This window comes from Maledivibacter halophilus, from assembly GCF_900167445.1.
In the GTDB taxonomy this organism is placed as follows: domain Bacteria; phylum Bacillota; class Clostridia; order Peptostreptococcales; family Caminicellaceae; genus Maledivibacter; species Maledivibacter halophilus.
In genome coordinates, this window is the sequence record NZ_FUZT01000009.1 from 1 (window position 1) to 57671 (window position 57671).

The window sequence follows — 57671 nt, forward strand, 5'->3', positions numbered from 1 at the left end:
AAATTTAAAGATACAATGTATATAGTAGATGGAGTATGTGCAACAGCAGCAGAACCAGAATATATGCATGATTTTGGTATCGATGTATTATTAACGGGATCACAAAAAGCCTTTGGAGTAGCTCCAGGCCTTGCAATAGTGTTGGCAGGACCAACAGCCTTAAAAAGAAGAGAAACACTTGGAGACATACCAGAATATTATGCAGACTTTAAGAAATGGGAACCAATAATGGATAATCCAGCAAAATACTTTGCAACACCAGCAGTTAATATGATATGGGCCTTTAAAGAATCAGTAAAGATAATAAAAGAAGAGGGAATAGAAAATAGATATGAAAGACATAAAAAAGTTGGAAGGGCAATGCAAAAGGCATTGGAGGAATTAGGCTTTAAAATACTGGCAGAAAAGGATCATAGGGCAGTTACATTATCAAACCTAATATATCCAGAGGGTATAGACGATGGAAAGTTTAGAAGTTTGCTTGCACAGGAAGGTATAGCAGTGGCAGGAGGATTAGGAGCCTATGCCGGTAAAATGTTTAGATTAGGACATATGGGAAATATAGATACCCATGATTTAGTGTCAACCCTATCAACTATAGAAAGAGCTCTATATAAATCAGGTATGAAGGATGTAATGGGTAAAGGTGTCGCGGCTTTGACTACTGAACTGGCTGAATAGGTGATAAGAAAGCTTTATAGAAGTGCTTCATAGTGAAGCAAACAAAAAATTCAATTTGCTTCACTATGGATACTTCTTAAAGTTGTTTATCCTTATAATACTTTGAAAATAAGTAAGTTGTATAGTATACTACTGCTGAGCTCAAATTTTTATAATTTAAGGAGAGGAAGCAAAATGAAATTATCGAACAGAATAGCATCTATGCAGCAATCACCTATAAGGAAATTGGTACCTATTGCTGAAGAAGCGAAAAAGAATGGAAAAAGGGTATACCATTTAAATATTGGACAGCCAGATATTCCTACTCCAAAAGTTTTTTTCCAAGCACTTAAAAGTTTTGATGAAAAAGTTTTGAAGTATTCATTTTCAGAAGGCATGCCAGAATTAAGAAATAGCTTTAGTAAGTATTATAAAAAACATAATATCAATTTTGATAAGGACGATATTATTATTACCAATGGTGGAAGTGAAGCTTTGCTGTTTACATTATTAGCTGTTTGTGATTATGGAGATGAGGTACTCATTCCTGAACCCTTTTATACAAATTATAGTGGCTTTAGTGAAGTTGGAGGAATAAAGGTTGTTCCTATTACTACCAAGGCCCAGGAAGGATTTCATCTTCCAAATAAAGATGAAATAGAAAAACTTATAAACTGTAAAACTAAAGCAATACTTATTTCCAATCCAAGTAATCCTACGGGAACAGTATATACTGATAAAGAAATATATATGCTTAGGGATATTGCTAAGGAATATAATCTTTTTATTATAGCAGATGAAGTTTATAGAGAGTTTATATATGATGGATTAAATTACATAAGCTTTGCTCAACTTGAAGATATAAAGGACCAGGTTATTATAACAGATAGTATTTCTAAAAGATATAGTGCTTGTGGTGCTAGGATTGGATGTGTTGCATCAACCAACAAAGAACTAATGGAGCAAATATTGAAATTATGCCAAAGTAGACTTTGTGTGCCTACTATGGAGCAAATAGGAGCAGCATCCTTAATTAATGTTCAAGATCAATATTTTAAGGATGTGGCTAAGGAGTATAAGAAGCGTAGAGACATTGTTTATAATGCACTTAATAATATTGATGGAGTTTTTTGCAGAAAACCTGAAGGGGCTTTTTATGTGATAGCAAAGCTTCCGGTAAAAGATGCTGAAAAATTTGTCATTTGGATGTTAAAGGAATTTGATGTAGACAATGAAACAGTGATGATGGCACCAGCAGAAGGGTTTTATGCCACTGAGGGGCTAGGAAAAGATGAAGTTAGAATATCCTATGTTTTAAATGAAGAGTCTTTAAAAAAGGCAATGCTGATATTAGAAGAAGGTCTAAAGAAATATATAAGATCTAATTAGAAATTTTAAAAAGAAAAGAGGATTAAATTCCATGAAAAAAGTAGGCATTATCATATGTGGAAGGTATCATAATTGTGGCGGAGGTAAATGTCTGAAGGCTTTAAGAGAGAGGGAAGGGGGCTTTGCTCGATATTCTAAGGAAGAAGAACTGGTTTTAGTGGGATATACAAGTTGTGGAGGCTGTCCGGGAGGAAATATCGAATATGTTCCTGAAGAAATGATAAAGAATGGGGTGGATGTAATACATTTAGCAACTGGAATGGTAGTGGGATATCCTCCATGTCCAAGAATTCGCCAATTTAAAGAATTTATAGAAAATAAGTATAAGATTCCAGTAGTAATTGGAACTCATCCTATTCCAATGAAGTATTTTGAAGCCCATAGTAATCTATCATTTTGGAATAGCATGAATATGTGGGAATTTGCTGAGGATTTAATGGAGGAAGATAAAAAGATGATGGAAAAATATAACTAAATAAGTTTTCAAATGTAATATTTTAATAATCTCAAAAAGGCTCCTTTCAAAATAATTTAATGAAGAAAGGGGTCATATTTTTATTATAAATTATAGATAAAATATTTGATGCTTGATAAAATTAAAGTTTTCTATATTTATTTGTTTTTAAAGTATTTAGAAGCTTCATTTGTAATTTCAAGTATATATTCTATCCATTTTCCAGTGTTTTCTTCGTTAAATCTAGAGGTCGGTCCTGATATACTTATGGCAGCAATTATTTCGTCGTTAAATCCTAAAACTGGGGCAGCAATACAGCTTACTCCTAATTCTCTTTCTTCATGGTCAAATCCATATCCATTATTCTTGATTTTATTTAGTTCATTCTTTAAAGTATTTATATCAATAATAGTTTTATCAGTAAATTTTTTAAGATTTAAACTTTCAAGTATAGTTTTTTGTTTTTCAGGAGATTGATATGCTAACAGTATTTTCCCTGCAGCACTACAGTATAGAGGTGCTCTAGCTCCAGTTTTAGTAAACATTTTAACTAATCTATCACTTTCTTCCTGAGCTAAATATACTATCTCATTGTTATCTAATACAGTTAAATTAGAAGTTTCTTCTGTTAAATTTTTTAGTTTTTTCAAGTATGGTTTTAGTATTAAAGAAAGACGATTTTGTTCATTAGCTATTTTGCCAATTTGCCAAAGTTTAATTCCTAATCTATATTTTTTTGTTTTAGGATTTTGTTCAATAATATTAACCTTTCTTAAAGTGTTTAACAGATGATAAGTTGCACTTACACCATAATTTAAACTATTACTTATTTCAGTTACCCCTACCTCTTCATCCGAATATGCTATAAATTCCATTATTTCTATAGCTTTTGTTACTGAATTTATTGTTTTCTTTCCTTTTATATTTTTACTATTTTCACTCATGTTTTTCCTCCATATTTTCTTCATTATATGCTAATTATAGTACATCAAAAAAATATTTCAATTAATCTCCATTATATCATATAACTAAAGTCAATTATATAGATTTCCATAGTGAAACTTGATAGTTGACGACAGTTTTATTTTAAAGAAAGAAAAAAAGCAATCTTGCTAGGATGTTTGACTCTAGCAAGATTGCCTTTAATTTTATACTATTTAACTTGAAGGTTCACCGATTGGTTCCAATTCATTTTCTGTTGAAGCAACGACCACAGCACATGAGGTATCTCCAATTACATTTACAGAAGTTCTTGCCATATCAAGTATTCTTTCTATACCGGCTATAAGAACAAGACCATCCAGTGGTAGATTTACTGATTGTAGTACAAGGGTTAACATTATAAATCCTCCCCCTGGTACTCCTGCAGTTCCGATAGAACCAAGTGTTGCAGTTAAAATGATAGTAGCAATTTGCCCGAAGGATAGATCGACTCCATAGACCTGAGCGATAAAGAGTGCACATACACCTTGATACAGTGCAGTACCGTCCATATTTATGGTTGCACCTAAAGGAAGTACAAAACTAGCTATTTTTTCCGAAACACCTAGACTTTCACGGGTAGACTTTATTGTCACCGGAAGGGTTCCAGATGAACTTGTTGTACTAAATGCTGTTATAGCAGCAGGAGCAATACCTTTAAAAAATTTAACAGGACTTATTTTACCAAATATCTTAACAGCAGAAGAATATACTAAAACAGCATGTAAGAAACAGCCGAAGTAAACTGCAAAAATAACCATGCTAAGAGGTTTTAATACATCAATACCATATTGGGAAATTACAGGAACAATTAATGCAAATATACCATAGGGCGATAGTTCCATTATAAATGCTGTGATTTTATACATTATTTCTGCTAAGCTTTCAAAGAAATCAACAAAGGGCTTGGATTTTTCTTCGCCTATAGCGGTGCATCCAACACCTAAGAATAAAGCGAAGGCTATTATTTGCAATATATTTCCAGATACTAAGCCATTTAAAGGATTGCTTGGGATTATATTCAGCAATATGGATGCCACAGATGGGGCTTGTTCAGCAGCCATATTAGCATCTACTGGTATACTTAAACCACTACCAGGGTTTATTATCTTACCTAATAGTAAACCTATAGATACTGCAATTGCTGTAGTAGAAAGATAATAAATAACTGTTTTACCTCCAATTCTACCTAGGGATTTAACATCACCGATACTTGCAGCACCAACGATTAGAGATGAAAAAACCAATGGAACTATGATCATCTTAATCATATTGATGAATAAAGTACCGAAGGGCTTGATATATGTTTGAGCTATATCAGGTACACCTTGCATAAACAGACCTACAATAATACCGACTATAAGACCTAAGAAAATTTTAGTTGTAAGTTTTAACTTTTTCATAATCTCCTCCCTTTCTGAAAATTATATTTTATTAAAGATAAACAGAATAAGGACTCAAAATTTATTAGACCTAAATCTGTTTATCTTTGACACTAATAATAAAATATACCATTTCAGACGGAAAAAGACATAAAAAGACTGATACAGACCAATTAGATTCAGATAATTTAAAATAATCTTAAATTGAATCCTTTATAAGAATAATACTGCTTTCAATAAATTTTCTTATATTTATTTTTCCCTGCTTAAGGGAGTTACCCCGTAGATAATTCATTTGTTTTCGAAGTTCATTAAAATCAAATAATTGAGGACCGTAGTTTTCAAAAACAGGATTCATATAATCTTCAATACCAAGGGAAGCCATTATATTAAATGATTTAGATATTGTTCGTCTTATACGTTGTTCAACAGCATATAATTGAGTTTTATCCTTGGGATTGTCAACAAGGGCTTTATACATATCTGACAATTTATATTTGTTTCCATCAAGCTTATTTACCCAAATAATAGCTTTTATAAGGTCATCGCAGCCAGTTTCACCAATTATACCCAATCTGCTATAAAATTTTTTTATCTTATTTTTCACATAATTGTCTGAAGAATTATTTTCTAATTTCGTTAAATAATCTATATTTGAAAAGGTATCTTTAAAGCTATCTATTATGCTTTTCATCATTATGTTTCTTTTAGCCTTGTTTATTATAGTTATTACTTCAATTACATTTATTGGCTTATTGATAAAGAATTCTATATTGTGATTATATGCTTTGGCAATCATGTTTTTATCACTTACTTCTGAAATCATAATAATTGTAGGGAAGTAAAGGGTTTGAATTTCCCTTATTACATCTAAGCCATCCTTATCTGGTAATAAGTAATCTAATAGTATTATATCTGGTTTTAATGAAGAGATTTCCTTTATTGCTTTGCTGCCTGTGGTGGCCATACCAACGAATTCATTTGGAAAGTTTTCATTGATAATATTATTCAAAACATTTACTATTCCCTTATCATCATCAACAACAAAAATAGAGTTTTTCATTATTCACCTCCACTAAGCTTATAATAGGGTATCTCCACTGTAAATTCAGTATATTTGTTTAGCTTGGATTCTACCCTTATCTTTCCTTTGAAATAATTTTCTACTATGTGTTGAACATGGGTTAATCCTACACCACTAGACATTTTACCTGTTATCCTATCGTACTTAGATGAGTAACCAGCATCAAAAATATCTATTAATTTATCTTTTCTTATACCTGGTCCGTTATCCCAAACTATGAATTTAACTATATCATTATTCCTTAAACAATTGATTTTAATTTTACCAAATTTATCAATAGCTTCAATACTATTTATAGCTAGATTGTTAAGTATGGATATTAAATGATAATATTCCTTTGTGGTAAAAATGGAATTATAGTTAATATCAATGGATATTTTTTTATTATGCTTTTCAGCAATTTTACTCATATTGTCTTTAATGATATATAAAATATCTTTGTTGCTCATATAATTGACGACACTTTTTTTATCAAAGGCTGATTCCATTCCTGCTATTACCCTTAGATAATCCTTTTTCACCTCATGTATTTCCTTAGCCACCTTTAATAAAACAGATTTTAAATCTGGGTCTTCAATATCATGATAATAATTATGTATTAAGCATACTGTGTTTTCTATATCATTTCTAGATTTATTTAAAAAAAATAGCTCTGTTTTCAAGCGGGAAGTAAATAAAATCAAGTCTCTAAAATGCTTTTCTCTTTGGTCTTTTTTAAATCTTTTTACGTAATAACTACTTAACCAAAAAACCAAATAGTTAATTATAGTTCTTATAAAGCCTATAATAATTATTAGCATAATAATTTTGTCAAAGTGACCTGATGTCCAAACTTTACGTGTAAAAGCTTCTACTAAATTTGAAAAGGAATCGCAAACCCATAGGCTAAGCATGAAATTTAAGGGACTGTTGGTTTTATGTCGTACCTCTAATAGTTGAAAAAGAATACCAAAGGATATATAGAAAGTAATAACTGGTATGTATATTAATATGACTTCACTAAAGCTATAAAAACCATTGTTTAAAAATACTACTATACTTCTAAATAGAAACATTGAAAAACCAACTAAAATACAAATGAAAATAGCATTATAATCTTTAAAATATAATAAAAACAAGGATAAAATAACTACTGCAAAAGATAGTCTAAAACCATATGTATAAGGAGTAATATATATTTGGCCCATAAATACACTTAATATACATATGGCAAAAACATTCTCGACTTTCCTTCGATTTTCCTTAATTATGTTAATTATGTTCAAATTATCACTCCTAAGGCTATAGAAGATAAGAAACTATATATGAAACTTTCTTTCAAGTTTAATCTTATATTTTTCCGGTAGTCCATAATGCAGATAAAGAAATAATACGGAAAAAGGAAATAAAGATAAAGCTACAATTAAAGACCAATACAATTTGACATAGTGATTTGTATGTAGTGATATAAAAGTTTCTGTTACCACACAGCAAAGTGTTATAGACATAAAAATATATGATATAATGTTTAATCCCTTTTTCCTAGTCTTTTTAAAAAGATAAGCAAAAATTAGTGTAGTTATAGTGCAAATAATGACACAGGGAAGTCCGATAGGTATAAACCAATCCAGGTGTCCATTAAATATGTCTAAAAAGTATAATAGAATAATTGTAGTAATGCTTATACCTATTACTGAAACTTTAAATTTGGGAATAAACTTAAATATAAAAAATAAATAAATCCAGCTTGCAATTACACTGACAACACTATACCTTGACCAGGTGAATTTCCCTTCTTCTGAAAGATTTTGAAATAACATAATTTCAATAGCAGTTAAAAGAATCACAGAAATAATGATGAATATTCTACGTTTTCTTTTTTCAATCTTACTAGGATAATCGTTTTGTGGAGTTGGAAATCTGTCTGTATCTTCTTTTTTTTCTGGCATTATATCTGGAATAGGGAAATCACATAAAGGGCATTTTTTAATACTATAATCAACTTCTACGCCACATTTTGAACAGTAAGGCATATATTTTCACTCCTTAATTTGTTTCAATTTTTACTGGTATGTTCATTTTCCTTATTTTTCTAAAGAAAATTCTTTCTACATCGTTATTACTTGTCAATTTACCAAAAGTTATATTAAGCTTATCCCTATAGCTAATAATAGCTACCTTAATGATATTACCTTGACTGGGAGGAGGATATAAATCAAATCTATCGATATATTCTTCAATTTCCTTTGGCATGGTTATTTTACCCATATTCGATAAGCCACTTGTATAACGGCTTTCGGCAACAATATTATAGGCTATAGGTAAAACTAAGTTTTTCAAAGGTAATGGAAATAATCTAAGTATAATTGACAATTCACTTTTTACATTCATTTTTATCTGTTGACTTATATATCTTTTATCAATTTCTGTTTGCATAAAATAATGAACATATTTAATAATTTCTTCGAAACTATATATTCCAAGCCTAGGGTCTATTTTAGGAGTTACACTTATAAAAAAGTTGCGCATTGTTTTTGACGGATATATTCCTCTTAAATTTACAGGAACATTAAGTATTATTGGCTTTATGAGTTTTTTCCTTTTTTTAGAAGGCATTGAATAAATAATTTCTAAAATTGACTGAAAATACAGTGCTAAAAGAAATTCTGTCAAAGAAACATTGAACTCTTTAGCCTTAGATAATATGGCTTTTGAAGGTATTATACCAGTTACAATATGATATACACCTTTTTCCTCTAGGGAAAATGGAAATTTGAAAGCTCTATCTTTTTTGGGGGGCTTTGGAATTTTTTTATTATAATATTTTTTAAAAGCATCTTCATATTCTTCTATATGTGGTGCTTCATTATATTTAAAGAACCCCTCTGTGTCTGTAGTCTCTATTCCCTTTAATCTGAAGTATTCCACAATTAATGATTTTAAAAAAATCAATCCACCTGTTCCATCAGTTATAGAATGGGAGAACTCTACAGATATCCTTTTGTTATAATATAAAACTCTAAAGGGAAATTTTCCTCTTTTTTTAACTTCCATATTCATGCATGGATAAAAAATTTCCTCTTCTACTAAAGGGATTTTAGATGTATGGACAAAATAATACCAAAATATACCTGATTTAAGATTTACCTGAAAATAAGGAAACCTTGGCATTAGGATATTAAGAGCATTTTGCAATATCTCAGGATCAACTATTTCATATAGTGTGACAGAAAGTCTAAATAAGGTACTTACTCTTGAAGACATTATAGAAGGATATAATTTTCCAGCATTATCAAGGCGAAACCAGCTATTATTTTTATGTGTCATGTTAGATAACCTCCAAGGCTGTTACAAGTAATTTAATTATATACTATAGCGATCAGTTTACAAGGGCATTGAACTATATGTTTATTTTGTGCTTTTATGTTCTATATTATATCATTTTTATGGTTTATATTATATTAAAAAAAGTTCTAGTTCATTTGTTTTCAATGTTTTTAAGACTTTTCAAATTCCTTTAATTTTAAAGGGCTTTGTGATATAATCAATATATAGAAAATTTAAAAAATTACCTCCTATTAGGGTATTAATTGAACAGTTACATATTCATATTGAGTCCAAATATAATGAAATTAAGGCTATTAAAAGTTAATTGGCCTATATTTAAGAGAGAAATTTTAAGAAAGAATGATTAATAGTATGGAAGAACTAGTGAGAAAATAGATAGTAATCAGCTATCTATTTTTAATGAGCTGAAAAAGTCGTAATCTTAAACAAGAAGAGCCTACTAAATAGGAAGTTGTGATAAAGGATAGAAAAGTATTTGTTACTCTTGAGCTGATTAGTTATATTCTATACTTGAAATATAGCCATGCTCCTTTATGGACAAAAAGGCTATTTTAAAAATATCATTCCTTTAGGCTTAAGGACTGACATCCTGTCAGTTCTACGAATTTTCCTGAAATCTTTCAGATAGTTTTCTAACTAAATTTCCGAAATCATTCTTTTTTCTTTTGAGTAATTTTTAGTATTCATAATCCATCTATTTGAATCAAATATTTTTATATTGTACAAGTATAAAAGAGAAAGAAGTGAAAAAATGGATATAAAAAAAGAGTTAGAAATAATAAAAGAAAAATATAAAGTACAAAAAACTATTTTTGATAATGCATATGATGGTATGTATATAATGGATAAAGATGGATATACGGAAGATATAAATGATGCATACTTACAAATAACTGGACTTAAAAAAGAAAATTTAGTTGGATTTCATATGCAGGAGCTTATTGAAAAGGGGTATTTTAATGAATCTGCTGGTCTTAAAGTATGTAAAACTAAAAAAACTGTAACTATAATAGATACTTTCCAAAATGGGAAAAGATGTTTAGTGACAGCTAATCCTGTTTTTGATGATGATGAAAGATTTATAAGAGTAGTAAGTACAGTTAGAGATATGACAGAACTAATGTTATTACAGCAAGGAATTGAAGAAACACAAAAACTAAATGAACAGTATGAAGAAGAAATTAACTATTTGAGACAACAAAATATGAGTAGAAATAGAATTATAGGAAAAAATAGTGAATTTATCAAATTGTTAGAACTAGTTCATAAAGGCGCTGGATCCGATGCTACAGTCTTAATAACAGGAGAAACAGGAACGGGCAAGGAAGTTATAGCTAAAGAAGTACATAATTCAAGTTATAGAAAATCAGGACCCTTTATTAAAGTTAATTGTGCAGCAATTCCAGAGAATCTATTAGAGTCAGAATTGTTTGGCTATGAAAAAGGTGCTTTTACTGGGGCACAAAAAAGTAAACTTGGTAAGTTTGAACTGGCGCAAAAAGGTACAATACTTTTAGATGAAATTGGAGAAATGCCAACACAACTGCAGTCAAAAATACTTAGAGTAATACAAGAAAGGGAAATTTACCATCTAGGTGGAACTAAGCCAATAAATATTGATATAAGAATAATAGCGTCAACAAATTGCAATCTGATAGAACTTATAAAAAAAGGAAAATTCAGAGAAGATTTATATTATAGATTAAATGTAATTCCTGTTTCAATTCCACCACTTAGGGATAGAAGAGATGACATTGTGCTGTTTGTTGACTATTTTATTAAAAAGTATAATAAAAAATATAATAGATATTGCAAATTATCTAGAAAGGCCCTTAGATTATTGGAGAAATACGATTGGCCAGGTAATATAAGAGAACTTGAAAATTTAATTGAGCGGTTAATTGTTACTTCTGATATAACTATAATAAGTGCTGAATATCTAATTGAATTCGATGAGGAAAAATTTTGTTATGATATAAATTACTCTTGTGGAAAAGGGAAATTAAATGAAATTGTTCAGAATGTTGAAAGGCAAGTGATAAAAAAGGCTTCATTAAAATATAAGAATACAAGAGAAATGGCAAAAGCATTAGGGGTAAGTCAACCTACAGTTGTTAGGAAAATGAAAAAATATGGTATTAGTCCAAAAAATATATAGAATGTAAATTTTACTGGATATTGATTGAACAAATTCCTAGATTAAAAGTATTAATCAAAAAATAATTTGATTAATATTAGTATCTAGATTACTAAATGAATCAAGAAAGCTGTAAGCAATCTAAATTGAGGAATAATTATATAAATAACAACTATTTGATACAGAAATAAATCAAATAGTTGTTATTTTTTTATAAAAATTATAAAATTCAAAATACTCAAACCACAATCAATTCAACACATGGATTTTAAAAGAACCCTGTTATTCTTTATCGGCATGATAATTGCTATGTATATTATTATACCATTTTAAAAAATAGGGGTGATAATATGTTAGCAATAGTAAAAGAGAAAAGAGGACCTGGTTTTGCCATAAAGGATGTTAAAAAGCCAGTAATCAAAGAAGATGAAGTATTAATAAAAGTTGTTTCTGTAGGAATATGTGGTACCGATATTCCTATACTTGGAGGAACTAGAGATGTTCCTTTTCCCATGATACCAGGCCATGAATTTTCAGGAGATATAGTAGAGGTAGGAAGTAATGTAAAGAATTTTACCATAGGAGATCGAGTAACAGCAGGGCTTGTAATTGGATGTGGAAATTGCAAATTTTGTATAGATGGAAAAGAGTCTTTATGTGATGAACTTATAGAAACAGGAATACATGTGGATGGAGCATTTGCAGAATATGTATCAGTTCCAGCTAAAACAGTATTTAAATTAAGTGATTCTATGACCTATGATCAAGGGGCTTCAATTGACCCTATTGCATCGGTATATAGAACAGTAAAGAAAGCCAATATTGGAGCCAAGGATGTAGTAGTGGTATATGGACCTGGTCCTATAGGACTATATGGAGTTCAAACTGTTAAGGCTCAAGGAGCAAAAACAGTTATAAATATTGGTGTAAAGGGAGATGAAAAAAGACTAGAAATTGCTAAAAAAACAGGTGCTGATTATACGATTAATGCAAGTGAAGAAAATGTAGTAGAGAGAATAAAAGAAATTACAGATGGAGAAATGGTAGATATATTAATAGATGCTGCTGGCCATCCAAGTGTTATAGACCCTGCAATAAAAATACTTAAAAAGGGTGGAGTTTATGGAATAACAGGAATATATCATAAACCAGTTGAAGCAGATTTTGGAAAAGTAGTAAGAAGTGAATTAACTATATTCGGAACAATTTGTTATACAAGAAATGAATACAAAGAGTGTATTGATTTAGTGGAAACTGGGAAGGTAGTAGTTGAGCCCCTTATTTCACATCATTTCGATTTAAAGGATATGGATAAGGCTTGGGAGGTAATCCAAAAAAGGGAAGCAATAAAGATTATCTTAAAGCCATAATATAAAATCTTTAAAAAATTAGAAGGGAGATGAAATGTAGTGGAGAAAAGGGATAATGTTGTATATCCATATATACCAAATAGCGTTTCAAAAATTAAAGAAGAAATGCTAAAGGAAATTGGAGTAGAGAAGGTAGAGGAGCTGTATCAAAGTATTCCTAAGCATTTAAGAGTAAAGGGTAAGCTTAATATTCCAGGACCTATTTTATCAGAAATAGAATTAAAGCATCATGTAGAAGGAATTATAAATCAAAATAAATCCTGTGATGAGTATGTAAATTTTCTAGGGGCAGGATGCTATAATCACTATGTTCCAGCGGTATGTGATGAAATTAATGGAAGAAGTGAGTTTTTAACGGCCTACTGTGGAGATACTTATTCAGACCATGGTAAATGTCAAGCCATATTTGAATATACAAGTTTAATTGGTGAGTTGTTGGAAATGGATGTAGTTGGGCTAGCTACCTATGATGGAGGTCAAGCAGCTAATACTTCAATACGAATGGCCCATAGAATTAATGGCAGAAAAGAGGTATTGATTCCTGAAATAATCGATAAGGATATAGTTAATCAAATAAAAGAGTATTGCGATTTTATGGAAATAAAAAAAATCAAAGCAAATAAAGCTACTGGACAATTGGATTTAGATGATCTTAAGGATAAGATTTCAGAAAAAACAGCATGTGTTTATATAGAAAATCCTAATTTTTTAGGATGTATCGAGGAGCAGGGAGAAAAAATAAGTGAAATCGCACATAGTTATGGAGCTGAATTTGTTGTATCGGTTGATCCTATTTCATTAGGTGTTTTAGAAACACCAGCAGTATATGGCGGTGATATTATTTGTGGAGAATTACAGGCCTTAGGAATACATATGGGCTATGGAAGCGGTCTCGGTGGAATTATTGCAAGTAAGGATGAAGAAAAATATATAATGAATTTCCCAAATCACTTTTACAGCTTATATGAAAATGAAAAGGGTGAATTTGGATTTAGCCGATCTCTAAATCAAAGAACAAGCTATCACAGCAGAGAAGAAGCAGTAGAATTTTTAGGAACAAATGTTGGTCTTTGGGCAATAACAGCTGCGGTTTACCTCTCACTTCTTGGTCCCCAGGGAATGTATGAAGTGGGAAGAAATATATTATATAAGAGTAATTATGCTAAAAAAGTATTAGGAGAAATTAAGGGAGTAGAAATATTGTACCAAGAGAGTAAGAGCTTTAAAGAATTTGTAGTGAATTTTGATAGAACAGGAAAAACTGTGGAGGAAATAAATAGGCAGTTACTAAAGGAAAAAATATTTGGCGGCTACGATTTGTCAAAGGATTTTACTGATTTAGGTCAATCGGCATTATATTGTGTTACTGAAACAACGAGAAAGGAAGATATTGAAAATTTAGCTAAGGCAGTAGAAAGAATTCTTTTATCAAAGGATAGTAAGGGGGGTAAAAATGAGTAGAAATAAGAAAATAAGGGATTTTCACGAAGCTAAATGGCAAGAACCGATTATTTTAGAATTAAGTGAAGAGGGTCAAAGAGGAATTGTTTTTCCCGATGTTGAGGAAGAATTAAAGGATTTATTTGGTGAGGTTGACAATTTAATTCCAAGTAATATGAAGAGAAAAAAGAAACCTGATTTGCCAGAGCTAGGACAACAGCAGGTATTAAGACATTATCTTAGATTATCCCAGGAAACATTGGGGCAAGATTTAACTATTGACATTGGCCTTGGTACTTGTACTATGAAATATAGTCCTAAGATCCATGAGCAGTTTGTCAGGAATCCTAAGATTGCTAAGATGCATCCCCTTCAAGATATAGATACTGCCCAGGGAATACTTAAGATTATGTATGATTTTGAACAAATAATGAAGGAAATATCCGGTATGGATGCATTTTCATTTCAGCCCGGTGGTGGTGGAATGGCTATCTATTCAAATGCATCAATTATAAAGAAATACCATGAGGATAGAGGAGAAGGAGATCAAAGGACAGAAGTCATAACAACTGTACTATCCCATCCCCTTAATGCAGCTGCACCAAAAACTAAAGGTTTTAAAGTAATCAATCTTATGCCGACTGAAAGTGGATACCCAGATATAGAAGATGTAAAAGCAGCAGTTTCAGAAAAGACAGCAGGTTTTTTTATTACTAATCCAGAGGATACGGGGATTTTCAATCCACTGGTAAAGGAATTCATAGATATAGTACATCAGGCCGGTGGATTATGTGTATATGATATGGCAGACTATAATGGATTATTTGGAATAGCAAGGGCTAAAGAAGCAGGAATTGATTTATGTCACTTTAATTTACATAAGGCCTTTTCTTCACCCCATGGTTCTATGGGTCCATGTTGCGGAGCCCAAGGGGTTACAAAGGAACTTGAAAAATATTTACCCTATCCAAGGGTTGATTTTGATGGGGAAAAATATTATTTGAATTATGATAGGCCCCATTCAATAGGTAAGCTTAGAAAATTCTATGGTGTTGTAGCTGTGGTACTAAGGGCATATGCATGGACAATTACCATGGGAGCAGATGGACTTAAAGAAGTTGCAGAAACCTCTATACTCAACAATAATTATTTGATGCATAGGCTACTGAAAGAGGCAAAAGGAATTAGTGTACCATGGGGAGATGGTGGTCATAGACTTGAGCAAGTAAGATATAGCTTTGAAAAACTGAGAGAAGATACAGGGGTTACAATTGATGATATCGATAGAAGGGTAGTAGACTATGGATTACAGACATTTTTCCAAAGTCACCATCCAATGCTTATTCCGCAGCCCTTTACCCCTGAACCAAATGAGTCATATTCTAAGAGGGAACTTGATGAATATGCAGACATATTTGTTAAGATTTCAGAGGAAGCCTATGAAAATCCTGAAATTGTAAAAACAGCACCCCATAATGGGCCTATTTCAAAAATAGAGGATGAGATAATAGTAGATCCTAAAGATTTAATTGTAACATGGAGAGTATACAAAAGGAAAAAGGGATTAAAGTAAATGAATATTGGTTTAATTGTTAATCCTATTGCCGGTATGGGGGGAAAAGTAGGACTGAAGGGAACCGATGGGGAGAATATATTAAAAAGAGCCATAGAAGCAGGTGCCATTAAAGAATCACCATATAAAACAATAAAAATGCTTAAGATTTTAAAAGAACATAAAAAGCCAATAAATATAATGACGGTAAGTGGAGATATGGGGGAAGCAGAATGCCTTGAAGCTGGAATTAAGCCAGAAGTGGTATTTGTAACTGGTGGAACCACATCCTTTAAGGATACAGAAGAAGCAGCAAGGGAAATGATAAGGAGAAAAGCATCTGTTATAGTTTTTGCAGGGGGGGATGGAACTGCAAGAAATATTTATAATGTAGTAGGTGATAAAGTTCCAGTAATAGGAATTCCCACAGGTGTAAAAATCCACTCAGCGGTTTTTGCCAGCAATCCTAAAAACGCAGGAAGGGCAGTTATTAATTATCTAGAAAACAATAGATCTATTTTAAAGGACCGTGAGGTAATGGACATAGATGAAGAAGGATTGAGATATGGTAGAGTTAGTGCAAAGCTTTATGGATATATGAAAGTTCCCTTCGATAAACAGTATATACAAGGACTTAAATCAGGATCAAATAGTACGGATAAGGGAATTATATCAAGAATTTCAAAGTATATAGTTGATAATATGGAGGAGGATACCTATTATATTGTAGGTGCAGGAACTACAACAAAGGCTATTTTAGAAAGGCTTAATTTAGAATATACACTATTAGGTCCCGATGTTATTTATAACAAAAAACTTATTTTAAAGGATGCAAATGAAAGGGATTTAATAAAAATATCAAAAAATAAAAAGGTGAAGATTATTATATCTCCTATTGGAGGACAAGGATTTATTTTTGGTAGAGGAAATCCACAAATAAGCGGCAGTGTAATTAGTAATGTGGGAGTAGAAAATATAATAATAATTGCTACTCCTGCTAAGCTATTAAGTCTTTTGGGAAAAGGTTTGCAAGCTGATACGGGAAGAGATGAAATTGATGCTTTGTTAAAAAGAAGCTATAAAATTATAGTTGATTATGGGGAATACTACGTAATGAGCTGTAAAGATTAAATATATATTATGAAATTGTCCCAATACTTCATAACTAAATTAATTGAGGAAATGGCATAACTTTCCATATAAATCCAAACACTATTCCTTCCTAGGATTTTTTGACTAATTTTACTGAAATAATATCATATAATCACCATTTGTTATATTTTACTATTTTAAACATTTTAAAGCAAAAAGTCAATAGTAATGTTTGTTAATAAATAAACATTAGTGTTTAAAAGTATAAACTTAAAATATGATTACAACACTTTTGAAAGTAATTCTAAGAAATATAAAGAAAAACAGAGATAATTAATAAAACATAGGAAGAGGGGGTTTTATAATGGTTCAACATGAAGATGTTATTAACGAGTCAAATTTGAAGACATCATATCGGAGAAGTTTGTTTCTTTTTATATTCGGATCAATATCAGGAATATTTATATTCTTTGTACAGATTAATGGACAATTTCCTTTTGAAGCAATTTATAAAGGACTTTTAAATCTTTTAGGAGATGCTGTACCATATATTATATTATCATATCCACCATTAATGATGATCGGATTTATTTATGCTAAGAAATTTGCAAAAGAAGGTTCGAAAATATGTAATTTCTTTGAAGAAGATAATACATTTCATGGAGTAGTATACGTATTTTCATCAATACTTGCTGTTATGATATTACTTCAATCAGGTATAAGTGTATTATATGGTCCAAAATCAGCTGGATTTATGGTAACAGATATTTTACCCTTTACAATAACAATTATACCAGTTGGAGGTGCAGTATTGCCCCTTTTAGCATCATTTGGACTGTTAGATGTTATTGGTAGTGTATTAGAGCCAATAATGAGACCAGCATTTAAGGTTCCTGGAAAGAGTGCTCTAGATACAATTGCATCGGTTGTTGGGGCTGCAGTAGTAGGTATTTTTTTAACTGCATCCCTTTATAAAGACAAGCATTATACAACAAAAGAAGCATTATTAATATCTACAGGCTTTAGTTTGAATTCAGTTGGATATTGTGCATTTTGTGTAGGTTATGTTGGTTTAATAAGTAAGTTTAATATAATGTTTTTAATGTATCTTGTAATTACATATGCATTAGCTGCAATAATGGTCAGAATACCTCCAATAAAAAATTATCCAGATTCTTATGTCGATGGGAGTATTCAAACTGAAGAGATGCGCTCAGAAAACGTTAAATTTAGCATTCATCAAATAAAAAAAGGGTTTAATAATGCTATTTTAAAAGCGGATAGTTCTGATGGTATTATTAAGGAAGTTTCAAGTGGTTTTATAAATGGTATTGGAGTTTCTATGAAGGTAGTTCCAATGATGCTTGGAATTGGTGGAGTTGTATTAGCAATAAATGAATTTACTCCATTGTTTGTAATATTAAGTAAACCTTTTATTCCTATTATTAGTTTGCTAGGGGTTCCGGAAGCTACAATCGCAGCTCAATCAATATTTGTAGGTGGCTTGGATTTGTTTTTGCCTTCTGCATTAATAGGAGCAGCAGCTGTACCAGATGCAACTAAGTTTTTTGTGGTTATGATTTCTTTAATGCAAGTATTATATATTACTGAAACCATGTTGCCTATTATTTTCTTTGGAATACCGGTTAAGTTTAGGGATTTACTAATACTTTGGGTAATGAGAACTATTATAGCAATGCCATTTGTAGCTATATGTATGCATTTAATATATTAATCCACTAAATCCTAGGATGTGTTTGATATAGGTAGTATTCCCAAAGATTTAATAAAACAAGTGAAATCGTTCTCATAAATCAGTTAAATTCATATAATAGTAAAAAACAGTAAAAAATTGAAAACCTAACAGGGAGGGAATATAAATGGATGTAGAATCAGATACAAGATCTAAAGAAGTTGATAGGACAGTAAAAGATAATTCTGATATAGAGCCTGTAAACATTGAAAACATGACTATATTTTCGAGCTATAAGATATTAAAAGATGGAACAAGAATTTTTTCAGCAGAAGACTAAGTAATATAAGTGGAAGCTAGAACTTTCTTCAGATGGAGTAGAGTCTCCATCTGAAGCTTCGATGTTCTGCTTTAGAAGAACGAGTTTATTTGTTTAGTATTCATATTATCATCCTTACTTTCCCAATAAATCTTTCCATCTTATCAAAATCTTTAGACCCATTTGTTTCAACACCACTGCTGACATCTACAACGGCTGGCTTTACAATATCAATAGCTTTGTCTATGCTGTTCTCTGAAAGACCACCTGCTAAGATAATAAATTTTTCCTTGCTGATTTTTGAAGCTAAGCTCCAATTGAAGGCTTTACCAGTTCCTCCATAGGCTTCTTTAGTATATGTGTCTAATAGATATCCATTGGCATTATAGTGTTTCAAATTTTTAAAGCTTTCTTTAGTTTTCACTCTAAAAGCCTTCCATACTTCTCTATCAAAGAAATTACAATACTCTGGAGGTTCATCACCATGGAGTTGAATAATATCAAGCTCACAAAACTCAGCTATTTCCTTTACTGTATCAACAGAATTGTTTAAAAATACTCCAACTGTTTTAATATTTTTATCTAACTTGGTAATTAATTTTTTTGCTATATATTTATCTATTTGTCTCTTGCTTTTAGCAAAAACAAATCCTACATAATCAGGCTTTAGCTTATTTGCATAGAGTATGTCATCTTCACATTTTAAACCACATATCTTTATCTTAGTCAATTTATTCACCCCTAAACTCTTTAAACTTATCATTTATACAGCTTGCCCTCATAAAACTTTCTCCTATAAGAACACCATTTACACCAAGGGTCTCAAGAAATTTTATATTTTGCCTTGTATTTATTCCACTTTCACTGATTATTATTTTAGATTTAGGTATATGTTTTATAAGATTCTCTGTTGTAGACAAGCTAGTTTTGAAAGTTTTCAAATTTCTATTATTAATTCCTATAATTTCTGAATCAGCTTCTAATGCAATTTCAAGCTCAGCCCTATTATGGACTTCTATTAGACAAAAAAGTCCTAGGCTTCTTGCAATTTTCTGAAACTCAATTAATTGAGTTTTTGATAGTATTGAAACTATAAGTAATATAGCATCTGCTCCTAATATTTTTGATTGATATATCTGATAAGGGTCAATGATGAAATCTTTTCTAAGTAGGGGAGCTGAGGTGACATTTCTAACCACATTTAAATATGAGTTATCTCCCCTAAAAAATTTATCCTCAGTTAGTATGGATATAGCTTCTGCTTTATTTTCGGTATAAGCTATGGCTATTTCCATAGGATTGAAATTATTTTTTATTATTCCTTTGGAAGGAGAAGCCTTTTTAATTTCAGCTATTATGCTCAATCCCTTTACTTTTTCAAAGGCTCTTTTAAAGTTTCTCCTTTCTTTACAATTTTCTATTGAAGAGATTATGTGATTAATTGGCGTAATTTCCTTTTCCTTTTTTACTTTCATTTTCTTATAGGTCACTATTTTATCTAAAATCATATGGCCAGCTCCTGACTAAGCTTTATGAATTGATTTAATTTTTCTAATGCAAAACCTTTATCTATTACTTCTCTAGCTCTGTTTATCCCTTCAAAAAGAGAATTTGCCTTTTCGCCAATATATATAGCTGCTCCAGCATTAAGCAACGCCATATCTCTCCTTGGGCCTTTTTCACCATTTAAAATGTTTAATATTATTTCTGCATTTTCTTTAGGATAGCCTCCTGTCAAATCTTCTGCTGAGGCTAGTTTAAAACCATAATCCCTGGGATCAATATAATAGGTAGAGATTTTACTGTTTTTTAACTCAGAGACCTTAGTTTTTCCAGTAATAGTAATTTCATCTAGCCCGTCCAGTCCATGAACAATCATGGCTTGTCTAGAACCTAGATTTTTCAATACTCCTGCCATAAGTTCAGTATAATTTTCAGAAAAGACTCCTAGAACTTGATTTTTAACCATGGCTGGGTTTGTAAGGGGACCAAGAATATTAAAAATAGTTCTTATACTTAATTCTCGCCTTGGCCCTACTATATTTTTCATGGCACTATGAAACCTAGGAGCAAACATGAATCCTATATTAATATCTTTTACACATTTTTCAATCTTTATAGGTTCTAATTCAATATTAATTCCCAGGGCTTCTAATACATCTGCACTGCCACATTTGCTGGAAACAGAGCGGTTACCGTGCTTTAAAACCGTAATTTCAGCAGCAGCAGCTATTATTGCAACCAAAGAGGAAACATTAAATGTATTAGCTCCATCTCCTCCTGTACCACAGGTGTCTATTGCACATTTATTTCTAATTTTTACTTTATGAGCCTTATCTCTCATCACCTTGGCTCCACCAGTGATTTCTTCCACAGTTTCTCCCTTTATTCGAAGTGCTGTTAAAAAACTTCCCAGCTGTGAATCCTTTGCTCTTCCTTCCATAATAATATTCATAGCCTGTATCATTTCTTTTTCCGTTAGGTCTTGATTATTTATAAGTTTATTAATTGCAAACTTAAGCATTTAAATCCCTCCTATTTCTATAAATTAAGAAAATTTCTTATTATCTGTTTACCATGATCTGTGGCTATGGCTTCAGGATGAAACTGTAAACCAAATATAGGGTATCTTTTATGCATAAGTGCCATAATTTCCCCATCATTTGTTTTTGCAGTAAAGTATAATTCATTAGAATCAGAGTTTTTATCAACTATCAAAGAATGATATCTAGTTACCTTTAAAGGATTTTCAATACCGCTGAATATACCCATTTCATCATGAAAAATCATAGAAGTTTTACCATGAACAAGCTCCTTAGCCTTTATAATTTTACAGCCATAGACTTCTCCCATTACCTGATGGCCAAGACATATTCCAAGTATTGGAATTTTACTGCCAAAAGCTTTTATAACATCCTTTGATATTCCAGAATTCTTTGGAATGCCGGGACCGGGAGAAATTACAATATGGGATATATTCATTTCTTCAAGTTCAGATATAGTAATCCTATCATTTCTGAAAACCTTAATGTCTGGATTGATTTCCCCTATATATTGATAAATATTGTAAGTGAATGAATCATAATTATCGATTATTACTATCATACTAATTTCTCCTTCTACTTTGTTATTTTTATAGCCTCCATGAGGGCGGTTGCTTTTCTAAGGGTTTCAAGATATTCACTTTCCGGGTCTGAATCTGCAACAATTCCAGCACCAGCTTGAATATATGCCTTATTATCCTTTAATACAATAGTTCTAATAGCTATACAGGTATCCATATTTCCATTTATGCCTATATAGCCAACTGCTCCTGCATATACTCCTCTTTTACTGCTTTCTAATTCATCTATTATTTCCATTGCCCTTATCTTTGGAGCTCCGGAGACTGTTCCGGCAGGTAAACATGATATTAAGGAGTCAAACATGTCATAATCTTCCCTAAGCTTACCAATTACATTTGATACGATATGCATGACATGGGAATATTTTTGTATTTCCATATAATTTGATAGCTGAACTGTACCAAATTTTGAAACCTTTCCAATATCATTTCTAGACAAATCCACAAGCATTAAGTGTTCTGCCAACTCCTTTTCGTCACTTAGCAGATCGCTGGCCAATGCTTTGTCTTCAAAAGGAGTTTTACCCCTGGGTCGTGTTCCTGCTATAGGACAGGTTTCAATATTATCTTCTTTAACTTTAATTAACATTTCTGGTGAGGAGCCTACTAGGCGGTACTCTTCAAAATCTATATAAAACATATATGGAGAAGGATTTATGTTTCTTAGAGTACAATAGATATTGAATGGATGTTTGTCTGTTTTAATTTGTAGTCTTTGAGATAAAACTACTTGAAAAATATCTCCAGCTCTTATATATTCTTTGGCTTTAATGACATTATTTATAAAATTTTCTTTTGTTTCATTACTTATATAATTGAATTTTTCAGAATTTGTAGTTTTAATATTTCTTGAAATATAATCACTATTTAAAATTTCATCTTTTATTTTTTTAAGCCTTTCTATTCCTTGATTTTTTAACATTTCTTCATTAGAAGATATGGGAAGATTGAGTACAATAATTATTTTCTTATTTAGATGATCATAGATGATAATTTCTTCCATAAACAAAAGATGTATATCTGGCATTTCTATGTCATTAAAATTTATATTACCCAATTCTTCATAGCTTCTTATAACATCATAGCCAATATATCCTACTGCACCTCCAATAAAGTCAGGCATATTATTTTGCACTGGCATTTTATATTCATTTATTAATTTTCTTATGATGTCTAATGGCTTACCTGTTTGTTTTACAGCTTGATTATTCTTATAAATATATACTTTGTTACCGCTGCATTTAATCTCTATAAAGGGATTTCTCCCAATATAGGAATATTGACCCCACCTTCCTGTATTTTCAGCACTTTCTAAAAGGTAGCTTTTTCCCTTATTACATAGTTTGTTAAATAAAGAAATCGGGGTTTCATTTTTTCCATCAATTTTACTAGAAAGAACCAGTAGTTTTGAAGATTCAAAGATTCTTCTAAAAATTTTAAGATGTTTTTGAGACAATGTAATTCCTCCTTTTTCAAAAAAATTTCACAGTATAGATGTGTTGATATAAAACTTAGGAAGGATTCTCAGGGGCTGTGATCAGAAATTAAATTTCTAGCAATCAAAAAGCACTTCATCCCTATAAAAGGGACGAAATGCTTATGATTTCGCGGTACCACCCACATTAGATAGAATTAAAAGCTATTAAGAATTCTAAAAATAAAGGCTGACATACAAGAATTTAGGCTAGGTATTATTACTTTTGAGTAAATTTTGCCTAGTGAAATGCTTTCAACTAAAAAAAGCATTACATCCTATTTATACAGGACGAAATGCTTATATTCCGTGTTGCCACCTATTTTAGATAGAGCTTATCTATCTCTCTCTTTCAGATACGGAAATAAGATTTTGTTATTTCGATATCCTGTCCTTGTAACGTAGGACAAACGACTAATGGTACTCTCAAATATGATTTCACACTGCTCCTCATGGAACCATTCAATAAACAATCTGCACCGGGTTTCCACCATCCCCAGCTCTCTATGGCTTCATATTTTATTTACTATTTCCACTCATAAGATTTAAATTATATTATTTTTATAGAATTATAATATCTATTAGATATTTTGTCAACAATATAAATGATTTTTTATAATGGTATTTTTTAATATAGTTTTAAATATTATCTAATTTTGACAAACTAGAATTATGAAATTTCCTAAATTAATTAAATTAGAATCTATAGAAAGGATACAATATGGGAAAAAAAATATTAAGTCTTCAAACTAAAATTACAATATTGATAATCATAGTTGTTTTTATTTCAATATCCATTACTCTTCCTTTTATAACTAAAAGGGTAATGGAAAGTGTTCAGAATAGGCTTGAGATTAATATTACCAATATAGCTAAAATAATTGCAGAATCTCCAGCTATTAGAGAAGCATTGCCTAGAAAGGATCCAAATTCAATAATTCAGTCCTATGTAAGTAAGTTATTAAAAACAGTAGAGAATGTAAATTTTATAGTTGTTGCGGATATGAATAGTATTAGATATTCCCATTTAAATCCAGAAAGAATAGGTCAAAAATTTGTTGGCGGGGATCAATATAGAGTAATTCAAAAGGGTGAGACCTATATTTCTGAGGCCACAGGGACATTAGGCAGATCAATGAGAGCTTTTACACCAGTATATGATCTAGAAAGCAATAGACAAATAGGCTTTGTTTCAGTAGGAACTCTTATCGAGAGTATTGAAGAGGCAAAAAAGAAATCAATTCGTACTTTGATTATTTTAGCTTATATAGGTGCTTTAGTAGGGGCTGTTGGAGCGTTTTTACTTTCAAAGAATATTAAAAAGACACTTATGGGCTTAGAACCCGAGGAAATAATAAATCTCTATAATGAAAAAGTAAGTATGCTTGATGCTATACATGAAGGAATTATTGCTATTGATGGGAATAGTAGAATAACCTTAATTAATGACTCCGCATTAAATATACTTCAAATGAATGATAAGTATGAGATGAAAGATATGATTGAAAAGGTTGTTACAGATGTTTTTCCTACAAGTCGATTACCGAATGTTTTAAAAACTGGAGCTGCAGAGTATGATAAGGAACAGCGAATTAATGATACCATCATTGTTACCAATAGAGTTCCCATAAAGGATGGGGAGCGGATAGTCGGAGCTTTAGCTACTTTTAGAGATAAAACAAAAATAACTAGGTTAGCTGAAGAAGTAACAGGAGTAAAGCAAATAGTAGATGCACTAAGGGCAAATAACCATGAATTTTTAAACAAGCTCCATGTTATTTTAGGATTGCTTCATATAGGAGAGATTGAACAAGCTAAAAAATATATTTTAAATGTTACTGAAAGTCAGCAGAAAATATTGAGTATTATTATAAAAAGAATTAAAGATCCAACTATTGCCGGATTGATACTTGGCAAATTTAGTAGAGCAAAGGAATTGGGAATAAGGATACAGGTTCATGAAGATACAAAGCTTGGTGCTGACCATAAAAATATAAGTAAAAATGCACTTATAACATTGATAGGAAATATATTGGAAAATGCAATGGAGGCTGTAAGTAAAACTAATAAAGATGAAAAAATTGTAAAGTTTAGGATTGAAGAACTGGAAGATAAAATCGAAATTGAGGTTGAAGATTTTGGAGTGGGAATTAAAGAAAAAGATTTAGAGAAAATATATAAAAGGGGTTTTACAACTAAGGTTGGAAGTGAAGGAGTGGGATTGGATTTAGTAAAGAGAACAATAGATAATTTAAATGGTAAAATATTTGTATCTTCAGTATTAAATAAAGGTACAGTAGTTAAGATAACACTGCCTAAGGAGGCTTAAAATGATTGATGTATTAATAGTAGAAGATGATCCCATGGTGTCAAAATTAAACAGACAATATGTTGAAAGTGTTGGTGGATTTAACGTTAAAGGTGAAATACAAAATGGAGAGGAAGCCTTAAAATTTTGCAAAAAAAATAAAATAGACTTGATAATACTAGATATATATATGCCTAGGTTAAATGGAGTAGCTTTTTTAAAGGAATTAAGAAAAAGGAATATTATGGTAGATGTTATATTGGTTACTGCCTCGAAGGAAACTCAAAATATTGATGAAGTATTAAAATTAGGTGCAGTAGATTATTTAATAAAGCCCTTTGATTATGAAAGATTTAAAAATTCACTAGAGAATTATTCAAAAAGATATGAATTTTTGCATAGTACTGGCACTGTTAAGCAAGAGGAACTTGATAGAATAACTAAAGCTCTGGAATCAAAGACAAATACTGGTTTAAGGAAAGGGCTTCATAAAAAAACCCTTAAAAGAATACGACAGTTTTTGAAGGATAATTCTAATGAATATTTAACAAGTGAAATCATTGCAAAAGAAGTTCCATTATCTAAGGTTACAATTAGAAGATATTTAGAATATCTTGAGTCTATAGGAGAAGTAAAGCTTGAAGTAGAATACGGTTCAGTAGGTAGACCATCACATTTATATAAATATATTGGGGACTAATGAATATAGAGATTTGTGATTCTAAAAATATAGTTCTTATAGCAGTAAAAAAGTATTTTCTTTTTTGCTGCTATTTTTTTGTTGTCTAGGAACTGAGGTGTTTTTATGAAAAATTGTCAAAACTGTTTTTTAGAACTTGTTAAAAAGTACACATAAATATTTTTATTTATTAAATACTTATAATATTTATTTATTATTGTTTACATTTTTATAATATTCTAAAATCTTTACAAGCGCACATCTATAAGAAGGGATGATAAATATGAATTATGGAGAAAAGAGTCTCAAAGTCCATGAAGAAAAAATAGGTAAAGTTGAAGTTGTATCTAAAATAGCGGTAACTAATAAGGAAGAATTAAGTATCGCTTATACACCTGGTGTTGCAGAACCATGTAGAAAGATCCATGATAATAAAGAAAACGTTTATAAGTATACATCCAAGGGTAATTTAGTTGCAGTGGTTTCCGATGGAACAGCTGTTTTAGGATTAGGAGATATAGGGCCACAGGCTTCTATACCTGTTATGGAAGGGAAATCTGTTTTGTTTAAAGAATTTGCAAATGTGGATGCCTTTCCCATTTGTTTAGCCACAAAGGATATAGATCAAATAGTAAAAACTGTAAAATATTTAGAACCTACCTTTGGAGGAATAAATTTAGAGGACATATCTTCACCAAGATGTTTTGAGATCGAAAAAAGATTAAAGGATGAATTAAACATACCAGTATTTCATGATGACCAGCATGGAACTGCTATAGTTGTTTCAGCAGGATTAATCAATGCATTAAAGCTGACGGGTAAAAATATTGAAGATGCTACTATAGTAGTTAATGGACCTGGAGCAGCAGGTACTGCAATAGTCAAGATGCTCGTAAATCTTGGGGCAAAAGATATTATTGTATGTGATAGAAATGGTATTCTATGTAAAGAAAATAATAGTCTAAAAGGTCATAAAAAAGAGCTTGCAAAAATGACAAACATAAATGGCAAACAAGGGGTCTTAAAGGATGCATTGGAGGGGGCAGATGTATTTATTGGAGTATCTGCTGCTAATATTGTAAATCAAGAGATGATTAAATCTATGAACAAGGATGCTATAGTATTTGCAATGGCTAATCCTACTCCGGAAATAATGCCGGATTTAGCTATAGAAGCAGGAGCAAGGGTTGTTGGAACAGGGCGCTCAGATTTTCCTAACCAAATAAACAATGTTTTGGCCTTTCCAGGTATCTTCAGAGGTGCTTTGAATGTAAGAGCTAGAGGAATAAATGAAGAAATGAAATTAGCAGCTGCCTATGCTATAGCCGGAATAATAAGTGATAAGGAGCTTAAAGAAGATTATGTTATACCAAATCCATTTGACAAGAAAATAGTTAAAAGAGTAGCTGACGCAGTTGCAAAAGCTGCAAAGGAAACTGGAATGTGCTAAAGGATTATTTAAAAAAGCATGTCAGTAGATTTTACAAAATATGATAAAGGGGAGCTCAAAATGTCCAATAAAGTAAATGAGAAAAACACTACTGTTAGCTTAGAGGAACAAGGTTATAAAATTATGGGTATCTCAGCTTCAATGTTTTTCGTTTTAGCCATAGTAGTTTTAGCAGCTACTTATATGGGTGCACTTCCAGGTGGTATGGTTGGAGCATTTCCTATTATGATGATTATTGGAGCAATATTTAATGAATTAGGTAATCGTACACCTATTGTAAAGGATTTTCTGGGTGGAGGCCCAATTGTAATTATATTTGGTTCTTCAATTTTATTAACCTATGGACTGCTACCTGAAAAGACTGGGGAAATAGTAACTACATTTATGAAAGGCGGAGGATTTCTAAGCTTTTATATTGCAGCTCTTATTACTGGTAGTATATTGGGGATGGATAGAAAACTATTGATTAAAGCTTCAGTAAGATATTTGCCTGCTATTATAGGGGGCGTTATAGTTTCATTAGGTTTAGTTGGATTAGTTGGTGGACTTATAGGATATGGAGCAAAAAAGGCTATACTATATATTGGAGTACCCATAATGGGTGGAGGTATGGGAGCTGGAGCTGTGCCCTTGTCAAAAATATTTGGTGAAGCTTTGAATGTTGACACAAAGGAAATGCTCTCTGTTATGATACCGGCCCTTGCTTTAGGAAATGCTTTAGCTATAGTTGTGGCAGGCCTATTAGATAAGCTAGGAAAGATAAAACCAAAATTTACAGGAAATGGAGATCTATTAAAGAAAGAAGATAAGAAAGAAGCTAAGAAAGAAGCTCCTGATAAGGAAGATGTAAACTATCCTATTGATTATAAATTAATGGGTATTGGACTTTTATTATCAACTACATTTTTTGTTTGGGGGAAAATATTAGGGGAATTTATACCTATTCATTCATATGCACTTATGATAATATCTGTAGCTATTTGTAAAGCTGCAGGCATAGTCCCTAGAAAATATGAAGTTGGAGCTTTTCAATGGTTTAGATTTATTATGAATAATTTGACTCCCGCATTATTGGTTGGGATAGGGATAGCTTATACAGATTTGAACGCAGTTATTGATTCGTTTAATATACAATATATTTTATTAGTTTCTGTTACAGTTGTGGGTTCAGCAATTGGCTCAGGCATTATAGGAAATTTACTGGGCTTTTATCCTATTGAATCTGCAATTACTGCTGGTCTATGTATGGCAAATATGGGAGGTACAGGAGATGTGGCAGTATTATCTGCTTCAAAACGTATGAAATTGATGCCCTTTGCCCAAATTTCATCTCGTATCGGTGGAGCCTTTATGCTTATACTTGCAACAGCTCTATTAAGCATATTTGGATAATTATCAAAAGTTAAAGAAAAAATAGAAAAAGAATCTAAAACCGAAATTATCTCTGTCAAATTGACAGAGGTTTTTCTTTATTGTGGAGATTATTTTTGTACTATTTACAATTCCAAATTGTTTCATTATACTTATGGAAAAAAGCAAATAATAATATAGAATATTATATGAGACAATCAAAACATGGAGGAAAAGAAATGAAATATTATGATGCTATTATTATTGGTGCAGGTCCAGCAGGATTGTTTACTGCTATTAATTCATCAGTGAAAAATAGAAAGGTATTAGTTTTAGAAAAAAATTCTTCTGCGGGAAAAAAGCTTCTGATTTCAGGAGCAGGACAATGTAATTTGACCCATGATGGGAGTGTAAATGATTTTTTGAATTATTACGGAGAGAATGGAAGATTCATAAAGCATGCACTGTTTAATTATACTAATGGGGATTTATTAAGTTTTTTTAGAAGCAGAGGTTTAGATTTTACAACCAATGAAGATGGAAAGATATTTCCCGATACTTTAAAGTCATTGGATGTTTTAAACATACTTTTAGAGGAATGTAAAAAGAAAAATATTGATATAAAATATAATCGGAGAGTAGAAGGGGTTAATTATAATAAAGAAAGCTCATGTTTTTCTATTAAGACAGAGAAAGAAGAATATGAATCCCGGTATTTAGTTATAGCTACTGGAGGAAAGTCATATGGTAATACCGGTTCAACAGGAGACGGATATTCATTTGCTAAAGATTTAGGGCATAATATTGAAAAGCCCATGCCTTCCCTTACACCATTATATATAAAGAACTATCCTTTTTCCGAGCTTTCAGGAATTTCCTTTGAAGATATTATTATTACTTTATGGAGAAGTAATAAAAAAATTAAAGAATTTAAAGGGGATATTCTTTTAACCCATAAAAATATTTCAGGACCGGGAATTTTGAATTTTTCCAGATATGTTCTTCCGGGAGATATACTTAAAATAAATTTTATAGGTACAGAAAATGAAGAAGGATTTAGAAAAAAATTTATAGAATATATTCAATCAAGAGGAAAGTTAATGGTGAAAACTGTTTTAAGAGAATATTCTATTCCCAAAAGATTTATAGATAAACTGCTGGAACTTGCTTATATTTCCCAGGAACTTAAATGCAGTGAGTTGGATAAAAAAAGAAGAAAGTGTTTAATTAAAATGCTTATCAGCTTTCCAATGGAGGTAGAAAGATTAGGAGATTTTCATATTGCTATGGCAACAAGGGGAGGTGTATCCTTAAAGGAAGTTAATCCTAAGACAATGGAATCCCGTATTATTAAAGGTTTATTTTTTACTGGAGAAGTACTTGATATAGATGGAGACACAGGAGGATATAATATACAGGCAGCATTTTCAATGGGGAAATTAGCAGGCCAAAGGATAGGTGAAAGGATTAAGGGGGAATAATTAAATGAAAAAGAGATGTGGATGGGCTGGAAATGATCCCATATATATTAAGTACCACGATAAGGAGTGGGGAGTGCCAGTTCACGATGATATAAAGCATTTTGAATTTATAGTTCTAGAAGGAGCTCAGGCTGGACTTAGCTGGATAACTATATTAAAGAGAAGAGAAAATTATATAAAGGCCTTTGATGGATTTGACCCTGAAAAGGTGGCCAAATATGATGAAAAGAAAATAGAAAAGCTTCTTCAAAATAAGGGGATAATCAGAAACAGAAGAAAAGTTGAGGCTGCCGTAGTAAATGCGGGGGCTTTCCTGAAAGTGCAAAGGGAGTTTGGAAGCTTTGATAAATACATATGGCAATTTGTTGGAGGAAAAGTGATAAAAAACAGATGGGAAAGCTTAAGTGAAGTTCCTGCAAAGACAAAGGAATCAGAAGAGATGAGCAAGGATTTAAAAAAGAGAGGATTCAAATTTGTTGGTCCAACTATTTGTTATGCATATATGCAGGCTGCAGGAATGGTGAATGATCATTTAGTAGATTGTTTCAGATATGATGAGGTTTAGATTAGGTTGATTGAAGAAATATAAAATTTTGGTCTATTTATCTCCCCATATTCATATTTATTAATATGGGTAAGGGGGGACAAACATGGGGAAGAAAGCTGTATTATTTCTCATGATTTTTTTATCTTTAATAGGCATTTCATATGCAGATGAAGAAGATTTAATAAAGGCGGAGATTTTAGAGATAGAGGAATATTCCAGTGAAGGCATACCTAAAACCAAAGTCAAAGCCAGAATACTGGAAGGGGAATATAAGGGAAAGATAGTCAATATAGAGTATATACCCATTGAGTATTCCTCTAATAATTATAAGCTTGTAAAGGGGACAAAGATTTTAATAAAACTTGATTTTCATGAAAGTGGAGGGGTAAAAGCCAGAATTATAAATATATCCAGGGAAGATCATTTAAAAATATTAGGTATGATTTTCTTAGCCTCAGTAATTTTATTCGGAGGTATAAAGGGAATTCTTTCTGTGGCCTCCCTAGGAATAACGGGAATTATAATAGTTAAAATTATGATACCAATGATACTTGATGGGCATAGTCCAATGCTTGTGGCTGTTGTGAGTACAGTAATTATTATATTAATAAGCTTTGTTCTTATATCGGGTTTTACCAGGAAAAGTCTGGTGGCCATATTGGGAACTGTAGGAGGAACAATCACTGCAGGTATTTTAGCTAAAATCTTTACAGATTTATGTGCTATAACAGGATTTGGAAGCGAAGAAGTAAATGTCTTAATAAGACATATGGATGTAGTGATAGACTATAGAGGGCTATATCTTAGCGGAGTACTCATAGGAGCCATTGGAGTAGTAATGGATGTAAGCATGTCAATTACTTCAATGATATTTGAATTAAAGGCAAAAAACCCTAATATAGGCTTTGGGGGACTAGTTGAATCTGGGCTTAAAGTTGGAAGAGATATAATGGCAACCATGGTAAATACCCTTGTACTTGCTTATGTAGGAGGGGCAATGCCGGTGATTTTGGTTCTGTACTTTATGAATTTGCCCTTTAACAGTCTTGTAAGTACAGAGATTTTGGCAACGGAAATAATAAGGTCCTTGTGCGGCAGTGTGGGTTTAATACTAACTATACCCTTCACTTCAATAATTGCAGGAATGATGGTTCCAGATAAAAAGTATATTAAGAGAAGATATAGGTACAGAAAATAAAAAGGGACCGTTCCAAAGGCTAATAGCTTGCCTTTGGATTGGTTTCCTTTAAATTATTTGCAATTTTTCTAAGACATCTAAGAAAGACGGTACGCTCTTCTTTTTCTAGAGGATTTAAAAGCTTTTGCCATAAAAGCTTTTCTCCGTTCTTGTGTTCCTTTTGGGCTAGTTTTCCTTCCTGGGTCAATTCAAGACCAAAGGACCTTTTGTCCCTTTTACTTATTGTTCTATTTACTAAATTTCTTTTTTCCAATCTGTTAATTGCATTTGTTAGTGTACTATTAGGTATACCTAAAATATTTACAATTTCTCTAAGAATTATATCTGGATTTTTATGAATAATTTCTAGAATACTTATTTCGATGGTTGTAACTCCTTTAAGCTTATCGGTAAATATTCCGATATCACCCCGTTGACTAGCAAAAACTATTTCATGATATATTTCGTCTATGGCTTTAATCTCATCCATATTTATAATATCCTTCATAAAATCCCTCCCCGTATATATTTCTTATACTAATAAATATATATGTATATCTTTATCAAAGATGTAGGGTTTTAAAGTACTATAAAATTTTATATTTATTATCTGACCAATTTATAAACGAAAATATTTACAGGAAGGAAAAGATATGGTATTATGTTATTGATAATGATAACTATTATCAATAACATAATCAATAAAGAGGGGGAACAAAATGCAGGTGCCTAATTGTAAGGAAACTTGTATATTGGCTTATAAAAATAAAGATAGATTTATTACATGGCTTGTTGAGATACTAGGGCCAGTGCTTATGGGTTCAAAACCTGCTGAATTACTTAGTTTTTCAAAATATGAAAAGGACAAATTTAAAAAAATTCAAGATATAGAAAGACATATAGGTAAATGCAAAAGAATTGAGTATAAATTATTTAGATATAAAAATGATAGTATAAAAATACTATTTTATAATCCAAGGGCTTTGGATAGGAGCTTAAAAGAATATAGAAATATGAAGTTTTTAAAAAGTCTGGGATATCCAAAGGAATATGATTTAGATGAATATATACAATTTATTGTCAATAAAATGGTAGATGGTATAATCCCCCATGAAATAGGAGTATTTTTAGGATATCCTTTGAAGGATATTATAGGATTTATAGGACATCCCTCATTAAAACTTACTAAAATCAGAGGCTGGAGAGTTTACGGAGATCCCAGGCTGTCAGATAAAAGACTTCATGAGTTTTTAGAAGCTAAAAGTAAAATAAAAAGGATGCTTATGCTTAAAAGACCTGAGGAAATTTTAATATCTATGTAAAATAAGGTTGGGTTTAACTCGTTGTGCTAGTTCCTATATCGGTAGTTTATATTTTAAAACAGAAAAATTGATTTAATAGCACAACGATTTGATTTATAATATTGAGTTTATAAGCTGTGATAAATTACAGCAAAAACATATATATAAATGGAGGGAATCATAAATGAAAAAAGCAACTATAATTTACTGGAGTGGTACTGGCAATACTGAAATGATGGCAAATGCTGTTGCTGAAGGAGTAAAAAGTGTTGGGAATGATGTGGATGTAGTTAGGGTAGAGGATACAAACAAGGATATGGTTATTAATTCACAGCTCCTTGCATTTGGCTGCCCTTCTATGGGGATGGAGGTTTTAGAAGAAGAGTCTATGGAACCCTTTATTGAGTCTTTAAGTGATGTTGATTTTTCAGGTAAAACAATTGCATTATTTGGGTCCTATGACTGGGGAGATGGTGAATGGATGAGAAATTGGGTAGAAAGAATGAAGGAATATGGAGCCAATTTAGTAAATGAAGAAGGTTTGACTATTCATCTGACCCCCGATGATGAAGGAATAGATGATTGTAAAGCATTGGGAGAACAGTTGGCTAAAGCATAAATAATTATATATAATTTCTATGGAGGCTAAAATGGTTCACGACATAGGGGAATTATCACAGAATTTTGAATTATACCATGATATAATTCAGTGTCTAGTAGGAGCACTTGAAGCTAAGGATTTATATACAAGGGGACATTCTATAAGGGTTGGGGACAAAACATATGAACTGGCAAAGGAAATAGGAATAGCTGGAGAAGAACTTGAGATTATACATATAGCTGGTCATCTGCATGATATTGGAAAAATAGGTGTTCCTGACAAAATTTTAAACAAAAGAGGCAAATTAACTGATAATGAATGGAAGGCCATAAAAAGACATCCTGAAATTGGAAGTAATATTTTGAATAATTCAGGCAAACTTAAGATTATATCAAAGCTTGTTCTTCATCATCATGAAAGATGGGATGGTAAAGGCTATCCCCATGGACTAAGTGGAAAGGATATTCCACTAGGGTCTAGAATTATTGCTATATGCGATTCAATAGATGCCATGACTTCACAAAGGCCCTATAGAAAACCAATGTCATGGGATGTATGCAAAAAAGAGATTAGGAACAATAAGGGAATACAATTTGATCCTCTTTTAGTAGAAGCAGTAGAAGGATTATGGGAATATTGGGAAAAAGACACTTCTTCAAATAAACATTAATTTTTCCCCAAACCACTAGGTGAATATATTTATTTATCTAGTGGTTTTTCTAACTTGCTAAAAATTCATAATGAATATAGTATAGCTTTAGAACTTATAAAGCAAGAAGAAAAGTCTTAATTGTTGAGTAACAAATTCTGGTTAATTCCATAAGGAATGGGATGAAAGCTCCATGATGTTTTTGGAATAAGGTATTGTAGTTGAAGGAATAAACTAATAAAATATATGTATATAGTGAACTACTCATCGCTTGCTTAATCAGAAATGGGGGGTTTTAGTATTGGTCACCAAAAGTTTTAGGTGATATAAAGAAATTTTTAGACCACAGGATATAAAGTGGAATTAATATGCTGATGAGTGTATAATTATTTATAAATATTGACAATAAGATAGAAAAGTGGTACATTGACAATGATTATCAAAGAATTAGGGGGAATAAAAATGAATAAATTATTCAAATTTACTACAGTCAGTTTAATAATTGTTTTATCATTGCTTGTTTTTGCAGCTTGCGATGGCAATAAGGCAGAAAGTGAGCCTACAACTATAAAAGTTGCAACCCTAAAGGGACCCACAGGGATGGGAATGGTAAAGATAATGGAAGATAATGAAGAAAATAAGGGAGATATAAATTATGAATTTACTGTATCAGGTGCTCCCGATGAGCTAGCTGGAAAAGTTATAAAAGGAGAAGTGGATGTTGCTGCTCTTCCTACAAATCTGGCAGCAGTTATCTATAATAAAACAGAAGGACAAATAAAGCTTGCAGCAGTAAATACAATGGGAGTATTATACATACTTGAAAATGGAAATGAAATAGAAGACATCGATGATTTAAAGGGTAAAAAGATACATGCCAGTGGTAAAGGTGCTACTCCAGATTATGTACTTAAGTATGTCCTTAAGGAAAATGGAATAGATCCTGAAAATGATGTTGAGATAGATTTTTCAATGCAGCATGCTGATCTTTCTGCAATGGTTGCTGCAGGAGATGCTGACATAGCTTTCTTACCACAGCCCCATGTTACTACAGCTCTCATGAAGAACAAGGATATGAGAATCGCCCTTGATATGACTGAGGAATGGGATAAAGTTTCAGGGGATGAAAGTCAGCTTGCCATGGGATGTATTGTTGTACAAAAAGAATTTGCCCAGAATAATAAAGAAGCTTTAGATAAGTTTTTAGAAGAATATAAAGCTTCAGTTGAGTGGGTGAATGCCAATAATGCCGATGCAGGAGCCTTGGTAGAAAAGCATGGGATTCTTCCCAATGCAAAATTGGCTGAAAAAGCCATACCAAAGTGTAATATTGTATTTATGGATGCTGGGGAATCAAAAAAATTATTAGATGGATTCTATAGAATACTCTTTGATTTTAATCCAAAATCAGTTGGAGGTAAGCTTCCCGATGAAGAGTTTTATTACATTGAAAAATAATAAAACATTTAAAGCATGGGTTATAATATTTTGGATATTAGTTTGGGGGATAGTTTCTCTGCTTATAAATAAGGAGATCTATCTCCCTTCTCCTATTAGTACCCTAGAGGCCTTTCTTAAATTAGTAGTAAAAGTAGAATTTTGGAAGAGTATTTTCCTGTCTATATTCAGGGTAATGTTTGGATTCATTATTTCATGTATACTTGGAATATTTATTGGAATAATCTGTGGCTTAAATAAATTGTTTTATGAGCTTTTTAATCCATTAATTGTTAGTATAAAATCTACTCCTGTTATGTCCTTTATAATTATTGCCCTTATTTGGTTTAAATCTGGAAATGTTCCTATATTTATATGTTTTTTAATGTGCTTTCCGGTTATCTGGACAAATGTTGTTGAAGGCATAAGGAATGTAGACAGTAATTTACTTGAGATGTCACACATTTATAATGTTAAAAGATATATGATAATAAGGAAAATATATATACCCTCTGTTATTCCATATATTTCAGCTGCAATTACCATGGCTTTAGGTTTGGGTTGGAAGGTTACAGTGGCCGCTGAAGTACTTAGCAGTCCCAAGTATTCAATAGGTAAACATCTTTATGATGCAAAGGTGTATCTGGAATCTGCTGATTTGTTTGCCTGGACAGGAGTAATAATAATACTTAGTTTCGGATTTGAATTTTTATTCAAGTATATATTTAAAAGGTTGAAATTAGTGGGTTATTAAAGGATGTGTAGAATGTGTGGGTTGAAGTAAAAGATGTCAGTAAAAGATATGGAAACCTTCAGGTCTTAAGGGATTTTAATATTAAATTTGAAGAAAAAACAATTTCAGCTTTATTGGGACCCTCGGGCTGTGGTAAAACAACTCTGCTAAATATAATTTCCGGATTGGAGCAGTATGATTCAGGAAATATTAAAGGTATAGAAAATAAAAAGTTCTCCTATATCTTTCAGGAAGATAGATTGGTTCCCTGGCTTTCTGTAGAAGAAAATATTCATTTTGTCCTAAAGCGATTATATAGGAATCAGGAAATAATAAATATTACTGATAAATATTTGAAAATAGTTGGTTTAGAAGAATATAAACATTATTATCCCAGGGAGTTAAGTGGTGGAATGAAGCAGAGAGTGGCCATTGCAAGGGCTTTTGCCTACCCCTCTGATATTCTGCTTATGGATGAACCCTTTAAGGGTTTAGATATGGAGCTTAAAACTAATCTTAGTGAGGCCTTTATTTCTCTTTGGAAAAAGGATAAAAAAACCGTTGTTTTTGTTACCCATGATATGAATGAAGCTATGGTCCTTGCTGATTATGTATTTATATTAGATGGTAAACCTCTAGCTATAAAGGATAAAATAGTTACAGAGGATTAAACTTTTAAAGGCGTACATTTATATTTAAGTTGTAAAAAATAATCTTAAAGCATTGAGATTAGATATTTAAAAATACCAAAGACATTTTAAACGCCTTTGGTATTTTTTATAATATAGAATAATTATTAAAGGAATCAAAAATCTGTCGGATTTTCTCATCGGTCATTCTAAATTTAGGACCAGTTATACTAAGGGATCCAATAAGATTTCCAGATATATTTTTTATTGGAAGACCAATGCATTTTATACCAACTTCAAATTCTTCATCATCTATAGAATATCCTCTATCTTTAATCATATAAATTTCTTTTAATAGTTCTTCCTTCGATGTGATAGTATTGTTGGTAAATTTTTTGAATTCGATATTATCCACTATTTCTTTTGCTTTTTCCTCAGGTAAATTTGCTAAAATGATTTTTCCACTTGAAGTACAATATATAGGACATCTTTTTCCCTTTTTAGACAGTATTTGAATTGGTTGGTTCCCAGTCATTTTTTCTACAAAAACAATTTCATTATCATCTAAAACTGCAAAATGAGCAGTTTCATTGAACTTATCGACTAAATGTTCCATTAAGGGCTTGACAAGCTCACTAAAATTCATCTTGTTAAGATAGCTGCAGGCTATTTCAAAAAACTTTGTAGAAAGTGAATATTTGTCGTTTGTTTTATTTTGTACAAGGAATCCTTCATATTCTAGAGTCAATAATATTTTATGAACAGAACTTTTTGACAGGTTTAATTTTTTACTTAATTCCGTTGTACCCATTTCTGTGGAATCGCTATTAAACAACGATAGAATATTACAAGCCTTTTGTACAGACTTGATTAAGTACTTTGTATTACCCTTCATAATACTACTCATAATTAACACCTCATAAACTCTTACTCTCATCAATTTAGAGAAAAGAACTTGTTTTTTTATTATATAGATTTGTTTATCTATAATTTCCTTACTTAATATATTAATAAATTCAATATCTTATTTCAAGCTTATATTTTGATGCTGTAATTAAAAAAATCTCAATTCATTAAAAAACAAATTAGAATTGAGATTTTTTTGATTTTTTATAAGGGAGTCAATTATAAACTATATTATGCCTATCAAACTTGCAAAGTACATGAATATAACATTACAAATTATCCAAAGTAGCGATATTATTATTCCCGGTTTTGGCATATCCCAAAGCTTCCAGTACTTATAATCATAAGTAGTTAAAGGTATAGGATCAAGGGGAATCAAAAATACACATGAAGCAGTAAATGCAATAGGAAGGGCTAAAATAGCTGGATTTATTCCTAGGTTTGAAGCTAAAATACTAAGAACAGGAATAGCCACTGCAACTACTGCCGTTGCCACTGGTAAAAGCAAATGTGAAAATATACCGAAGGAACTTACTGCTAATAAAATTGTAATTATATTTGTGCTGCCCAAATTACTTAAAAAGGTTGTTGCTATCCATTCAGCTCCTTTTTGGGAATATATTGCCATACCCAGTGTATTTGCTGCTCCTAACAATAATAAAACATTCCAAGAGACAGAAGAATTTGCTTTTTCCCATGTAACCAGATTAATACCTGGAAGAAACAATGTAAATGCAGCTAAGACAGAAGCTAGTGGTATAGATATACCTGTCCAGCCTTGAGTAAACCAAAGAATTATTGTTGTAGTAAATATTACTAAAAACTTCTTTTCGGCTGTTGAAAGAGGCCCTAATTTTTTTCTTTCTTCCTTTACATCTTCAAATCCCTTTACATACTCAAATTCTGGTGGAAACATTTTGGTAAGTATAAACCATGAGAATAATGTTAGTATCATAGCCATAGGAAAGCCTATTATAGTCCATTGAATAAAGCTTATATCCATATTTGCTGTGCTTTTTAGCAAAGAAATTGATAATACATTTATACCACTTCCTGCTGGAGTACCGAATCCACCAAGGGCAGAGGCTATAGGTATACCCATCATCATTGCTTTTCCAAAATTAGACTTACCTGGTATACAATTGTTTTTTTGCAATATTGAATAAGCTATACTTGAAAAAATAATTGCTGTAGGAATATCAACCAGCACTGTTGATATAACAGCCGTAGGCAGCATAAAGCTTAAAAGCACCATATTTGCCTTTGTTCCAAATAAGCAGCTGACAAATAGAGAAATTCTTTTGCCAAGACCAGAGTCTATGAAGGCCTTAGCTATAATAAGGGTCGAAAGTATAAAGAATATAGTGGCAATTGTAAAATTCGATAAAGCTTCCGATAGTGGAACAATTTTAAGAGTATCCAAAAGCATAGTGAATAAAACGGCAGAAATACCTATAGGAACAATTTCAAATACCCACCAAATAACAGCAACAAGCATGAGAACCAGGGCTTTTTGACCTTCTAGAGTCAAACCCTCTGGAGTTGGAAGCTTGGTTAAAAATATATAAAGAAATATAGACAGTATTCCCAATACAATTTTTTTATAATCTATTTTATTATCAATTGACATTGAAGAAGTATTACCCATAATAATTATTACCTCCATAATATAAAGATTTTAAAGATATAGAATCGTTTTCATATCTCACAAAAATAATTTTTTTAAAAACATTAAGCAGTAGGTGTGTTTTATTACGATACATTGTATTCTAATAATATATTCATTCGACATTATTTTTGATATTCCTTCCTAAAAACAAAAAAAATTATCTTTTTTTTAAAAAAATTTTAATTCAAAAAAACGGTTGATTTTTAAAATAAAATAATTTATAATCCAATTAGGTGTTGTAATAAGATACATTGTATTCTAATAAAATACAAACTGAATAAGGAGGGGCCAATTTGAATAAATTGAAATTTTATGGCCTAGGTGGCCAAGGAGTAGTGACAGCTGCTAAAATATTTTCATCTGCAATATCATTATATGAAAATAAATATGCAATCACTGTTCCTGCCTATGGACATGAAAGAAGAGGTGCACCGGTAAATACAAGTATTATAGTTGATGATGAGCCAGTATTGCTGAATTCCTTTGTATATACTCCAGATGTAGTACTAGTTATGGATGACACTATAATAGATAAAAATGTAGATGTATCTGAGGGAATTCATGCAGATAGTATCCTCGTTATTAATACAGAGGAACAAGGAATATTAGAAAGATATAAGAAGTTCAATTTTAAAGAAATCTATTATGTTGATGGTACCCAAATTGCTGTAGAAACCATTGGCAAGGGGATTCCAAATGGATCTATGCTAGGAGCTTTGGCAGGCAGTGGTATTGTAACTATAGAAGCTGTAGAGAAAGCAATAAAGGATATGTTTAAAGAAAAGGCAGGTGATATCAATGCAAAGGCAGCAAGAAAAGCCTATGAGCAAATCAAAAAAATATAGAGTATTTGGACCAGTGGCAACTGTATTCGATAGTTCCAATACGGGAAGCTGGAGATTAGAAAGACCAGAGATTGATTATTCTCAGTGTATAAAATGTGGTACCTGTGAAAGGGTATGTCCAGCAAATGTAATTGACGTTTTAAAAGAAGAAAAAGAATGTGTAGTTATAGATTTTGACTATTGCAAAGGTTGTGGAGTTTGTGCAAACGAATGTCCTAAAAAATGCATTGATATGGTCTTAGAAAAGGGAGGTGAAAAATAATGTCACATAAGATGTTGGATGGAAACTCAGCTGCGGTTGAAGCAATGAAGCTGGCTAGAGTTCAAGTTATATCTGCTTATCCCATTACTCCACAAAGCTCAATTTCAGAAAAGCTTGCTGATATTGTTGCTTCTGGGGAATTAAAGGCGGAATATGTCAGGGTTGAATCAGAGCATAGTGCAATGTCTGTGGCAACTGCAGCTCAACTAACCGGTGTAAGGGCAGCAACAGCAACTGCCTCAAATGGTTTGGCTCTTATGCATGAGGTGCTTAGTATGACATCGGGAAATAGAGTTCCTTTGGTAATGCCAGTTGTTAATAGAGGGATAGCTGCACCGTGGACTTTATGGTGTGAACATGGAGATGCCATGGCAGAAAGGGATTCTGGATGGATGCAGTTTTATTGTCAAAATGTACAGGAGGTTTTAGACCTGCAGCTTATGGCCTATAGGGTTGCAGAAGACGAAAATGTTTTGACTCCAGCTATGGTATGCTTGGATGGTTTCTTTTTATCCCATTCTATGCAGAAAATTGACGTACCGGAGCAGGAAACTGTAGATAAATTTATCGGAGAATACCGACCTAAAAATACATATTTAGATACGAAGGATCCTATGTTCATATGTGATTTAACATCTCCCGGTGAATATACAGAAATGAGGTATCAGCAAAAAACTGCCTTTGATAATGCTATTGAGGTCATAGAAAAGGTTCAGGATGAATTTTACAAAACCTTCAAAAGAAAATTGAGTATAGTTGAAGGCTATAAAACAGATGATGCCGATGTGGTATTAGTTACATTAGGTTCAATGACTGGAACTGCAAAATATGTTGTAAATAAATTTAGAGAAGAAGGTAAAAAGGTAGGGGTGGCAAAGCTTACGGTATTTAGACCATTTCCTGCTGAATATATAAGAAAGCTTCTCGGAGATAAGAAAGTAATAGGGGTTTTTGATAGAAGTGCAGGATTAGGCGGCCAAGGAGGACCAGTTTGGAGTGAAATAAACTGTGCATTAAAAGAACTTGACTGTGATATTAGAGACTATATTGGCGGCTTAGGTGGCAGAGATGTGCCTCCAGCTACAATTGAAAAAATCTTTAATGAATTATTAGAAATACATGAAGGAAAAGGAGAAAATCACACTCAATGGATTGATGTGAAGGATAACGCTATGGATATAAGGCAGGTGATTAAGAATGTATGATATTAAACATAAATCGAAGGGATTAGTTTCCCATGGAGTGAGCACATGTGCAGGCTGTGGTCTGGAGCTTATTATCAGAAATGTTTTAGAGGTCTTGGGTGAAGATACTATTATAGTAATACCGCCTGGATGTTCAGCTCTATTTTCAGGCTTTGGAAAAGAAACAGCATTAAAGATACCTGGTTTTCAAGGGAATCTTGAAAACACAGCCGCATGTGCTGCTGGAATAAGAGCAGCATTAAATGCTAAAGGAAATAAAGATACAACTGTACTTGCATTTGCAGGAGATGGAGCCACAGTAGATATTGGTATTCAAGCCTTATCAGGGGTTTTAGAAAGAAAAGATAAGATCCTATATGTATGCTATGATAACGAAGCCTATATGAATACTGGGATTCAGGGAAGTAGTTCTACCCCCATACATGCCAGTACAACAACTACACCAGCTGGAAAAGTAACGAATAGAAAGGACCTGCTTCAAATAGCTATTGCCCATGATATTCCCTATGCAGCAACGGCTTCTATTCATAATGTAAATGATCTTAAAAAGAAGGTCGAAAAGGCAAAAAATGTTGATGGGCCATCTTTATTGCATATTCATACACCTTGTCCTACAGGCTGGAGATTTAATCCTGCTAAATCTGTGGAAATAGCAAGAAAAGCGGTACAAACTGGATGTTGGATTTTGTATGAATATGAGGAAGGAAAGGCAAAGGTCAATTATAAGCCTAAAGAATTAATGCCAGTGGAAGAATATACTAATTTACAGGGAAGATTTAAAGGCTTAAAGGAAGATGAAAAGAAAAAGTTTCAGGAATATATTAAAAACCATTTTGAAAATTATGTCAAAAGATTGGAAAATGATATCTAAAAATATTTAAAAATAGACAAGCTGGAATGTTATAGGAAGTTTTAATGCATCCTAGCTTGTCTTTTTTAAAGCAAAATAATTAATTTGCAGGAGGTATAGAAAATGCCATATAAAATTTTAATAATAAATCTGGGATCTACCTCTACAAAAATTGCCATATATTCTGATTTAAAGGAAGAATTTAAAGAATCCATAGGACATTCCCAAGAAGAACTTAATGTATTTTCCAATATATGGGATCAGATAGATTTTAGGAAGGAAAAGATATTGAATCTATTAAGAGAAAATGAATATAAATTAGAATCCTTTGATGCTATTTCCTGTAGAGGAGGAAATGTAAAGCCAGTCCCTGGTGGTATATATCTTTTAAATGAAGAAATGGTTTCAGATATGCGCAGTGAAAAATATGGTGTTCATCCAACAAATGTGGGAAATGTCATTGCATATCAGCTAGGTAAGAAAGCTGGCATACCAGTTATTATAGCAGACCCACCGGTAACCGATGAGCTTTGTGAATTTGCCAGATTTTCAGGGATAAAAGAAATACCTAGAATGAGCAGCTTCCATGCCCTTAATCAAAAACGTACAGCAAGAAAAATATCAATGGAGCTTAAAAAAGAATATGGGGATATTAATTTAATAGTCGCACATTTAGGAGGAGGAATTTCAGTAGCTGCCCATGAAAAGGGCTTAATAATAGATGTTAATAATGCCCTTGATGGAGATGGGCCCTTTTCTCCAGAAAGAGCAGGAACAGTGCCGGCGGGAGATTTAATTAGAATGTGCTTTTTTGGTAGATATAGTGAGGAAGAAATAATCAAAAAAGTAAGGGGCGGCGGAGGACTTATGTCCTATTTAAATACCAATAGTGGACTTGAAGTTGAAAAGATGATTGACAATGGAGATAGATATGCTTTAAAGGTTTTTAAAGCAATGGCCTATCAAATTTCAAAGGAAATAGGATCGGCAGCAGCGGTTCTTAAAGGTAAGGTTGACGCTATTGTATTAACAGGCAGCTTAGCTTATTCTGAAAGACTAACAAAATGGATAAAGGAAAGCACAGAATTTATAGCACCTATATATATAATGGCTGGAGAAAATGAAATGATTTCACTGGCTGAAAATGCTTTAAGATATCTTAATGGAGAAGAAAAACCAAAGAAATATTAGAATGAAGGCGGTGGAAAAATGATTAAAAACTTAAATGACTTAATTGAAAAAACTAAAAATAGAGAGAAAAGAAAAATTGCTATAGCAGCAGCTGAGGATATAGATATATTAGAAGTAGTAGAAAAAGCTGTAGAGCTAGGATTGGCAGATTTCATCCTTATAGGAGACAAAGAAAAGATAGAGAAAATAGCCCTTGAAAATAATAAGAAATGTGATTATGAATTAATAGATGAGGCAAATCATAAAAAAGCAGCGGAAAAGGCAGTTGAATTAGTAAAAAAGGGAATGGCCCATGGAATCATGAAGGGGCTCCTTCATACAAGTACATTTCTCAGGGCTGTGCTAAACAAAGAGAAGGGCTTAAACAAAGGAAAAATGATAAGTCAAATATCTGTATTTGATAAAGAATTTGGTGAAGGACTGCAGCTTCTTACGGATTGTGCAATGTCCATAGAGCCTAGTCTTAAGGAAAAGAAGGAAATAATAGAAAATGCAGTAGAGCTGTCATTAAAAATAGGTTACAATAAACCTAAGGTGGCTTTGCTTTCTGCAGTTGAGGTGATAAATCCTGCAATCAATGACACATTAGAAGCAGCTGTTTTAAGTAAGATGGCCGATAGGGGTCAAATAAAAAATGCAGTGGTGGATGGTCCCTTTGCCCTTGATAACGCAATATCACCAGAGGCTGCTGCCCATAAGGGAATAAAAGGTGATGTGGCAGGTCAGGCAGATGTTTTAGTAGTGCCTAATTTACAGGTGGGTAATGTATTAACAAAGGCCCTTACCTATTATGCCCATAAAGATGTGGCAGCAGCGGTGATGGGAGCCGATGCACCAATTGTTATGACTTCAAGAACCGATTCAGTAAAGAATAAATTACTTTCAATAGCATTAGCTAGTTATATATCGTAGCGGTAGGTTTTTATAATTATAAATAAATTTATAGAGGGAGGATGGGAATGCCTCAGATAATAAGAAAAGAAAATATTCCTAAAATATTAATTTCACTTTTATTTCCTATACTTATAATATTAATAAAACCCATAGGATTATCATTAAATCAAAGCATAGTCCTTGGAAGCTTGTTTTTAACGGTGATATGGTGGGCATCAGGAATTGTGTATAAGGATGCAGCTTCTATTTTTCTAATTTTTATGTTTGTACTGTTTGGAGGAACACCTATAGAGAAAGTATTTTTCTTTCCATTGTCAGATAACTTTATTTTAGTAATAGCATCCTATTTATTATCCCAGGGAATTGTAAATTCAAAGGTTGCCGATAAATTTTCCAGCTTTATTTTAGAAAAATACTGTTATAACAGCATCAGACTTGTGATAATGTCCTTTTTGCTGGGAATAGGATTGATTTTCGTAATACCCCAGCCCTTTCCTAGAGTTATATTATTGGCCTCCATATATATAAACTTTTTAAAAAATTCAAAGGTTGATAAGGAAGAGAAGTCAGTTCTAATTTTTAGTGTATTTGTTGCATCTACTATAACATCGTTAATGTTTTTAAATGGAGACGTTATAATAAATTATTCAGCATTAAAGTTTGGCGGCATATCCATGACCTATATTGAATGGGCAAAGAATATGCTTTTGCCTACATTAATTACAACAATAATTATAGCCGCAGCTTTTATACTGGTATTTAAGAAAAACCTTAAAGGTAGTTTTGAAAGAAAAAATACAGAAGAGAAAATATCCTTTGAAAATAGTGAAAAAAAGGCATTATTTATTACTTTTGTAGTTGTTTTATTATGGCTTACAGAATCAATACATGGAATAAGCAGTGCTAATGTGGCACTGATAGGTGTAATAGCTATGTTTATAGCTAAAATAATCGGTATAAAGGATTTTAAAGTAATAAATATAAGCTTACTAATATTTTTAACAGCGGAATTTTCAATAGGAAAGGTATTAACCGGAAGCGGTATAGCAGATAATTTAAGGGATTTTTTAACTGGATTTTTCCCTTCCCCTGAAAGTATAATGTATATACCCTTTATAATTATTTTAATAATGTTTTTACATATGATAATGGGAAGCTTGGTTACGGCGGCTTCTGTTCTTATTCCAACTTTAATAACACTAACTGCTGGAAATCTATCTCCCCAGTTTATTGTAATGCTGTCGGTTGTATCTATTTGTTTTCATTATATAATGCCATTTCATCATGTAACAATCATGATAGGATATGGAAATGAATATTATGAGAATAGACATGTAATGAAAATAGGTATAATACTTACATTTATAACTATTTTTACGGTTTTATTCGTATATATTCCTTGGTGGAAGCTTGTTGGTGTGATATAAAAGAAATTGAGAAATACTGAGTAATACATAAAATAGATTAAAATAGTCAAAATGGGGTCAGGCCTGGTAAAAAGTTAGCCAGGCCTGAAATTAATTTATAATTTAATATATAAATTATCATTGACTTCATCTATCAGCTCTGAGGGATTGTTTTTGCAGTATATGTATAATTGATGTAAGGCTCTGGTTATTGCCACATAAAGGAGTTTTATATGGAGCTCATCCTTGATATAGTTTTCCTTTGAACAGTCATATATCATGACTATATCAAATTCTAAACCCTTGGCCAAATAGGAAGGGATTATTACAACTCCTCCATTATAATCTATATCCTTACCGGTTATTAGCTGAATATCTTTACATTTATGGTTTTTTAGTTTTTTATATACTTCATCACATTCTTTACTGGTTTTACAAATAATTGCAATAGATTTATACTCTTTTTTTCTAAAGGTTTCTATTTTTTCTTTAATATCTTTTATTATGTCTTCTATACGATTTTTATTTATGACAAAGGGTTTGTCTCCGCTTCTTAGTACAGGCTGTGCTAATGGCAAATTTTTTCTATTTAAGCTTTTTATAACACCATTAGCAAAATTCATGATTTCTCTGGTAGAGCGATAACATTTTTTAATAGTTAAATATTGAGTTTTCCTATTTTGAAAGATATCTTCTATTATTTCATTCCAGTCATTTATTCCTCTATAGGAATGAATACCCTGTGATAAATCTCCAACAATTGTAAATGAATTATTAGAAGAAATTTCTTTTAGAATAAGCATTTGCATTGGACTAAGATCTTGGGCTTCGTCAACTACAATATGACTAAACTTTTTTCCAAGGCTATCAGAACCTTTCAATTTATTTTTTATATATATGAGGGGCGACAAATCTTCTCTTTCTAAATATTTATTTTTAAATATTTGTTTGGAATATTTTGTTATGAAGGCTATATTCACCCTGTGGATTTTTCCAGAAGAATATCTATTTAATAAGGAATCATTTGTAATCAAATCTTTGTATAATTCTTCTATATTGATTTTTGTCCATGTTTTAAAGTAGTTTTCAAGTGATGAGAGGGATTTTTTATCTATTGAATCAAAGCTTTCATCTCTTTCATTATAGAGCTTAATAAGATTTTCTCTTATTTTTTCATCATCACTATTTTTTCCCTTTATTTTATCAGCAAGTTTGTCATATTTTTCATGTATTTCATCTTTAACCTCATTGATTCTTTTTTCAAGGGTTTCTTTGAAATGCTTTTTTATTCTTTCTATTCTAGGAACAACAGGAAGATAGCTATAGTCTTCATGATACATCTTCCAGACATCCCTATATGTATAAATTGTATAATCATTTATTTCAAAATCAGTTTTGGGTACTATATTATTAATTACATCTTCTAGAAATTTATCGATTATTTCCTTAAATAAATAGGAGCCTTTAAAAGTTGATGTGAATCTGATTTTGCTTTTTTCTTCATTGGAAAGGGACTGAAGGTCTAATAAATTTATAAGCTTATCCTCAGCATTTGTAAGGCTATAGTCTTTTTCAAGGAGTTTTAATGCAAGGTCCTCAAAGGTAGACTGTTTAATTTCATCAACTCCTAAACCGGGTAAAACATCCCTTATATAGTTTAAAAACAAATTGTTTGGGACAATTATAAGAATATTTTCTGGCTTTAAAATATTCTTATAGGTATACATCAGGTAGGCAATTCTATGAAGTACTATTGTGGTTTTTCCACTGCCTGCAGCCCCCTGAACAATAACTGTATTTTTTCTGTCGGCCCTTATAATATCATTTTGCTCAGATTGTATTGTTGTGACAATATCCTTGAGCCTATTGTCCTTCTTTTGCCATAGGGCTTTTTGTAAAAATTCATCCATTGGAGTGAGTCCCTTGTCAAATATATTAATGAGCTTCCTATTTTCTATTTCATATTGTCTTTTTGCTGTTAAATCGCCCATTATCAGTCCTTCTGGAGCTGTATACATAGCTTCTCCAAGCTCTCCACTATAATATAAGCTTGCTATGGGAGCCCTCCAGTCTATTACTAATCTTTTATCATTTTCTTTTTCTACAACACTGGTTTTTCCTATATAATAGGTTTGGGTTTCATCATCACCCAGTCGTTTAAAATCTATTCTTCCAAAATAGGGTTTAATTTTAGCTGCCTTTAATTCATTTAGCTTTTTAGCATTTATTTTCCAAAAATGTTGAGTTAATTCATAGTCATTACTATATCCACCACCGGATGCTTTTCTGATTTGAAAAAATTTTTCTTCCAGAATATCTACCTCTTTTTTTATATAGTCAGTTTCTTTATCAACGCAATCATATGTCTTTTCTAAATATGTACTTTCTTCAATATAATCAGAATGTTTATTTGCCAACAAAAAAATCCCTCCTAATAATTATCTCGAGTAAGAATATTATATATAAATTGGGATTACATTGAAAATAGCGTAAAAGAGGTATCTGTATAATGAGATGCTAATGGAAATAGATTGGAAATGCAAACTCAATAATTCTTAGTTTTTTTAACTTTTTCTTGCCTAAATGGCATTTTTATTATATACTATTGTAAAAGTCGTACTTAAAATAAATTTACATATTATGACAATTTATTTAAGGTTTATAACTTCGGAAAACAGGAAAAATTTTTAGATTAAAATGCAAGAGCCACCGGTTTATTTCAATTAACCGGTGGCTTTTTACTTCGGTGTTTTATTTTACTAAATATTATTTTTCTTATAATATTCTACAATTAGGATATCAAGCTCTTCACTGATTTTTACAGTTTCATTGGCAGTTAGAGTACCTTGGCTTTCTTTAAATCCTGCTGTTTTATACATTTTATACCGTACATTATTGATGGATTCCTTCATTTGATTTATTCTTTCTTTCTCTACATTATTTCTTTCTTTTCCAGAAGGGCTGGGGGAGCAGCTGCAGTTTTTAGAATCATCATATGCAGACTGTTTCCCACAACCTTTCTTTTTTGGGTTTTTGTAATGCATATATATCTTTTCCTCTCAAAAAAATTTTTTTTGAGAGGAAAATTAAAAAAGTGCACAGCAGGAATATAGAGTTCCTACACGTGCACCTATGTTATCTCATTGAAAAAAATTGGTAAATGTTATATAATAACATAAGGTTGCTTGTGATAGCTATATAAGCTATTCGTGTAGGTAGTGTGCTTACCTGCATGAGCTTTTGAGTGCGGCCACACTCAAAAGACACGGCGACCTTTTTAATTTTCCTCTACATAGATTATATACTATTTCTGGTTAAAAATGCAAGAAGATTTAAATTTTTCATGTAATGAATGGGATATGTTTTTAGGTATACCCAAATTTTATGCAGTAGATAGTTTTTGCTGAAGGTAATTATGCAATTTATTTAAATCTTAGGAGATATTTTAAACTTTAATCATAGGCGTTATCTTAAACTATATACCCCTTTTGGTTGTCTTTTTGCAAATGTAATTTGCTCAAATATATAGAAATGAATCAAAAGTATATAAAGGTTTAAAAACTATAAATCTATTAGCACAAAAATCCAATGAAAACACAGAAAAAATTAGAGTGCCTAGTAATGCTATAGCTTCAATCTAATTTTAAGAATGTTTTTGAAATTGTGACAGATTAAGCTCAAAAGAAAAAAAGCCCAGTAATTAGCATTGATTGCTTTTTATTGGATTTTTTTAAACTTAATTCCTCATAGGTAATCTAAAAACGAAGAAGAAATAAAAGAGGGGCAACAATTTATTAATTTGTTTCAATTCCTCATAGGTAATCTAAAAACGTACAACTGTCTTTTATTTCCTCCATTTCTTTAGTTGTGTTTCAATTCCTCATAGGTAATCTAAAAACAAAATTTATGGAATTTAATGAACTGCCTTTTAAAAAGTTTCAATTCCTCATAGGTAATCTAAAAACTAGCAAAAGCTGCGACAACTATTTTTGCAAAACTTTGTTTCAATTCCTCATAGGTAATCTAAAAACTTAGAAAACAGCGCTTTTTATGGAGGGGTATATAAGTTTCAATTCCTCATAGGTAATCTAAAAACGTTCTCCTTCTCTAGCTTCTAAAGTAGTTATTGATGTTCGTTTCAATTCCTCATAGGTAATCTAAAAACCGTATTAAAATTGCCCTGCTTAAACAATACTTCTTTGTTTCAATTCCTCATAGGTAATCTAAAAACTATCTAAACTAAATTCATTAGCATCATCCAACAAATCGTTTCAATTCCTCATAGGTAATCTAAAAACAATGTTATATTTGCTGGATATTGTATAGCTCCTGAAAGTTTCAATTCCTCATAGGTAATCTAAAAACCCATTTTCCCCTTGAAAATGCTATATTCTTATTCTTCTACATAAATCAAAAAAATCCTTCTTTTTTTGAATAAAATCTTAAAAATATTGCAATTACTATATATCTTCAAAAACAAAAATGTCGTCGACCTACAGGGGTTTTTGCGCTACTGGGGGTCGACGACATTTTTATATTTGATTCTTTATTTAATTTTTAAATAATTTCTAATCAGAATTTTCATAGGGAATTTTTTCTATTTCTTCTTTTGTACACGTCCTTACTCTAATATCCATTATTGACTGTTTAGATTCTTTATACTCTTTGTCTGTATATGGATTTAGATATATTATATCAAATTATTATGATATTAGTTGCTTTTTATAAGCTTTTAAAGTGTTTTTTATGATTTTTTGATCCTTTATAGGTAATCTAAAAATCTATTTTTCCTTTGAAAATGCTATATCCTTTTTGTGGCATTCATTAACATTTTCAAAAAATGACAGCCTTGGGCAAAGAGAAAGATTTATTGGTAGTAACTATGAAGAGTAAAGAAAAATGCATGATGATAGTAAATGTTTTTTTATTGGAGACATGATATAAAAAAATGATATAATAAAAAGTAAACTATTACTTTTCAAGCAAGTTGTGTAAATTGAATTTAAGAGGAGATGACAAATTTGAAAAAGCTAATTAAACTGGTAGTATGTACTTTTCTAATAATTAATATGGGACTGCTAAATATCTATGCCCTGGATGATGTGAAAAAGGATGAGGCCTTTACTAGGGCTCAAGTAAAAGAGGATATAGATTTTATGATGAAAACCTTAGAGTCTGTCCATCCAAATCTATATTTTGCAGTGTTAGAGGAGCAGGTAGAAAAGGAGATAAATAAAGAGCTGGGGGATATAAAGGACTTTGCAACTGGCCTGGAGGTGTATAAGAAATTTTCCCCTATAATCAACAAGTTTCAGGATGGCCATACAGGTATGGCATTTCCAGAGGACTATATAACAAATCTAAAGAATTCAGACAAATTACTTTTTTTAGATATAGAAGTTAAGGCTGGAAAAATTTACATAAAAGATAGCTATAGAAAGGAATATGAAAAATATAATGGATGGACCATTGAATCCATAAATGAAAAGGATGCATCAACAATATATGAAGAGATAATAAAATACATAAGCGGCAGCCAAATAGGCTTTAAGGAATCTCGTATTGAAAGCAATTTTGTATTGTATTACTATTTGGACAATGAGTTAATGGATAATTATACAATAAAGGTTAAAAACGAAGAAAAAGAAGGAATAATGAAGATTAAGGGCATCAGTCTTGAAGAAGGCAGAAAGCTCAGAGGCGAAGAAGAGCAGCAAAGAGAAGATTATGTTTATAAAAAGATTGATGATAATACGGGATTAATTACTTTTAATAGCTTTAGTGATTTTGAAAAATTCGACAAATTTTTAGATGAAACCTTTAAAGAAATAAATGAAGAAAAAATAAGTAACATTATAGTAGATTTAAGAGAAAATGGAGGAGGAAACTCTCGGTTAGGGGATTTATTAATAGAGTATATTTATGATGGAAAATATACTCAGGCAAATAGAATGGATATGAAAATAAGTGATGAAATCATTAAATATTATGATCATTTAGCTAAAGAGAATAATGCTAGTGAAGAGGAGATACAGGAAATGAAGGATCAATATATGGGAAGTGTAGGAGAATGTATTACTTTTAGTGCTGAGCCCTCAAGACATTTTTTAGACAAGGCAAAGTTTCAGGGGGATGTTTATTTCTTAATAGGCAAGCGTACATTTTCCAGTGCAGTTATGTTATCTTCAACGGTTAAGGACTATAATATGGGCTATCTAATAGGAGAAGAAACAGGAGGACTTGCAACTCATTATGGTGATCTTTATAGGTTTACTCTTCCCAATACTAGCTTGAACATGGTTGTATCCCATAAATATTTTGTTAGACCTAATGGACTTGATACAAAAAGAGGTGTGTTGCCTGATTATGATATAAAGGACTTAGGAGAAAGGGATGCTTTAGACATAGCACTTAAGATAATAGAAAATAAAACTGGGGAATAATTTAAAATAGAATTTAGGGGTTTTAATATTTCCTTTTTGTTCATGTAATAAACCTGTTTTTTTATATAGTTTTAAAAGAAAAAACAGGTTTATAAAAATCACTCAAATGAAATATTAAAACCCCATAATGTAAAAACTGGCATAATGAGTTAAGTTAATATATAAATTAGGAGTAGCATATTATAATTTTTTATAGGATATTTATAAATGAATAGGAATTTATTTTTAAACACTTGACAAAGGTGAATTTTGGCACTAAAATTTTAGTGTGGAGGGATTTAGATGTGGCACAATTTTTGAAAGAAGAAATAAGGAAAAGAATTATCAAATCTGCAATAAAGGAATTTAGTGAAAAAGGATATGATAGGTCATCTATAAAAAGTATTGCAAAGGGGGCTGATATTTCTGTAGGTAATTTGTATAGGTACTTTGAAAACAAGGAGGATTTACTAAGGGAAGTTATAGAACCTGTTTTTGGAGAACTGGCACAAATGATAAATGCAGAGAATATACTTTCGGATATGGACTATAAGGGCTATATTTACAATAAGCTAAATCGTTTTTTAGATTTGTATATTGCAAATAAATCAATTTTTTTCGTGGTAATTGATGGGTGCAAGGGAACCAAAATGGGAAATATAATAGATAGTTTTACTGATATGCTTGCAGATAATATACAAAAACTGATAAGTAAATTTAATATTGGTGATTTAATCAATGTATGGGGATTTTCCCGTGCCTTGGCAGTGGCTGTTATTCAGGGAACAATAAGCATTTTAAGAGATAGCAGTGATGAAGATGTAAAAGCTAATTTTTTTCAATATATTTCCTTTTTAATGAATGATTTCGATCAGCGTCTTGAAAAAATCTAATTATTTTTATTTAATAATGAATATCAGTTCACTTATTTTATTGAGTAAAAGTGAATGCTTGTTCGTTTATATCGCTTCAAAAATAAACCTTAATGGATATTTTTAACTAAAATTAGGAAGTAGAAAGGATATCAATAGGTTTTTATAATTTTTTCAGTGCAAAGGAGGATGTATTATGAGTAAAAGAAGAATTTTAATCATTACACAAATAATTATAGCTTTGGCCCTTGTATTTACAGGATGTTCTCAAACAGAAGAGGTGGCTGTAGAAGAAAGGGTAAGGGCTGTTAAAGTCGAAGAAGTAAAGGAATCAGAAATGCCCCTTTTGCTTTCTTATTTGGGAACAGTTGATTCAAAGGATATAGTTAAATACGGGTTTAAGACGCCGGGGAAATTAGGCAAAGTTTTTGTAGATGAAGGTGATAAAGTTGAAAAAGGAGCTAAACTTGCCCAGCTTGATATGCAGGATCTCCAATTTCAGTTTAGTGCTGCCGAATCTACCTTAAGAGCAGCAGAATTAAATATAAAAAAGGCTAAGGAAGCCTATGAATATGCCCAGAGTTTACTTAAAAGAGTAGAAAAATTGCATGAAAAGGGAAGTGTTACTGAGGATTCCTATGATAAAGCAAAGCTTCAAGTTTCTACAACTGAGCATACATATGATCAGGCAAAGGCTCAATATGAGAAGGCCAAAACAGATTATGATTATAAGAAAAGCCTTCTAGAGGATGCAACCCTCTATGCTGACCAAAATGGAAGTGTATTAAAGGTACCCTTTAAAGAAAGTGAGCTTATTCCTCAGGGATATCCAGCTGTAGTTATAAGGGGGACTCAAAGAGTTATAAATGTAGGTGTTGCACAAAAGGATTTAAATAGAATCCAAATTGGAATGAAGGCTTATGTAGAAGTAGATGGAGAGAAGGCAGAAGGAATAGTAACAAATATAGCTGAGACTCCTGATGCTGAAACAAGAACATATAATGCAGAAGTAACCGTAAAGGAAAATGTTTATAAATTAGGTTCCATTGCTAAGGTTGATTTTGATCTGGGAAAAGAAAAGGCTATTTGGATACCTGTTACATGTCTTTTATCCGATGGAGAAGACTATGTATATGTTGTAAGGGAAGATAGAGCATTTAAAACAATAGTTGAGATAGAAAAGTCCTATGGAGACCATGTAAAAGTTAATGGACTTAAAAGCGGTGATATTTTAGTGAATAGTGGAATGAAAAATCTTAGAGATGGTATAAAGGTAAATATTGCAGGTCAGGGGGGATTATAATGGGAACTATCATAGGTAATATGGTAAATAGAAAAAGAATAATAATATTTCTTGCTATTATAATCTCTATTGTAGGTGCATTATCCTATTACCATCTTCCCAGACAGGAAAGTCCCGATGTTTCTGCTCCTATTGCAATGGTAATAACGCCCTATCCCGGAGCATCGGCACAGGATGTTGACCAGCTTGTTACAAAAAAGATAGAAGACGAATTAGCTGAGCTTGATGGATATGATTACAGTATGGCTGTATCAAAGGACAGTGTTTCAATTGTAGGAGTTATATTCCAGAGCGATGTTGATACGGATCAGGCAATGCAAAATGTAAGAAATACTGTAGTTGATATCAAAAGTGAACTGCCAAGTGGAACATTTCAAAGTACCATTAATACAGACCTTGTTGAAACCGCTGGTATTATCATAAGTTTATCAGGAGAAAATTACAGCTATGAGCAGCTTGCATCCTTTGGAGAGCAGTTTAGAGAACAATTGATAGATATTGATGGAGTATCAAGGTTTTCTATTGATGGAGATTTGGAAAAGGAAGTTGAAGTTAAAGTAGATATTCCAAGACTTAATCAGCTTGGGGTGTCAATGGAAGATATATATACCTTGCTTATGGCTCAAAATATTGAAATTCCTTCGGGAAATATTGAAAGTGGTAAGCAGAAGATCAAGGTCAAAACCTTTGGTAATTATTCTTCCCTAGATGAAATTAGAAATACAATTATTGGAGTTTCCAGGGAAACCGGTGTAGTTACCAGACTGGGAGATATTGCAGAAATAAATATGGTAGTTGAAGATGGAGTTGAAAAGTTTAAGCAGGATGGGAAAAATGCAGTTCTCCTTACAGGTTATTTTGAAGAAGGTAAAAATGTTGTTATTATAGGAAAAGATGTAAGAAAAACTATCGATGAACTAAAAGCTCAGCTTCCTGAGGACCTTATGATAGAGGAAGTTGTTTATCAGCCCCAGGATGTAAGTGATTCTACAAATGAGTTTATGATGAATCTTTTAACGGGGATAATATTTGTAATTGTTGTTGTATGCCTTGGAATGGGACTTAGAAATGCTGTTGTGGTGTCTGCGGCGGTTCCTCTTTCAATATTAATTACATTTGCGGTAATGTATTTTACTGGAATTAAGATTCATCAGATATCATTGACAGCCCTTATTATAGCACTGGGGATTCTAGTTGATAATGCCATAGTTGTCAGTGATATGATTCAAGTAAGGATTAATGATGGAGAAGAAAGGTTATCTGCGGTGCGAAGGGGTACCAAGATGTCGGCCATACCGATTTTTACTGCTACTTTAACTACTATTGCGGCCTTTTCTCCACTTTTAGGAATTCACGGCGTTGTTGGGGAATTTGTTAAAACAGTGCCCTTGGTTTTAATAATTTCTGTTGTGGCTTCATATCTGGCAGCTATGTTTGTTATGCCATCTATGGCATCAATATTCTTTAAACCAGAAAAGAAGAAAAAGAAGAAAGAAAGTATTGTAAGGGGCTTTTTTGGAAAGGCATTGACCATTGCATTAAAGGCAAAGAAATTAACTATTATTACAGTATTTGTAGCTTTAATTTTAGTTGTGAAATTTGTTTTACCCCTATTGGATTCTCAGTTTTTCCCTTATGTAGATAAGGATTTGGTATATATAGATATGTACGCTGAAAAACCTGGGGATATAGATGCTACTGAAAAATTAACCGATGAAGTTGCAAAGCTTATGGGAGAGCAGCCTGAAATAACAAGCACAACAGTTGCAATTGGAGATGGAATGCCTAAATTTTATATAACAATGCTTCCTGCAATGCCTTCTAAGGATTACGCCCAGATGGTATGTAAATTTGATTTGGGAGAAAAAGAGAATAGAAGATTTGAAAATAGAAAGCAATTTTCTGATTATATCCAGAATCTTTTAGATGAAAATGTTTCAACTGGAGATTGTCAGGTGAAGCTCTTAGAATATGCAAAGCCCCTTCCAAAGGTAAGTGTTAAGGTAGGGGGAGAAGATTTGGATAA

At 31.7% G+C, this 57671-nt stretch carries 50 protein-coding genes, 1 CRISPR repeat array and 1 other annotated feature (1 of these 52 running past the window's edge); of the genes, 34 read left to right on the top strand and 16 right to left on the bottom strand.

The features are described from left to right. From B5X81_RS16785 to B5X81_RS16795, 3 genes are all read left to right on the top strand, one after another. Positions 1–681, top strand: a 681-nt coding sequence (locus tag B5X81_RS16785) for a pyridoxal-phosphate-dependent aminotransferase family protein (RefSeq protein ID WP_139380380.1), incomplete at its 5' end; no start/stop codon positions are given. A 174-nt stretch (positions 682–855) separates the two neighbouring features. Next, the gene (locus tag B5X81_RS16790; protein WP_079493278.1) at positions 856–2049 is read left to right on the top strand and encodes a pyridoxal phosphate-dependent aminotransferase; all 1194 of its coding nucleotides are present in this window, start codon (positions 856–858) and stop codon (positions 2047–2049) included. A gap of 31 nt (positions 2050–2080) precedes the next feature. Continuing rightward, on the top strand, positions 2081–2524 hold the full coding sequence (locus B5X81_RS16795; protein ID WP_079493279.1) for a CGGC domain-containing protein: 444 nt from the start codon (positions 2081–2083) through the stop codon (positions 2522–2524). Positions 2525–2661: 137 nt separating this feature from the next. Here the strand turns inward: B5X81_RS16795 and B5X81_RS16800 are convergent, their stop codons facing one another. The 6 genes from B5X81_RS16800 to B5X81_RS16825 all read right to left on the bottom strand — a co-directional run bounded on the left by B5X81_RS16800 (position 2662) and on the right by B5X81_RS16825 (position 9256). Further along, positions 2662–3447: an IclR family transcriptional regulator gene (locus B5X81_RS16800; RefSeq protein ID WP_170917473.1), complete on the bottom strand. Its 786-nt coding sequence runs from the start codon at positions 3445–3447 to the stop codon at positions 2662–2664. A 213-nt stretch (positions 3448–3660) separates the two neighbouring features. Further along, the gene (locus B5X81_RS16805) at positions 3661–4887 is read right to left on the bottom strand and encodes a dicarboxylate/amino acid:cation symporter (protein ID WP_079493282.1); all 1227 of its coding nucleotides are present in this window, start codon (positions 4885–4887) and stop codon (positions 3661–3663) included. Between the two features lie 178 nt (positions 4888–5065). Continuing rightward, positions 5066–5929 (bottom strand): response regulator, encoded by an 864-nt coding sequence (locus B5X81_RS16810; protein ID WP_079493284.1) that lies wholly within the window; start codon positions 5927–5929, stop codon positions 5066–5068. After that, complete coding sequence (locus tag B5X81_RS16815) at positions 5929–7215, bottom strand: ATP-binding protein (RefSeq protein ID WP_079493285.1); 1287 nt, start codon at positions 7213–7215, stop codon at positions 5929–5931. Before B5X81_RS16815 ends, B5X81_RS16810 begins: the two co-directional genes overlap by 1 nt. Positions 7216–7248: 33 nt before the next feature. Further along, on the bottom strand, positions 7249–7962 hold the full coding sequence (locus tag B5X81_RS16820; protein WP_079493287.1) for a DUF6320 domain-containing protein: 714 nt from the start codon (positions 7960–7962) through the stop codon (positions 7249–7251). Positions 7963–7975: 13 nt separating this feature from the next. Next, complete coding sequence (locus B5X81_RS16825) at positions 7976–9256, bottom strand: hypothetical protein (RefSeq protein WP_079493288.1); 1281 nt, start codon at positions 9254–9256, stop codon at positions 7976–7978. Positions 9257–10028: 772 nt separating this feature from the next. Here B5X81_RS16825 and B5X81_RS16830 point away from each other — a divergent pair. The 7 genes from B5X81_RS16830 to B5X81_RS27570 all read left to right on the top strand — a co-directional run bounded on the left by B5X81_RS16830 (position 10029) and on the right by B5X81_RS27570 (position 18901). Beyond that, positions 10029–11435 (top strand): sigma-54 interaction domain-containing protein, encoded by a 1407-nt coding sequence (locus tag B5X81_RS16830; protein WP_079493290.1) that lies wholly within the window; start codon positions 10029–10031, stop codon positions 11433–11435. Positions 11436–11764: 329 nt separating this feature from the next. Further along, positions 11765–12784: a zinc-dependent alcohol dehydrogenase gene (locus B5X81_RS16835; RefSeq protein ID WP_079493291.1), complete on the top strand. Its 1020-nt coding sequence runs from the start codon at positions 11765–11767 to the stop codon at positions 12782–12784. A gap of 39 nt (positions 12785–12823) precedes the next feature. Further along, complete coding sequence (gene gcvPA, locus B5X81_RS16840; RefSeq protein WP_079493292.1) at positions 12824–14245, top strand: aminomethyl-transferring glycine dehydrogenase subunit GcvPA; 1422 nt, start codon at positions 12824–12826, stop codon at positions 14243–14245. Beyond that, a complete protein-coding gene (gene gcvPB, locus B5X81_RS16845) occupies positions 14238–15797 on the top strand; it encodes an aminomethyl-transferring glycine dehydrogenase subunit GcvPB (RefSeq protein WP_079493294.1) in 1560 nt (519 codons plus the stop codon). The genes gcvPA and gcvPB overlap by 8 nt, the downstream gene beginning before the upstream one ends. Further along, positions 15798–16907, top strand: coding sequence for an ATP-NAD kinase family protein (locus B5X81_RS16850; RefSeq protein ID WP_079493295.1), 1110 nt, complete (start codon positions 15798–15800; stop codon positions 16905–16907). Between the two features lie 325 nt (positions 16908–17232). Then, positions 17233–18603 carry a YjiH family protein gene (locus tag B5X81_RS16855; RefSeq protein ID WP_079493297.1) on the top strand — a complete coding sequence of 457 codons (1371 nt, stop codon included), beginning with the start codon at positions 17233–17235 and terminating at the stop codon, positions 18601–18603. Between the two features lie 145 nt (positions 18604–18748). Next, on the top strand, positions 18749–18901 hold the full coding sequence (locus tag B5X81_RS27570) for a hypothetical protein (protein ID WP_170917474.1): 153 nt from the start codon (positions 18749–18751) through the stop codon (positions 18899–18901). Positions 18902–19001: 100 nt separating this feature from the next. On the opposite strand, the gene B5X81_RS16860 is transcribed toward B5X81_RS27570, so the two are convergent. Genes B5X81_RS16860 through trpE form a run of 5 tightly spaced genes read right to left on the bottom strand, consistent with a single transcriptional unit; the run spans position 19002 to position 23460 of the window. Beyond that, positions 19002–19610 (bottom strand): phosphoribosylanthranilate isomerase, encoded by a 609-nt coding sequence (locus B5X81_RS16860; protein ID WP_079493298.1) that lies wholly within the window; start codon positions 19608–19610, stop codon positions 19002–19004. 1 nt (position 19611) lies between these two features. Beyond that, positions 19612–20388, bottom strand: coding sequence for an indole-3-glycerol phosphate synthase TrpC (gene trpC, locus B5X81_RS16865; RefSeq protein WP_079493300.1), 777 nt, complete (start codon positions 20386–20388; stop codon positions 19612–19614). Next, positions 20385–21404: an anthranilate phosphoribosyltransferase gene (gene trpD / locus B5X81_RS16870; protein ID WP_079493301.1), complete on the bottom strand. Its 1020-nt coding sequence runs from the start codon at positions 21402–21404 to the stop codon at positions 20385–20387. Before trpD ends, trpC begins: the two co-directional genes overlap by 4 nt. A gap of 17 nt (positions 21405–21421) precedes the next feature. Beyond that, a complete protein-coding gene (locus tag B5X81_RS16875; protein ID WP_079493303.1) occupies positions 21422–21985 on the bottom strand; it encodes an anthranilate synthase component II in 564 nt (187 codons plus the stop codon). A 14-nt stretch (positions 21986–21999) separates the two neighbouring features. Then, the gene (trpE, locus tag B5X81_RS16880; protein WP_079493304.1) at positions 22000–23460 is read right to left on the bottom strand and encodes an anthranilate synthase component I; all 1461 of its coding nucleotides are present in this window, start codon (positions 23458–23460) and stop codon (positions 22000–22002) included. A 302-nt stretch (positions 23461–23762) separates the two neighbouring features. Further along, positions 23763–24027 (bottom strand) — a binding site (T-box leader). Positions 24028–24199: 172 nt separating this feature from the next. Between trpE and dcuS the strand changes: the two genes are divergently transcribed. From dcuS to B5X81_RS16915, 7 genes are all read left to right on the top strand, one after another. Next, positions 24200–25807 carry a DcuS/MalK family sensor histidine kinase gene (gene dcuS, locus B5X81_RS16885; RefSeq protein ID WP_079493306.1) on the top strand — a complete coding sequence of 536 codons (1608 nt, stop codon included), beginning with the start codon at positions 24200–24202 and terminating at the stop codon, positions 25805–25807. Between the two features lies 1 nt (position 25808). Then, complete coding sequence (locus B5X81_RS16890) at positions 25809–26486, top strand: response regulator (RefSeq protein WP_079493307.1); 678 nt, start codon at positions 25809–25811, stop codon at positions 26484–26486. Positions 26487–26748: 262 nt separating this feature from the next. Continuing rightward, positions 26749–27915 (top strand): NAD(P)-dependent malic enzyme, encoded by a 1167-nt coding sequence (locus B5X81_RS16895; protein ID WP_079493309.1) that lies wholly within the window; start codon positions 26749–26751, stop codon positions 27913–27915. Between the two features lie 60 nt (positions 27916–27975). Then, positions 27976–29307: a 2-hydroxycarboxylate transporter family protein gene (locus B5X81_RS16900; RefSeq protein ID WP_079493310.1), complete on the top strand. Its 1332-nt coding sequence runs from the start codon at positions 27976–27978 to the stop codon at positions 29305–29307. Between the two features lie 197 nt (positions 29308–29504). Next, complete coding sequence (locus tag B5X81_RS16905) at positions 29505–30746, top strand: BaiN/RdsA family NAD(P)/FAD-dependent oxidoreductase (protein WP_079493685.1); 1242 nt, start codon at positions 29505–29507, stop codon at positions 30744–30746. A gap of 4 nt (positions 30747–30750) precedes the next feature. Next, on the top strand, positions 30751–31311 hold the full coding sequence (locus B5X81_RS16910) for a DNA-3-methyladenine glycosylase I (protein ID WP_079493312.1): 561 nt from the start codon (positions 30751–30753) through the stop codon (positions 31309–31311). Between the two features lie 85 nt (positions 31312–31396). Continuing rightward, positions 31397–32491: a YibE/F family protein gene (locus B5X81_RS16915; protein WP_079493313.1), complete on the top strand. Its 1095-nt coding sequence runs from the start codon at positions 31397–31399 to the stop codon at positions 32489–32491. Between the two features lie 19 nt (positions 32492–32510). Here the strand turns inward: B5X81_RS16915 and B5X81_RS16920 are convergent, their stop codons facing one another. Next, positions 32511–32978 (bottom strand): MarR family winged helix-turn-helix transcriptional regulator, encoded by a 468-nt coding sequence (locus tag B5X81_RS16920; protein WP_244282140.1) that lies wholly within the window; start codon positions 32976–32978, stop codon positions 32511–32513. A gap of 211 nt (positions 32979–33189) precedes the next feature. Here B5X81_RS16920 and B5X81_RS16925 point away from each other — a divergent pair, with 211 nt between their 5' ends. The 6 genes from B5X81_RS16925 (at position 33190) to B5X81_RS16950 (ending at position 37862) form a co-directional block, all read left to right on the top strand. Next, positions 33190–33792: a DUF3793 family protein gene (locus B5X81_RS16925; RefSeq protein WP_079493315.1), complete on the top strand. Its 603-nt coding sequence runs from the start codon at positions 33190–33192 to the stop codon at positions 33790–33792. 163 nt (positions 33793–33955) lie between these two features. After that, on the top strand, positions 33956–34390 hold the full coding sequence (locus B5X81_RS16930; RefSeq protein ID WP_079493316.1) for a flavodoxin: 435 nt from the start codon (positions 33956–33958) through the stop codon (positions 34388–34390). Positions 34391–34421: 31 nt separating this feature from the next. After that, on the top strand, positions 34422–35042 hold the full coding sequence (locus B5X81_RS16935) for an HD-GYP domain-containing protein (protein ID WP_079493318.1): 621 nt from the start codon (positions 34422–34424) through the stop codon (positions 35040–35042). 441 nt (positions 35043–35483) lie between these two features. Beyond that, entirely contained in the window at positions 35484–36479 is a 996-nt protein-coding gene (locus B5X81_RS16940) for an ABC transporter substrate-binding protein (RefSeq protein WP_079493319.1), read from the top strand. Then, a complete protein-coding gene (locus B5X81_RS16945; RefSeq protein ID WP_079493321.1) occupies positions 36451–37212 on the top strand; it encodes an ABC transporter permease in 762 nt (253 codons plus the stop codon). Before B5X81_RS16940 ends, B5X81_RS16945 begins: the two co-directional genes overlap by 29 nt. Before the next feature lie 14 nt (positions 37213–37226). Continuing rightward, the gene (locus B5X81_RS16950) at positions 37227–37862 is read left to right on the top strand and encodes an ABC transporter ATP-binding protein (RefSeq protein WP_079493322.1); all 636 of its coding nucleotides are present in this window, start codon (positions 37227–37229) and stop codon (positions 37860–37862) included. 106 nt (positions 37863–37968) lie between these two features. Here the strand turns inward: B5X81_RS16950 and B5X81_RS16955 are convergent, their stop codons facing one another. Next, positions 37969–38727 carry an IclR family transcriptional regulator gene (locus tag B5X81_RS16955; RefSeq protein WP_170917475.1) on the bottom strand — a complete coding sequence of 253 codons (759 nt, stop codon included), beginning with the start codon at positions 38725–38727 and terminating at the stop codon, positions 37969–37971. Positions 38728–38952: 225 nt separating this feature from the next. Further along, on the bottom strand, positions 38953–40374 hold the full coding sequence (locus tag B5X81_RS16960) for an SLC13 family permease (RefSeq protein ID WP_244282141.1): 1422 nt from the start codon (positions 40372–40374) through the stop codon (positions 38953–38955). Between the two features lie 314 nt (positions 40375–40688). Between B5X81_RS16960 and B5X81_RS16965 the strand changes: the two genes are divergently transcribed. The 7 genes from B5X81_RS16965 to B5X81_RS16995 all read left to right on the top strand — a co-directional run bounded on the left by B5X81_RS16965 (position 40689) and on the right by B5X81_RS16995 (position 47069). Continuing rightward, a complete protein-coding gene (locus tag B5X81_RS16965; RefSeq protein WP_079493327.1) occupies positions 40689–41240 on the top strand; it encodes a 2-oxoacid:acceptor oxidoreductase family protein in 552 nt (183 codons plus the stop codon). Beyond that, on the top strand, positions 41218–41502 hold the full coding sequence (locus tag B5X81_RS16970; RefSeq protein ID WP_244282142.1) for a 4Fe-4S binding protein: 285 nt from the start codon (positions 41218–41220) through the stop codon (positions 41500–41502). The genes B5X81_RS16965 and B5X81_RS16970 overlap by 23 nt, the downstream gene beginning before the upstream one ends. Further along, complete coding sequence (locus B5X81_RS16975; protein ID WP_079493330.1) at positions 41502–42707, top strand: transketolase C-terminal domain-containing protein; 1206 nt, start codon at positions 41502–41504, stop codon at positions 42705–42707. The genes B5X81_RS16970 and B5X81_RS16975 overlap by 1 nt, the downstream gene beginning before the upstream one ends. Continuing rightward, the gene (locus B5X81_RS16980; protein ID WP_079493331.1) at positions 42700–43578 is read left to right on the top strand and encodes a thiamine pyrophosphate-dependent enzyme; all 879 of its coding nucleotides are present in this window, start codon (positions 42700–42702) and stop codon (positions 43576–43578) included. The genes B5X81_RS16975 and B5X81_RS16980 overlap by 8 nt, the downstream gene beginning before the upstream one ends. Before the next feature lie 102 nt (positions 43579–43680). Further along, complete coding sequence (buk, locus tag B5X81_RS16985) at positions 43681–44748, top strand: butyrate kinase (protein WP_079493333.1); 1068 nt, start codon at positions 43681–43683, stop codon at positions 44746–44748. Between the two features lie 18 nt (positions 44749–44766). Further along, entirely contained in the window at positions 44767–45660 is an 894-nt protein-coding gene (locus B5X81_RS16990) for a bifunctional enoyl-CoA hydratase/phosphate acetyltransferase (RefSeq protein ID WP_079493334.1), read from the top strand. 47 nt (positions 45661–45707) lie between these two features. After that, positions 45708–47069, top strand: a complete 1362-nt coding sequence (locus B5X81_RS16995; protein ID WP_170917476.1) for an SLC13 family permease — start codon at positions 45708–45710, stop codon at positions 47067–47069. Between the two features lie 95 nt (positions 47070–47164). Here B5X81_RS16995 and helD read toward each other — a convergent pair whose 3' ends face one another. Next, positions 47165–49468: an RNA polymerase recycling motor HelD gene (gene helD / locus B5X81_RS17000; protein WP_079493337.1), complete on the bottom strand. Its 2304-nt coding sequence runs from the start codon at positions 49466–49468 to the stop codon at positions 47165–47167. A 339-nt stretch (positions 49469–49807) separates the two neighbouring features. After that, on the bottom strand, positions 49808–50092 hold the full coding sequence (locus B5X81_RS17005; protein WP_079493339.1) for an aspartyl-phosphate phosphatase Spo0E family protein: 285 nt from the start codon (positions 50090–50092) through the stop codon (positions 49808–49810). A gap of 689 nt (positions 50093–50781) precedes the next feature. Beyond that, positions 50782–51413: direct repeats of the CRISPR family, unit length 30 nt; unit sequence GTTTCAATTCCTCATAGGTAATCTAAAAAC. Positions 51414–52069: 656 nt separating this feature from the next. Between B5X81_RS17005 and B5X81_RS17010 the strand changes: the two genes are divergently transcribed. From B5X81_RS17010 to B5X81_RS17025, 4 genes are all read left to right on the top strand, one after another. Continuing rightward, on the top strand, positions 52070–53491 hold the full coding sequence (locus B5X81_RS17010; protein ID WP_170917477.1) for a S41 family peptidase: 1422 nt from the start codon (positions 52070–52072) through the stop codon (positions 53489–53491). Positions 53492–53775: 284 nt separating this feature from the next. Continuing rightward, a complete protein-coding gene (locus B5X81_RS17015; protein ID WP_170917478.1) occupies positions 53776–54363 on the top strand; it encodes a TetR/AcrR family transcriptional regulator in 588 nt (195 codons plus the stop codon). A gap of 175 nt (positions 54364–54538) precedes the next feature. Then, positions 54539–55645, top strand: a complete 1107-nt coding sequence (locus B5X81_RS17020) for an efflux RND transporter periplasmic adaptor subunit (protein WP_079493343.1) — start codon at positions 54539–54541, stop codon at positions 55643–55645. Further along, positions 55645–57671: the 5' portion of an efflux RND transporter permease subunit gene (locus B5X81_RS17025; protein ID WP_079493345.1), read on the top strand. Its footprint extends 1048 nt past the window's final position; the window shows 2027 of its 3075 coding nt (coding positions 1–2027); the start codon lies at positions 55645–55647; the stop codon falls past the right edge of the window. The genes B5X81_RS17020 and B5X81_RS17025 overlap by 1 nt, the downstream gene beginning before the upstream one ends.

Excerpts from the sequence above, each read along its gene's own strand:
- B5X81_RS16800 (WP_170917473.1), bottom strand. The coding sequence starts at position 3,447 with ATGAGTGAAAATAGTAAAAATATAAAAGGAAAGAAAACAATAAATTCA.
- B5X81_RS16970 (WP_244282142.1), top strand. The coding sequence starts at position 41,218 with ATGAGCAAATCAAAAAAATATAGAGTATTTGGACCAGTGGCAACTGTA.
- B5X81_RS16960 (WP_244282141.1), bottom strand. The coding sequence starts at position 40,374 with ATGGGTAATACTTCTTCAATGTCAATTGATAATAAAATAGATTATAAA.
- B5X81_RS17020 (WP_079493343.1), top strand. The coding sequence starts at position 54,539 with ATGAGTAAAAGAAGAATTTTAATCATTACACAAATAATTATAGCTTTG.
- B5X81_RS16895 (WP_079493309.1), top strand. The coding sequence starts at position 26,749 with ATGAATTATGGAGAAAAGAGTCTCAAAGTCCATGAAGAAAAAATAGGT.
- trpD (WP_079493301.1), bottom strand. The coding sequence starts at position 21,404 with ATGCTTAAGTTTGCAATTAATAAACTTATAAATAATCAAGACCTAACG.
- B5X81_RS16890 (WP_079493307.1), top strand. The coding sequence starts at position 25,809 with ATGATTGATGTATTAATAGTAGAAGATGATCCCATGGTGTCAAAATTA.
- B5X81_RS16945 (WP_079493321.1), top strand. The coding sequence starts at position 36,451 with ATGAAGAGTTTTATTACATTGAAAAATAATAAAACATTTAAAGCATGG.
- B5X81_RS16935 (WP_079493318.1), top strand. The coding sequence starts at position 34,422 with ATGGTTCACGACATAGGGGAATTATCACAGAATTTTGAATTATACCAT.
- dcuS (WP_079493306.1), top strand. The coding sequence starts at position 24,200 with ATGGGAAAAAAAATATTAAGTCTTCAAACTAAAATTACAATATTGATA.
- B5X81_RS16980 (WP_079493331.1), top strand. The coding sequence starts at position 42,700 with ATGTATGATATTAAACATAAATCGAAGGGATTAGTTTCCCATGGAGTG.
- B5X81_RS16995 (WP_170917476.1), top strand. The coding sequence starts at position 45,708 with ATGCCTCAGATAATAAGAAAAGAAAATATTCCTAAAATATTAATTTCA.
- B5X81_RS16830 (WP_079493290.1), top strand. The coding sequence starts at position 10,029 with ATGGATATAAAAAAAGAGTTAGAAATAATAAAAGAAAAATATAAAGTA.
- B5X81_RS16930 (WP_079493316.1), top strand. The coding sequence starts at position 33,956 with ATGAAAAAAGCAACTATAATTTACTGGAGTGGTACTGGCAATACTGAA.
- B5X81_RS16915 (WP_079493313.1), top strand. The coding sequence starts at position 31,397 with ATGGGGAAGAAAGCTGTATTATTTCTCATGATTTTTTTATCTTTAATA.
- B5X81_RS16975 (WP_079493330.1), top strand. The coding sequence starts at position 41,502 with ATGTCACATAAGATGTTGGATGGAAACTCAGCTGCGGTTGAAGCAATG.
- B5X81_RS16835 (WP_079493291.1), top strand. The coding sequence starts at position 11,765 with ATGTTAGCAATAGTAAAAGAGAAAAGAGGACCTGGTTTTGCCATAAAG.
- B5X81_RS16910 (WP_079493312.1), top strand. The coding sequence starts at position 30,751 with ATGAAAAAGAGATGTGGATGGGCTGGAAATGATCCCATATATATTAAG.
- B5X81_RS16955 (WP_170917475.1), bottom strand. The coding sequence starts at position 38,727 with ATGAGTAGTATTATGAAGGGTAATACAAAGTACTTAATCAAGTCTGTA.
- trpC (WP_079493300.1), bottom strand. The coding sequence starts at position 20,388 with ATGATTTTAGATAAAATAGTGACCTATAAGAAAATGAAAGTAAAAAAG.
- B5X81_RS16855 (WP_079493297.1), top strand. The coding sequence starts at position 17,233 with ATGGTTCAACATGAAGATGTTATTAACGAGTCAAATTTGAAGACATCA.
- B5X81_RS17005 (WP_079493339.1), bottom strand. The coding sequence starts at position 50,092 with ATGCATTACAAAAACCCAAAAAAGAAAGGTTGTGGGAAACAGTCTGCA.
- B5X81_RS27570 (WP_170917474.1), top strand. The coding sequence starts at position 18,749 with ATGGATGTAGAATCAGATACAAGATCTAAAGAAGTTGATAGGACAGTA.
- B5X81_RS16795 (WP_079493279.1), top strand. The coding sequence starts at position 2,081 with ATGAAAAAAGTAGGCATTATCATATGTGGAAGGTATCATAATTGTGGC.
- B5X81_RS16820 (WP_079493287.1), bottom strand. The coding sequence starts at position 7,962 with ATGCCTTACTGTTCAAAATGTGGCGTAGAAGTTGATTATAGTATTAAA.
- B5X81_RS16875 (WP_079493303.1), bottom strand. The coding sequence starts at position 21,985 with ATGATAGTAATAATCGATAATTATGATTCATTCACTTACAATATTTAT.
- B5X81_RS16825 (WP_079493288.1), bottom strand. The coding sequence starts at position 9,256 with ATGACACATAAAAATAATAGCTGGTTTCGCCTTGATAATGCTGGAAAA.
- B5X81_RS16905 (WP_079493685.1), top strand. The coding sequence starts at position 29,505 with ATGAAATATTATGATGCTATTATTATTGGTGCAGGTCCAGCAGGATTG.
- B5X81_RS16925 (WP_079493315.1), top strand. The coding sequence starts at position 33,190 with ATGCAGGTGCCTAATTGTAAGGAAACTTGTATATTGGCTTATAAAAAT.
- B5X81_RS16810 (WP_079493284.1), bottom strand. The coding sequence starts at position 5,929 with ATGAAAAACTCTATTTTTGTTGTTGATGATGATAAGGGAATAGTAAAT.
- B5X81_RS16900 (WP_079493310.1), top strand. The coding sequence starts at position 27,976 with ATGTCCAATAAAGTAAATGAGAAAAACACTACTGTTAGCTTAGAGGAA.
- gcvPB (WP_079493294.1), top strand. The coding sequence starts at position 14,238 with ATGAGTAGAAATAAGAAAATAAGGGATTTTCACGAAGCTAAATGGCAA.
- B5X81_RS16940 (WP_079493319.1), top strand. The coding sequence starts at position 35,484 with ATGAATAAATTATTCAAATTTACTACAGTCAGTTTAATAATTGTTTTA.
- buk (WP_079493333.1), top strand. The coding sequence starts at position 43,681 with ATGCCATATAAAATTTTAATAATAAATCTGGGATCTACCTCTACAAAA.
- B5X81_RS16790 (WP_079493278.1), top strand. The coding sequence starts at position 856 with ATGAAATTATCGAACAGAATAGCATCTATGCAGCAATCACCTATAAGG.
- B5X81_RS16990 (WP_079493334.1), top strand. The coding sequence starts at position 44,767 with ATGATTAAAAACTTAAATGACTTAATTGAAAAAACTAAAAATAGAGAG.
- B5X81_RS16850 (WP_079493295.1), top strand. The coding sequence starts at position 15,798 with ATGAATATTGGTTTAATTGTTAATCCTATTGCCGGTATGGGGGGAAAA.
- B5X81_RS16920 (WP_244282140.1), bottom strand. The coding sequence starts at position 32,978 with ATGAAGGATATTATAAATATGGATGAGATTAAAGCCATAGACGAAATA.
- B5X81_RS16805 (WP_079493282.1), bottom strand. The coding sequence starts at position 4,887 with ATGAAAAAGTTAAAACTTACAACTAAAATTTTCTTAGGTCTTATAGTC.